This is a genomic window from Pseudomonas sp. PDM05, from assembly GCF_014851685.1.
Taxonomy (GTDB): Bacteria; Pseudomonadota; Gammaproteobacteria; order Pseudomonadales; family Pseudomonadaceae; genus Aquipseudomonas.
The window spans coordinates 1-56,002 of record NZ_JACVAC010000002.1 but is presented as its reverse complement, the minus strand read 5'-3'; the positions used below and the strand labels follow the sequence as shown (position 1 = coordinate 56,002).

Sequence of the window (56,002 nt, the reverse complement as noted above, 5' to 3'; positions counted from 1 at the left end):
AAGCAGATGCTGGCGTGGTGGGCCACCGGCAGCAATCTGGATGCGCGCCTGGCGGATATGGGCCTGGAGCGCCAGGTGCTCGACCCCGGCGACACAGCCGCTTTCCCGCCTGTGCCGCCGACTCTGGAAAGCGATGACGACGCGCGCCTGCGCTATTACCTGGCACCCCACGCCCCGGCGGCGGGTTCGCGTATGCAATATCGTCGCGAAGTGTTCACCCTTGGCGAGCGGCCGGTGGTCAAAGTGCAAAGCGCCACGCCGGGCGTGGTGACGGTCAGCTACACCTTCGATCCGGACGGTTATGCGGCGCGAGTCAAGGATGGCAACGGTCGCCGCACCGCACCTGGCGAGGTGATGGTTACGGTGCTTTCCAGGGACGGCGATGGCAGTGCGTCTGCCGACTTGCTTGACGGCGTGCGCAGACATTTCGCAAGGCCTGATGTGCGGCCGGAGACCGATCTGGTCACTGTTCAAGGTGCGCAGATTCAACGTTACAAGATCCGCGTGATCGCCAAAATCAACGCGGGCCCCGATTCGGGGTTGACCCAGGTTGCCGCGCAACAGCTGCTGCAAACCTACGCCGACTCCTGCCATCGCCTGGAAGGTCGGGTCGACCCGAGCTGGATCGACTACGCCAACCACAGTGCCGGCGCCGCGCAACTGCAGATCCTCGAACCGCTGGCGCCGATCATCAGTTCGGCATTCCAGGCCCCGTACTGCACGGGTGTCGAGGTGGAGGTGCGCACGCTATGAATGAACCCAAGACGAGCCTGTTGCCCGCCAACAGTTCCCCGCTGGAAAAGGCTCTGGACCTCGGTTTTGGTCACCTGCTGGAGCGGGTAGCCCCGCCGTTTCCCCAACTGATGGACCCGGATCGTACACCGGCGGCGTTTTTGCCCTACTTGGCAGCGGACCGCGCGGTGAACGAATGGAGCACCACCGCCCCCGACGCCGAGAAACGCCTGACCGTCAAACTCGCCTGGCCCACCGCCCGCCAGGCTGGCACTCGCCAAGCCCTGGAAAATGCCGCCCAAGGCTTGCAACTGAGCCCCGAAGTTCGTGCCTGGTATGAGCAAAAACCGCCAGGCGTGCCCTATAGCTTTGCCGTACGGGCCTGGACTGAATTGCCTTACAGCGAAGTCATCGATGCCCGACTTGACCGTCGACTGGCCGACGCCAAAAGCGAGCGTGACATCCTGTCGATTTCCGTCGGACTGAGCACTTCGGGCCGCCACAGCGTCGGCGCCTTCACTCTGTGTGGCGAACTCACGGCGATTTATCCAAACGTGCTGGCCGGCGTCGAGGCCACGGGTCGCGCCTTTTTGGCGACTGCCTTGTACACCGTCGAAACCACCACCCTTTATCCACAGGAGCACTAAATGGCTGACTATTACACCCTGCTCACCAACGCGGGGATCGCCTACGAGACCGCCTGCAAGGCTGCCGGCGTACCAATCAAGCTGACGAAAATATCTGTCGGTGATGGTAACGGCGCGATCTACAACCCCGATGCCAGCGCCAAGGCGCTCAAGCGCGAAGTCTGGCGTGGGCCGTTGAATGCGTTGTTTCAAGATGAAAAGAACCCCAACTGGCTAATGGCTGAAGTCACCATTCCGTCGGATGTTGGCGGTTGGTATGTGCGGGAGGCCGGTCTGTGGACAGATACCGGAATTTTGTACGCTGTCGTGAAGTATCCAGAGTCCTATAAGCCGGTACTGGCGACATCGGGGTCAGGGAAGGAGTTTTACATTCGCTCGATCTTCGAGACGAGTAATGCCGCGATTGTGACGTTGTTGATCGATGACACGGTGGTGAAGGCGACTCGGGCTTGGGTGACGGATTACTTGACGAAGAGGGCATATTCGAAGGCTGAGATCGATACGATGATTGCTAAAGCATCGGCGTTGCCGGTCGGCTCGGTCATCGCCTTTCCCGTGAATAAAATTCCGCCAGGTTTTCTTGAGGTTGATGGGAGTATCAAAAGCGCTGCAATTTACCCCGACCTGTCCGAATTCCTGGGGGGGGCGTTCAACAAAGGTGATGAAGGTGTCGGAAATTTCCGGCTGCCTGAATCCCGTGGAGAATTCTTGCGAGGCTGGGATCATGGACGAGGAATAGACGCAGGCCGAGAAGTTGGCAGTTGGCAAAAAAGTTCGCTACAGGCGTTTGACTACAGCACCGAAAGCCCGGCTGTTGGGGGGCTGTGGCACACGGGGCCGGACGCCGGGGCCATGAATGCACATGGTCTGGATACTGTTGTGCAAAGTAATTATCCCGTCAGCTATTCCATTTATGGGTCCGGTACCCAGACGACCCAGAACGTGGGCTTAGGCGGCACTCGCCCTCGAAACCTGGCGGTCATCTGGTGCATCAAAGCTTGGAACGCCCCAATCAACCAGGGCGTCATCGACATCTCGGCACTCGCATCGCTTGCATCACAGGCAACCGAGCTCAAGCAAGGCACAGCAAAGCTTGCCACTGCTGTGCAAATGCTCGATAGCACAAATGATTTGGTCATGGTCACACCGAGGAAGCTGCGCCTCGGCTTTGCCTCAAGCTTTACTCCAACGGGTTATTTTGTTTTCCCAAGCTGGCTAGGTGGCTTGGTTATTCAATGGGGCGCCGTTGAATACCAAACAAGCGGCGATAGCTTGCTGCCCGTTTCGTTTCCCGTTGAGTTCCCATTTTCTGTGCTCTATGCCGACTGGACTGTTGACAGCGATATCTTGAGCTCAGTGATCGGATCTTACGTGCATCAGGTCACGAAAAAAGGCATGACCTTGACGTGCGATAAACAAGTCACCTCTGCGGCAACCGTCGTTGCGCGCTGGTTTGCTTTCGGCAGATAAGGAGAGTTTATGCGTTTTTACAGTCCATCGACAGGCTGCACGTATCTGCCTGCGATACATGGCGAGAATATTCCGAGTGATGCAGTAGAGATCTCGGATGAGGTGTTTCTGCGGGTTATTGCAAACCCGGAGCGAGGCAAGATCCGGGCTCACGATGATAACGGTCAGCCCTATTTGATCAGTGCGCCACTCATTGAGATTGACCTTGAGGTCGCAGAGCGTATGTGGCGAGACGCTGAAATTGAAAGCGTTAAATGGCTGCGTGAGCGTCATCGTGATCAACGTGAGATCGGTGCTAACACAACGCTGACGCCTGAGCAGTTTTCTGAATTGCTGCTGTACGTGCAATCACTGCGCGATTGGCCACAATCGCCGAACTTCCCCAATAGCCAGCTGCGGCCAATAGCGACAGCCTGGATCGCTAATCAAACCGAATAACGCCCCGCACTGACGGGGCGTTTTCTTTCCCGATCTTGAAACCCGCCGCCTTGAGCGGCTTTTTTGTGCATGGAGTGCATATGCCTACCCGCCAAACCTACACCGTCCTAGTCCCTTTCCCCACCCACGCCGGCCATTGGTCTGTCGTTGGCGAGGAACTGGACCTGCTGGACGTCGAAGCAACCGCCCTGCGCACCGCCGGACGCCTGGAACTGACCAGCGTCCTCAACGCCACCCCGGCCCAAAAGGCCGCTACCCAGAAGGCTGACTAATCATGGCTGAGGTTTTGAACTTCGAGCACAACGGCATCACCGTCAACGCGAGCGAATCCCCCGAGGCCATGGGCGGCCTGGGCGATAACGTCATCGGCCTGGTCGGCACCGCGCCGAAGGCTCACGCGTCGATCCCGAAAAATTCGCCGTTCCGTATCAACAGTTTCACCACCCAGGCGTTGCTGGATCCTACTGGCGCCGAGTCGGGCACGTTGTTTCATGCGGTGTACCAGATCCTCAAAGTGGTGAAGGTGCCGGTCTACGTGGTGATCGTGGAGGAGGGCGCAACTGCGGCCGATACGCAGAACAACGTGATTGGCGGCGACGAGCCGGTCACCGGCCGCAAGCTGGGCCTCGCTGCATTGGCCAGCGTGCCGGAAGACCTGACCATCATCGGCGCCCCGGGTTTCACCGGCGTCAAGGCGGTGGCTGGTGAGTTCGCGGCTTTCGGCAAGCGCATCAAGGCCCGTGTGGTGCTGGATGGCAAGGACGTGGCGGTCGCCGACCAAGTGACCTACAGCGGTGAGCTGGGTGGCGCCGATCTCGGTTTCGACCGTTGCCTGCTGGTGCACAACATGCCGTCGGTGTACTCCAAGGCCGCGAAGAAGAACGTGTTCCTCGCGCCGTCGTCCCTGGCCATCGCCGCATTGGCCAAGGTCAAACAGTGGGAAAGCCCAGGCAATCAGGTGACGTTCGCCGAGGATGTTTCCCGCGTCGTCGAGTACAACATCCTCGACACCTCCACCGAAGGCGACCTGCTCAACCGCTACGGCGTGAGCTACTACGCCCGCACCATCCTTGGCGGCTTCTCGCTGCTGGGCAACCGCTCCATCACCGGCAAGTTCATCAGCTATGTCGGCCTGGAAGACGCCATCAGCCGCAAGCTGGTCAAGGCCGGCCAGAAAGCCATGGCCAAGAACCTCACCAAGTCGTTCATGGACCAGGAGGTCAAGCGCATCAACGACTGGCTGCAAACCCTGGTTGCCGACGAAACCATCCCCGGCGGCAGCGTGTACCTGCACCCGGAACTGAACAGTGTCGAGAAGTACAAGAACGGCACGTGGTTCATCGTCATCGACTACGGCCGCTACGCGCCGAACGAACACATGGTTTATCAACTCAACGCTCGCGATGAAATCATCGAGCAGTTCCTGGAGGACGTTCTCTAATGTTTACCAACCGAGTCAGACAGGCCATTGCGGCCACCCTTCAAGGCCTGCCGTTGTCCGCGACGGTGGAAGAGTTCAACCCGCCGAAGATCGAGTTCGAAATGGAGCCCATGTCCGGCGGGCGTTTTATCGCCGAGGAAATGGCCAAGAGCGGCAAGGTGCTCAACGCCAAGTTGATCCTGCAAGGCGCCGGCCCGGAAATCATGCTGGCCCTGGGTGTGCGCCTGGGCGATGACATCCTGTTGAACGTGCGTGAAGCCGGTCAGGACCAGGACGGCAAGACCTATTTCACCTACCACACGGTCGGCGGCAAGCTCAAATCCCTGGAGGAGGGCAAGCTGAAAATGGGTGAAAAGGCCGTCACCACCCTGGACCTGTCCTGCCGCACCTATAACCGCCTGGAAAACGGCATTCCGGTGATCGACATCGACGTACGTACCCAGAAGTTCGTGCTCAATGGCGTCGACATCCTTGGCGATGCGCGCCGCGCTGTGCTGATGCCTTGATAACGATCATGGCTTGAAGTGGGCGCGGTCAGTGTGGGAACTGGCTTGCCTGCGATAGCGACACCTCGGTCAGCCTGAGGTACCGAGTCGTCTGCATCGCGGGCAAGCCCGGCTCCCACAGGGGGCTGCGCTTGCCCTTTTCTACAACGTGTTAACCAAGGAATTGCCCCATGGCCTGGATGCCACCGTTACACCGCCTGCTCTCGCCGATCACTGCCGACACTGGCGCGGCGATTGAACAGGTTCAACTCAAGCCGTTGTACTACGCCGCGCAAAAAGACGCGCTGGCCCGGGCCGGTGAGGACGAGGACGACCAGTTCTTTGAACTGGCGAAACTCGCCACCGGCCTGTCGGAAAAAGAGCTCGACCAACTCAAGCGCCCGGACTACGTGACCATCGCCCAATACGTGCATGAAATGTCGACACGTCCTGCGTCGTTCTTCCTCGACGAGCAGGCGCAATCGAGCCACGGACATCCCGTGCAACTGTTGCTGCCGGTCGATGCCGCCGGCCGCACCCATACCGCACTCGAACTGGAAATGCCCGCCCTGCGCGCGACCAAAGTGATGAAAAAACTCGCCACTGCCAAAGAGCGAGCCGAATTCATTACCGCCCATTGCACCGGGCTGATGATCCCCGACCTCGCCGGCCTGAGTGTGCCCGACTGGACCGAATTGCAGGAGCGCATCGACGATTTTTTAAATCAACCGGCGGCCTTCTTTCGCAACGCGACATCGACGTAATCCTCGATGTGGTGCCGCTGGTTTACTCGGTCAATGAAGCGGAGATCCTGGAATGGGATGCCGTCAAAGCCATGCGCCGCTACGACATCGCGATCACTCGCCTTGGCGTTAAACAGGAGTAGAGCGGGATGCAAGAAACAAAATATGGGACAAGGCTCGCCCAGGAGGACTTGCGCTGGATGGTCGGCGACGCGGACCTTGGCAACGTGCTGGCACCGTTTTCCACAAGCGCTGCGCCGCCCCTGAGCCTGGACGCTGGCCCGCAGCCGCCGTTGGAGCTGCGCTCTGCGTTGCTCACATTGAGTGTGGACATCAACGCGTTGACCCAGGAACAAGTGCGGCTGCGCGAGACGTTGGAGACGCTCAACAGTACGCTGTTCATCAACAGCGATGCGCTGATGCCCAAGGCCGCGGATGTCGCCGCGAGTTCGGGCAAGGATCAGCCCAAGGAGCCCGCGGATGGTGAGGTGGTGGGCACGCTCAAGGCGGCTGGCGCGCAGTTGTGGGATACGCTGAAAAATAAGGTCGTAGAAAAAGCCATTGATCGGGTCATCGACTCGGCAGCCAAGCAATACAAAGGTCGCAAAAAAATCGGAGGGCGCAGCACAGGGGGGCGCAATCTGTACGAGCAAAGTCGCCAGGCCTTGGGTGGCTCGTCAAACGGCTTTCATGTGGGAGTGACCTCGCAAAGCCCCCAACCCTATGCCAGGGCTAGCGTTGCAGTGCCCACGTCGAACCTGGCAAACGTACCCGCAGGTGCCTTGGCCGATGCTCTCGCCACATTTCAATCCGTCGGCATCCGGCGGCTGGGTCCATTGAGGACGGCCGCAGCCACTCTCGACGTGGTCCAGGGTGTACGCAACGGTGACGCCAACGCCATCGCCACCGGCCTGGGTACTGCCGGTGGCGCCTGGGCCGGCGCATCCGCCGGTGCGGCCATCGGTACGATGATTTTCCCCGGTGCCGGCACTGTGCTCGGTGGTGCCATCGGTGGCTTGTTGGGCAGTGAGGCTGGCGCCTGGCTGGGTGACAAGGTGTTCGGGCCCAGCGATCGCCTGCCGGCGCCGAGTGGCGTGAGCAAGGCACTCAACAGTGCCCGCGCGGATAACGTTCAGGTTTCCATCGCGCCCAGTATCCAGATCACTGGTGTGAACCCTGCCGATGCCCGACAGGTTGTCAGCCAGGTTATCCAGGCCCTGCAATTGCAATGCGTGCCGATGCTCACGGACTCGCTGGGCATTCGACGCAACGCGGCACTCGCCGACCCAGGAGGTGACTGATGCGACAACAGATGGTGTTGGGTGATTTCATCTTTGGTTTGTCCCGAGGGTTTGCCTATTCCTCGCTGGTCCGAAACAGCGACGGCGGCTGGAGCGACCTCGCGATTATCGCCAGCAAGCCGCAGTCGCGACAGAGCGGCCAGAGGCTGGAAAAACTCACGTTCAGTGGTACGGCCATGTACGGCATCGGTATGCAACGCCTGGATCAATTGCGTGCCCTGCAAGGTCTGCGGGCGCCGTTGCCGCTGGTCGATGGGATCGGCCGTAACTGGGGCCTGTGGCGGATCAATTCGGTGGTGGAAAACCAGAGCAACGTGATCGATGACGGCACTGCGATGGTGATGGCCTGGACGCTTGAACTGGAGGAATTTGTCAATGCGTAGAGTACGAAGTATCGCCGGTGACTCGGTCAACCTGCTGCTCTACCGCGAGCTGGGGCGTTGCGATGATGCGGCTGAAGAAACCCTGTGGCGCCTGAACCCCACGCTTGCCGAGTATGGCCCGGCGCTGCCGGCGGGGGTCTGGGTGATCGTGCCGGAAATGCAAGCGCGGCCGGTCGCGGTACGCCCCGTTCTGGCGTGGGATTAAGGAGGCTGCATGGCACAGGGATTTACGCCAATCGTGGAGTTTTACGGTGCCAACGCGGCACTGCTCAATCAACGCATCCTGCGCTGGAAGCACACAGACGCCGCGGGCATCGAGTCGGATCGGCTGGAGCTGACGCTGAATATCGAGGGGCTCGAAGGCCTGCCGAGCATGAGCGGCAAGATCGGATTGCGCGTTGGTTATAAAGAGTCAGGGTTGGTGGAGAAAGGGCAGTTCCTGATTACCCAGCGAACCCCCGTGCTGTTTCCCATGCGCTTGATGATCGTTGCCACGGCAGCACCTTTCAGCAGCGTGGACCCGAGTGAGTACCGCCAGCGCCGTTCCGCCAGTCATGGTCCGACGACCTTGGGCGCACTGTTTCGGCAACTGGTCAGCCGGCATGGTTTTTCACCGCGCGTAGCCGCGTCACTGGAGGGGATTGCGATTGCCCATGTCGACCAGTCCAATGAAAGTGACATGGCGTTCATCACCCGCCTTGCCAGGCGCTACTGCGCGGTCACCAAGCCGTTCAACGAGTTGTATGTGTTGGCCGAAGCCGGGCAGGTCAAGTCGATTTCCCTGCAACAATTGCCCGAGGTGAAGTTGTCCGTGACCCAGGATAACCGTCCCGGTGACCAGGCCTTCATCACTGCCGTACTGAACGAAAATACCCGCTCTAGCTATCAGGGCTGTCGCGTGACGTGGTGGGACAGCGGCGGCGGCAAGCAGCAGGTGGTCCAGATCGGTATTGCACCGTTCAAGACCTTGCGCCAGCGTTGCCAGAACGAAGCCGAGGCCCGCGCCGTGGCCGAAGCTGAGTTGCGCCGCGTCGGCCGTGAAGGGTTGGAGTTGCAGGTCGATTGCCCTGGCAACCCGTTATTGGCCGCCGAAGGTCTGTTGCGGCTGGATGAAACCTGGCCTTTGTATATGCAGGGGCTATGGTCGATCACCAAGGTGGTGAACGAGGGGGACCCGGCAACGGGCTACCGCAGTGCGATCACGGCGGGTGGATTGTCGATATAGCGTGTTTTCGGGAGGGCGCTGATGTTAATGACACTGCAGGAATTGATTCAAATCATGCCTGGAGCCCGCCTGAAAGCGGGCATTTTTTTGCCCGCGTTAAATGCCGCTTGTGCGCGATACGAGATCAACAGTCCTCGGCGCATCGCGGCCTTTCTCGCACAAATCGCCCATGAGTCTGGCGAGTTGCGTTACGTGCGTGAACTCGGCAGTGATCAATATTTGAGTCAATACGACACCGGCATTTTGGCCGTCCGCCTGGGCAATAGCCCCGAGGCGGACGGCGATGGCCAGAAGTACCGGGGGAGGGGGTTGATTCAGGTGACGGGCCGCCGCAATTACCTGGCGTGCAGCCGCGCAGTGTTCGGCGATGAGCGGTTGTTGCTGCACCCGCACTTGTTGGAGCAGGCGCAATGGGCATGCGAATCCGCTGCGTGGTTCTGGCAGAGCAATGGGTTGAATGAACTGGCCGACAAGGACCAGTTCAACACCATTACGCGACGGATCAACGGTGGGCTCAATGGCTTGGAGGACCGCTTGCGGTTGTGGGCGCGGGCGCGGGCGGTGTTAGGCGTTTCACCCGCGCTTTAGTCTCCTGATGCAATCTGTAACTTGCATGGCCGATGGGCTGCTGTAGGGTAGACGAATCCCCTGCCTACCTCCGGAGACGACCGTGAAGGAAATCACTCAACTGGCCGCTGAACTGGGACGCCGTTTACAGGTGCTCAATGCTCATGTCACCACTGCCGAGTCCTGCACCGGCGGCGGTATTGCCGAAGCGATCACGCGGATTCCGGGGAGTTCGTCCTGGTTCGAGGCGGGTTATGTCACCTATTCCAATCGTCAGAAGACCCGGCAGTTGAATGTGCCGGAGACGTTGTTTCCCAAAGTGGGCGCCGTCAGCCAGGAAGTGGTGGAAGCGATGGTCCGTGGCGCCCAGGAAAAAAGCCTGGCGCGATTTGCCGTGGCGGTCAGCGGTGTAGCCGGGCCGGACGGCGGTTCGCCGGACAAACCGGTGGGCACCGTGTGGCTGGCTTTTGGCGTTGGCGACGAGGTCACGGCGGAACTTGCGCACTTCAGCGGCAACCGCGACGAGGTCCGCCGACAAACGGTAAAGGCCGCGCTAGAGGGCTTGTTGCGACGAGCTGCAGCAGAAATAGAAAATCAGGGGTAGGCGATCCCCGATCTTTGTGGAACAATACTGTCTACTTATACAGGTGTTGGCCGTCAGGCCTTATTGATTACGTGAGGACTTTAATGGACGACAACAAGAAGAAAGCCTTGGCTGCGGCCCTGGGTCAGATCGAACGTCAATTCGGCAAGGGTGCCGTAATGCGTATGGGCGATCATGACCGTCAGGCGATCCCGGCTATTTCCACGGGCTCTCTGGGTCTGGACATCGCGCTCGGCATTGGCGGCCTGCCAAAAGGCCGTATCGTTGAAATCTACGGTCCTGAATCTTCCGGTAAAACCACCCTGACCCTGTCGGTGATTGCCCAGGCGCAAAAAATGGGCGCCACCTGCGCGTTCGTCGATGCCGAGCACGCCCTGGACCCTGAATACGCCGGCAAGCTGGGCGTCAACGTTGACGACCTGCTGGTGTCCCAGCCGGATACCGGTGAGCAAGCCCTGGAAATCACCGACATGCTGGTGCGCTCCAACGCCATCGACGTGATCGTGGTCGATTCCGTGGCTGCACTGGTGCCAAAGGCTGAAATCGAAGGCGAAATGGGCGACATGCACGTGGGCCTGCAAGCCCGCCTGATGTCCCAGGCGCTGCGTAAAATCACCGGTAACATCAAGAACGCGAACTGCCTGGTGATCTTCATCAACCAGATCCGTATGAAGATCGGCGTGATGTTCGGCAGCCCGGAAACCACCACTGGTGGTAACGCGTTGAAGTTCTACGCTTCGGTCCGTCTGGACATCCGCCGTACTGGCGCGGTGAAGGAAGGTGACGAGGTTGTCGGTAGCGAAACCCGCGTCAAGGTCGTGAAGAACAAAGTAGCCCCGCCTTTCCGTCAGGCCGAGTTCCAGATTCTCTACGGCAAGGGTATCTACCTGAACGGCGAGATGATCGACCTGGGCGTGCTGCACGGCTTCGTCGAGAAATCCGGTGCCTGGTATGCCTATAACGGCAGCAAGATCGGTCAGGGCAAGGCCAACTCGGCCAAGTACCTGGCGGACAACCCGGACATCGCGGCCACGCTCGAGAAGCAGATCCGCGACAAGCTGCTGACCGCAGCGCCAGACGTGAAGGCTGCTGCCAACCGCGAGCCGGTTGAAGAAGTGGAAGAAGCCGACACTGATATCTGAAGCAAACGATGACAGTTGTACTGGATACACTCGTCGCCGTTCGGCGCACTGCAATGGACCTGCTCGCTCGCCGCGAGCATGGTCGAGTCGAGCTGACGCGTAAGCTGCGTCAGCGCGGTGCGGAGCCCGAGATGATCGACACGGCCCTCGACCGATTAACGGAAGAGGGGCTGTTGTCGGAATCCCGTTACCTTGAAAGTTTTGTTTCCTACCGAGCGCGCTCTGGCTACGGTCCGGCGCGGATTCGTGAAGAACTCAGCCAGCGCGGCCTGCAACGTGCCGACATCGACCTTGCCCTGCGTGAATGCGGTATCAGTTGGCAGGCGCAGCTTGAAGATACCTGGCGTCGCAAGTTCTCTGGTCATCTGCCGATCGATGCCAAGGAGCGTGCGAAACAGGGGCGTTTCCTGAGCTATCGCGGGTTTTCGATGGAGATGATCAGCCGCCTGTTGAGTGGCCGGGACATGGACGACTGAGTTGGTATTTTGCAAGGGCTTGTCATGGCGAGGGCGCTTGCTCCCGCTGGGCTGCGTAGCGGCCCCGAATGTCTCATCCCAGCGCCACAAAAAAGGCCCACTATGAAAATAGTGGGCCTTTTTTTTTGCACTCAAAAACTCAAGCCGGCTCCGGCGCTACCCGCTGCTGCGTCTTCCCCTGAGCCTGTGCCCAGTTTTCCGGCAAGTTGATGTAATCCACCAACTCTCGCAAACGGCCCTGATCGCGGCCATTGAAGTTAAACACCAAACGCGTCAGATGGCTGAACCTTGGCTCATCATGCTCTTCAGCGGTGTAGGCGAGTTGCTGGAACTCCCCGCTCAATCGCAGGCTGGCAAACTCACTCTGCAAATGGGCCAGGGCACGGTCACTGAGTGGGTGGTTCATGCGCATCACAAACTCGCGCTTCAACCAACGTGTTGAGTGGAAGTTGGCGTAAAACTGATTGATCTCGGCCACCGCTTCTTCCGCGCTGTAAACCAGGCGTACCAGCTTGAGGTCGGTAGGCAGGATATAGCGATTGGCTTCCAGCTGGCTGCGGATAAAGTCCAGGGCGCCTTGCCAGAAGCTGCCACCTGGCGCGTCCAGCAACACAACGGGCACCAATGGGCTTTTGCCGGTCTGGATCAGTGTCAGCACTTCCAACGCTTCATCCAGGGTGCCGAACCCGCCCGGGCACAACACCAGCGCATCGGCCTCCTTGACGAAGAACAGCTTGCGCGTAAAGAAAAAGTGAAAGGACAGCAGGTTGTCGGTGCCATCAATGGTCGGGTTGGCATGCTGCTCGAAGGGGAGGTTGATGTTGAAACCGAGGCTATGTTCCAGGCCCGCGCCTTCGTGGGCGGCGGCCATGATGCCACCGCCGCCGCCAGTGATCACCATCAGCTCCGATTGGGCGAGCAACTTGCCGACTTCGCGGGCCAAGGCATACAGGGGGCTTTCGGCCGGGGTACGTGCCGAACCAAACACCGTGACTTTGCGCCGTCCCTTGAACTGTTCCAGCACGCGAAAGGCGTTATCCAGTTCGCGGATGGCCTGCAAGGTGATCTTCGCGTTCCAACGGTCGCGGTCGTCCTGAGCCATGCGCAGAACGGTGAGCATCATGTCGCGATAAAGGGGGATATTCGGGCTGTTCGGAGCAATCAGCTGGAGTTGAGCGTCGACTTGCTGCGCAAGGTCGGCTCCGTGTTGTTCAAAATGACGGAGCAGTTGCTCATTCGATTCGTAAGGCATTCAACTTCTCCTTCTACACAGGGCCCGGGTGCTCGACGAGAGGTTCGTCGAAGGCCACGACACTGCATGTGTCGCTGCATACCGCAGGTGGGCAACCCTCTTTTGCCCTGAAAATGTGACAAAACAGCTAAGAGAAACGCTGGGAATGGACGGGAGGGATGGCTCGATCATGAGCCGAAAAACCCTTGGCTGGCAACCGCTTATTGGTCGCTCACCACGCAGTCTAGCCGGTGCAGGAGAATTGAAACGGGGGAGTGCGCGCCGCTGGGCAGCAGCGCGCGAGGGTTACGCCAGGCTTACTTTTTCTTCTTCGCGGCAGCCGGTGCAGGGCAATCCGCTTCGACGAATTTCACCGACGCCACCGGACGGTTGGTCTTGTTCTCGGTGATTTCATAGCGCATCACCGCACCCTTGGCCATCAGTTCGCGGTAACCCTTGTTCAGGCACACGGCTTGGCCCAGTTGGAAGTACACCGCCTTGGGGTTGGCACGCATCTGCTCAGCACGGTCGGGCAGTACACTGAGGTGATCGATCAGTTGCATGCCTTCGACGGTGTAGGCGACCTCGAGGGTTTTTTCGTCGATTTCCCGGGGCAGGTCTTTGTTGCTCTCCGCCGCGACGCTTTGCAGCTTGCGGTTCATTTGGGCCTCCAGCAGCGAGGCCGCCTGGGCGCCCACGGGCAATACCAGCGCAAGGGCGATGGACGGGGCGGCAAGGCGCAGCATGGAACGCAACATGAAAATCTCCTGATTCGGGTACTGGTGCATAGACCAACCACTGCGCTGTGCGTTCAGTGGCGCGCAATTATAGGTGAGCCCTTGCCACTACAGCCAGGCGTATCGCTGGTAGACTGCCGCCACTTGAAGCCCTCCACGAGTTTTCACAGTGTCGATTTACCTGTCCCAACGGCGCACCCTATGAGTCACGCCGTCTCCCGCCTGCGTACACAGCGCCTGGCACGTGCCGTCAGGCCGTTCCTCAACCGTGGCTCCCGTGCCGAACGCTGCAGCGGCTGCCGGGTCATCCCCGAGTACTGTCTGTGCGCCTGGCGCCCCAAGGTCGAGGCCCGTTCCGCCATGTGCCTGTTGATGCATGACGTCGAGCCGATGAAACCCAGCAACACCGGTTGGCTGATCGCCGATGTGATTGACGACACCACCGCGTTCGCCTGGTCGCGCACCGAAGTCGACCCCGATTTGCTGACCTTGCTGGCCGATCCGCAGTGGCAGCCGTATATCGTGTTCCCCGGCGAATTCGTCGCGCCTGAGCGTGTCGTCAGCGAGGTGCGGGTGGAGGAGGGCAAGCGCCCGCTGTTCATTCTGCTCGATGGCACCTGGAGTGAGGCGCGCAAGATGTTCCGCAAAAGCCCGTACCTGGAGCATTTGCCGGTACTGAGCCTGGCGCCCGAGCAACTGTCACGCTACAAGCTGCGGCGCTCCAAGCGTGATGATCATTTCTGCACCGCTGAAGTGGCGGCGCTATGTCTTGAGCTGGCCGACGACGGCGTCGCCAGCGAGGTGCTGGACGCTTACCTTGATGTGTTCAGCACCCACTACCTGGCGGCCAAGTTCCAACTGCCGCTGGACCCGGCAGACATCGTCCATACTCGTCTTGCACCCTATATTCCAGCGGTATAGCCAGACGACGTTTGCATGATGGCACCTTAAGCCCGCAACCCGCTAAAATGCCCACGGGCGTAGTACTTGACCCCCCAGGCTACGCTGGGCATGCTGGGCGCCGATTGGGCGTAAGCGTGAATTTTTCAACGTCGTTCAAGGTGTTTTCGACGCTGAACGTGCCCTCTGGTGATGGCTGCCTGGCTGTCATCTTGTGTACTGGTGAACCCTGAACCCATCAGGGCTCCCATAAAAAACAGGATCATTTAATCAATGGCCACATACGAAATCCTGATAGCCGATGACCATCCGCTGTTTCGCAGCGCCCTGCACCAGGCAGTGACCCTGGGCCTTGGCCCGGATGTGCGCCTGGTCGAAGTGGCCAGCATTGCCGAGCTGGAAGCCCGTCTCACCGAAAAATCCGATTGGGACCTTGTGCTGCTCGACCTGAACATGCCGGGTGCCTACGGTTTTTCGGGGCTGGTGCTGTTGCGTGGGCAATACCCGCAGATTCCGGTGGTGATGGTCTCGGCCCAGGAAGAAGCCGACGTGGTGGTGCGTTCCAAGGAATTTGGCGCCAGCGGTTTCATTCCAAAATCCAGCGCCATGGAAGATATTCAGAAGGCCGTGCGCAGGGTGCTGGACGGCGACGTGTCCTGGCCGCCGCAGGCGTTTGAAGAAATCAATGTGTCCGACGAAGCCAAGGCCGCCCGCGATGGCCTGGCCAGTCTGACGCCCCAGCAGTTCCGCGTGCTGACGATGGTGTGCGAAGGCTTGTTGAACAAACAGATTGCCTACGAGCTGAGCGTGTCGGAAGCGACCATCAAGGCCCACGTTACCGCGATCTTCCGTAAGCTGGGGGTGCGTACCCGGACGCAGGCGGCGCTGCTCTTGCAACAACTTGAGTCAATTTCACAGCATTAAGTTGTAGCCGCTTCACGCTTTTTTGACTTGGCGTGATCTAGTTTCCCCACTTCTTTGGTTCAGTTGCCTACGTCTATGTCGCCTTTCAAGGGTCAAACCGGTATCAAACGTATCTTCAATGCAGGGGGCTATTCCCTGGACGGCCTGCGTGCGGCCTTCACCGGCGAGGCGGCCTTCCGCCAGTTGGTGTTGCTCAACGTGATCCTGATCCCATTGAGCTTCTTCCTGCACGTCAGCCGGGTGGAACGCGCCTTGTTGATCGCGGTATGCCTGCTGGCCTTGATTGTCGAGTTGCTCAACTCCGCGGTGGAAGCGGCCATCGACCGGATTTCCCTGGACCGTCACCCTTTGTCGAAAAACGCCAAGGATATGGGCAGCGCTGCGCAATTCGTTGCGCTGACCATGATCACCCTGGTGTGGGCCGTGATCCTGATCTAACGATCAGGCAATGCTCGGCAACACGATCTCGTCGCTGCGCTGAACCCCTGCGGTAAAGGCGCGGCACAGTTCCAGAAACTCGCGCATGGCTGAGGTCTGGTATTTCTGTTTATGCCAGATGAAATAGAACTGCCGGGCCAGGTCCAGGTCCGGGGTTTCCACGGGTACCAGGCTGCCGCGGCGGAACGCATCGCGCAGTGCCAGCCGGGAAATGCAGCCGATCCCCAGGCCTGACTCTACCGCGCGTTTGATCGCCTCGGTGTGCTCCAACTCCAGGCGGATATTCAGTGCGCTGCGGTGATGGCGCATGGCTTGGTCAAACGTCAGGCGCGTGCCCGAACCCTGTTCGCGCAGGATCCACGCTTCATGGGTCAGCTCGTCCATGGACGCCACGCCACGCTTGGCCAGGTGATGCTGCGGGGCGCAGAACACCACCAGTTCGTCCTCGACCCAGGTCTGCACCTCGATATCCGGGTGGCTACAGTCGCCTTCGATTAGACCCAGATCAATTTCGTAATGCGCTACCTGGTGCACGATATGCGCAGTGTTCTGCACATGCAGCTTCACCTGGCTCTCGGGATGCTGCTGCATGAAGCTGCCGATCAGCAGGGTCGCCAGGTAATTGCCGATGGTCAGCGTGGCACCGACCGCCAGGGAACCGAAGCCGGACTTGCCGTTGAGCAGGTCCTCGATCTCCTTGGCCTGGTCCAGCAGCGCCACCGCCTGGGGTAACAGCTGATGGCCGAGGGCGTTGAGGCTCAGGCGTTTGCCTGCGCGGTCGAACAATTGGCAGCTGGATTGGCGCTCCAGCTCGGTGATCGAGGTGCTGGCGGCGGATTGAGATAAGGCCAGAAGGCCAGCAGCGCGTGACACGCTTTCCTGCTGGGCGACGGCGACGAAGACTTGCAGTTGACGGAGAGTAAATCGCATATCGATATAACCGATAACCCTTATCTTAATAATCCAGTTAACAGATATTGTCGCCGCGATTAGAATGCGGTGCAATTGCGCGCCTCAATACTGCGCAGACCCATTTCCAGGAGTCCCCCGTACATGAGCAACATGAACCACGAGCGTGTCCTCAGTGTTCATCACTGGAACGACACTCTGTTCAGCTTCAAGTGCACCCGCGATCCGGGCCTGCGCTTCGAGAACGGTCAGTTCGTGATGATCGGCCTGCAACAGCCCAACGGCCGCCCGCTCATGCGCGCTTACTCCATCGCCAGCCCGAACTGGGAAGAGCATCTGGAGTTCTTCAGCATCAAGGTGCCGGATGGCCCGCTGACTTCCCAATTGCAACACTTGAAGGAAGGCGACGAGATCATCATCAGCAAAAAACCGACAGGCACCCTGGTGCTTGACGATTTGAAGCCGGGCAAGCACCTGTACCTGCTCAGCACCGGTACTGGCCTCGCGCCGTTTATGAGCGTGATCCAGGACCCGGAAACCTACGAGCGTTTCGAAAAAGTGATCCTGTGCCACGGCGTGCGTTACGTCAACGAAGTCGCCTACCGCGAATTCATCACCGAGCACCTGCCGCAGAACGAGTTCTTCGGCGAGGCCCTGCGTGAGAAGTTGATCTACTACCCAACCGTGACCCGCGAGCCGTTCGAAAACGAAGGCCGCCTGACCGACCTGATGCGCAGCGGCAAGCTGTTCCGCGACATCGGCCTGCCGCCGATCAACCCCGAGGACGACCGCGCCATGCTGTGCGGCAGCCCAAGCATGTTGGACGAGACCAGCGAAGTGCTGAACAGCTTCGGCCTGAAGGTTTCGCCGCGGATGCGTGAGCCGGGTGACTACTTGATCGAGCGTGCATTCGTCGAGAAGTAACACTGGGTCAGTAACAACGCGGATCCAAAAATGTGGGAGCGGGCTTGCTCGCGAATTCGGTGTGTCAGTCACAGCTGTATTGACTGAACCACCGCATTCGCGAGCAAGCCCGCTCCCACATTTGGTTTGCGCTTTATTCAGCTGCAAGCACTTCGAGCACGCATATCGTTCCAGCTTCAGGATAGTGCCAGCGCACATCCACATCCCAGAACTGCACACCGTACTCACGCTCCGGCCCTGGCGTCTGATATGCCGGCCGCGGGTCCTGCGCCAGACACTGCTCAATCAACGCCACCAACGGCTCATCCAGCCGCTGGGCGTGGCCCTGTGCCTGGTGCAAGGCGGTCTTCAGCCACTGCACGGGAATCAGTGCCGGCGCGCCGCTGGCCATGCTGTTGGTGGCGGTGTCGATAATGTCGGCATAGGGCACATACGGCTTGATGTCCAGCACCGGCGTGCCATCGAGCAGATCAATCCCGGAAATCCACAACCGCCCCGGCTCGACCTTGTCCAGCTTTACCACCGACTGGCCAATACCATTGGGCCGGTGGGTCGCGCGGGTGGCAAACACGCCCATGGAGGTGTTGCCACCCAAGCGCGGCGGGCGCACTTTCAGGCGCGGTTTGTCTTCCAGGGCCTGGTGGAACAGGAACAGCAGCCACACATGGCTGACCTGCTCCAGGCCCTGTACCGCCTCGCCGCCGTCGAACGGCGCCACCAGTTCCAGCACGCCCCGAGCGGCCGGCGCCAGTTGCGGTTGGCGCGGGATGGCGAACTTCTCCTTGAAGCAGGAGCGCACAAAGCCGACGGGCGAGACGTTGTAGGTCATTTCTGAAGCCTCAAGTTACAAGCTCCAAGCCACAAGCTTTTCACTTGCAGCTTGAGGCTCGTCGCTGTTCTTAAGCTCTGACGCGCAGCGTCAGCCCCTTGAGGAAGTTACGCAGCAACTGGTCGCCGCAGGTGCGGTAGTTGGTGTGGCCGAACTTGCGGAACAACGCGCTCAGCTCAGGCTTGGACACCGGGAACTCGGCGGCCTTGAGGATGGCGTGCATGTCGTCTTCTTTCAGTTCGAAGGCCACGCGCAGTTTCTTGAGGATGATGTTGTTGGTCACCGGAGTCTCGATCGGCTGCGGCGGACGGCCTTCGTCCTTGCCACGCTTGAAAATCACCAGGCCATCGAGGAAGTGCGCCATGACTTCATCCGGGCAGAACACGAAGCCTTCTTCCTCGTCCTTCTTGAGGTAGGTCAGCAGGTCGTCCTTGGTCACGTCCATGCCGCCGAGCTTGATGATCTCGACCATCTTGTTGTCGCTGATGTCGAGCATGTAGCGCACGCTACGCAGTACGTCGTTGTGAATCATGGTGGGTAATCCTGGTATTCAACTGGGGACACCGCCGAAAACAGGCGGTGTCGAGAAAAGGGCGGCGGTTTAGAACTTTTCTTTGGTGGACAGGTAACGCCACTGGCCGACCGGCACTTTGCCGATGGACACGCCACCGATGCGGATACGACGAATGGCGATGACCTTCAGGCCAACCGCTTCGCAGAACAGTGCGATCACGCCCGGTTGCGGGTTCTTCATCGCGAAGCGCAGGCGGTTTTCGTTCTGCCAGCTGGCTTTGACCGCCGGCAGTTCCTTGCCTTTGTACGTCAGGCCGTGGTTCAGGCGGTTGAGGCCGTGGGCAACCATGTCGCCTTCGACCTCCACCACGTATTCCTGCTCGATCTTGGCGGCATCGGCGGTCAACTTGCGCAGAATCTTCCAGTCCTGGGTAAACACCAGCAGACCACTGGCCTTGGCTTGCAGGTCGGCGCTGGCGGTCAGGCGCAGGAAGTGGCCTTTTAGCGGGCGTTTGCCGAAGCGGTGTTCTTCGGACAGGGTTTCGGCGCTGATCGAGGCCAGTGCGGTCTCGGCGTCCACGCCGGCCGGGGCGTGCAGCAGGATGGTCACAGGCTCCGGCGCGGTGGCCTTGGCCTCGGGGTCGAGTTCGACCTTCTGGGTGGTGACCTTGAACTGCGGCTCGTCGATCACTTCACCGTCCACCGAGACCCAGCCGCCTTCGATGAACAGCTCAGCCTCCCGACGGGAGCAACCGACCAGTTCGATAAGGCGTTTGGAGAGGCGTATGGGGTCAGTCATGACAAGGGCCGTAACAAAAGGGGGCGGCTATTGTACCTGTGTGGGGCCGGTTAATCCCGGCCCCATTTCGGTGCTGTGGTTTTTTGTGGGGTCCGACAAGCCAGTTCCCACAGAAGAGCGCAAACGCATGTGCAGCAGAGGGTACGGTTGCCCCAGACCATCATGCTCTGTGCGTCCGATCACCTCGAAGCCCTGCTTGAAGTAGAAGCCCAGGGCCTGCGGGTTCTGCTCATTCACGTCCAGTTCATCGGCATTCATGTGTTCGATGGCATAGCGCAGAAGTTGCCGACCAAGGCCCTGGCCCCGGTACTGCGGGTCGATAAACAACATCTCCACCTTGCCCGCCGCCACTCCGGCAAACCCGGTGATGCGTTGGCGCGGGTCTTTGGTGCAGATCAGCATGACGGTGTCCAGATAGCGCGTCAGCACCAAGTCTTTTAGCAACACGATGTAACTGTCCGGCAGGAAATCATGGGTCGCCCGCACCGAGGTCTCCCAGATCTGCGCCAACTGCGGGTAGTCGCTGACGTTAGGTGTGTGGATAACCGAATGCTGACGCATGCCCGCTGCCCCTTGCCGATGATTGATGCCGATGGGCAAAACGATAGACGTAAAAAAGCCCTGCATCTTGTCCAGAAGCAGGGCTTTTTCAAATCTTTACCGCATCAGTCGCGCTTTTCAGCCCACAGGTCGTATTCGTCGGCGTCGGTCACGGTGCACCAGACCTTGTCGCCCGGCTTCAAACCGCTGGCATCGTCGATAAACACGTTACCGTCGATCTCCGGCGCATCGAAGAAGCAACGGCCAACGGCGCCTTGCTCGTCGACTTCGTCGATCAACACTTCGATTTCCTTGCCGATGCGCAGTTGCAGGCGCGCCGAGCTGATCGCCTGCTGGTGCGCCATGAAGCGCTCCCAACGATCTTGCTTGACGTCGTCCGGCACCACGGCCAGGTCCAGCAGGTTGGCCGGGGCGCCTTCCACCGGCGAGTACTGGAAGCAGCCTACGCGGTCCAGTTGCGCTTCGGTCAGCCAGTCCAGCAGGTACTGGAAGTCTTCTTCGGTTTCGCCAGGGAAGCCGACGATGAAGGTGGAACGGATGATCAGCTCCGGGCAGATCTCGCGCCAGTTCTTGATACGCGCCAGGGTCTTGTCTTCGAAGGCCGGGCGTTTCATGGCTTTCAGGACTTTCGGGCTGGCGTGCTGGAACGGGATGTCCAGGTACGGCAGGATCTTGCCGGCGGCCATCAGCGGGATCAGCTCGTCCACGTGCGGGTACGGGTAAACGTAGTGCAGGCGCACCCACACACCCAGGCTGCTCAAGGCTTCGCACAGTTCGGTCATGCGGGTTTTCACCGGCGCGCCGTTCCAGAAGCCGGTGCGGTACTTCACGTCGACGCCGTAGGCGCTGGTGTCCTGGGAGATCACCAACAGCTCTTTCACGCCAGATTTGACCAGGCGCTGGGCCTCGTCCAGCACGTCACCGACCGGACGGCTGACCAACTTGCCGCGCATCGACGGGATGATGCAGAAGCTGCAGCTGTGGTTGCAGCCTTCGGAAATCTTCAGGTACGCATAGTGACGCGGGGTCAGCTTGATGCCCTGTGGCGGTACCAGGTCGATCAACGGGTTGTGATCCTGGCGCGGCGGCACCACCTCGTGCACGGCGTTGACCACCTGCTCATACTGCTGCGGACCGGTCACGGCCAGCACGCTCGGGTGCACGTTGCGGATATTGCCTTCTTCCACGCCCATGCAGCCGGTCACGATGACCTTGCCGTTTTCCTTGATGGCTTCGCCGATCACTTCCAGGGACTCAGCCTTGGCCGAATCGATGAAACCGCAGGTGTTGACCACCACCACATCGGCGTCCTGGTAAGTGGACACGACGTCATAGCCTTCCATACGCAGTTGCGTGAGGATGCGCTCGGAGTCGACGAGTGCCTTCGGGCACCCCAGGGAAACAAAGCCAACCTTGGGGTTGGCTTTTGCGATGGTGGTGGACATGTCTAACCTCGGTATTGAATGACGCCGCCAGTCGGGCACGACAAGGCGGTAGACGGGCGCTTGGTGCGCCTCTGATCAAAAAGTGCGCAATTCTAGCGACGGGCAGCGCACTTGACCAGCTTTATGCAGGGAAATGCGACGAGTGCTGCGCTATGCTTCGCGCCGTTGCCCACAGGTAAAACACCAAGGTCAATAAAACGTCTGTTACGAGAAGTAAAACAGCGCATGCTAGGGTCAGCTTAGAAGCGTTGTTTATAAGAGACCTCAGGTCAAAGGGCAGGAGTGGTTGATGGGTCAGGCAAGTAGTCCGGCGGCAGGCGCCGCGCATTCCACTGCAAAGCCGATTGGCATGCTGGTGGCAGCGGTCGGGGTGGTTTATGGCGATATCGGGACCAGCCCGCTCTACACCCTTAAAGAGGTGTTCAACGGTGGTTATGGGGTTCAGGTCAACCATGACGGTGTGCTGGGTATTCTGGCGCTGATCTTCTGGTCGCTGATCTGGGTGGTATCGATCAAGTACATGCTGTTCGTGCTGCGCGCCGACAACCAAGGCGAGGGCGGCATCATGGCGCTGACTGCCTTGGCGCGTCGGGCGGCGGGGGAGCGCAAGAAGCTGCGCAGCTTCCTGGTGGTGTGCGGCCTCTGCGGGGCGGCGTTGTTCTACGGCGACAGCATGATCACCCCGGCGATTTCCGTGTTGTCGGCGGTGGAAGGCCTGGAACTGGCATTCGACGGCCTGGAGAAATGGGTCGTGCCCATCGCCCTGGTCGTGCTGGTGGCGCTGTTCCTGATCCAGAAACACGGCACCGACCACATCGGCAAGCTGTTCGGGCCGGTGATGGTGACCTGGTTCCTGGTGCTGGGCGGTCTCGGTGTGTATGGCATCACCTTGCACCCGGAGGTGCTCAATGCGATGAACCCGATCTGGGCCGTGCGCTTCTTCCAGGCCCATCCCGGCATTGGCGTGGCGATCCTCGGCGCGGTGGTGCTGGCACTGACCGGCGCCGAAGCGCTGTATGCCGACATGGGCCACTTTGGCCGTAAACCCATCGCCCGTGCCTGGTTCATGCTGGTGCTGCCGGCGCTGGTGCTCAACTATTTTGGCCAGGGTGCGATGCTGCTGGGCGACCCGGAAGCCGCGCGCAACCCGTTCTATCTGCTGGCGCCGAGCTGGGCGTTGATCCCGCTGGTGGTGCTGTCCACCCTGGCCACGGTGATTGCGTCCCAGGCGGTCATCTCCGGTGCGTTCTCGCTGACGCGCCAGGCGATCCAGTTGGGCTACATCCCGCGCATGCATATCCAGCACACCTCCAGTGCCGAGCAGGGCCAGATCTACATCGGTGCGGTGAACTGGTCGCTGATGGTCGGCGTGATTTTGCTGGTGCTGGGCTTCGAGTCCTCCAACGCACTGGCTTCGGCCTACGGCGTGGCGGTGACCGGCACCATGTTGATGACCACCATCCTGGTATCGGCGGTGATGCTGCTGCTGTGGAAATGGCCGCCGATCCTGGCGGTGCCGGTATTGGTCTGCTGCCTTTTGGTCGACGGCCTGTACTTTGCTGCCAACGTACCGAAGATCATCCAGGGCGGCGCCTTCCCGGTGCTGGCGGGGATCGTGCTGTTCATCCTGATGACCACCTGGAAGCGCGGCAAGCAATTGCTGGTGGACCGTCTCGACGAAGGCGGCCTGCCGTTGCCGATCTTTATCAGCAGCATCCGCGTGCAGCCGCCCCATCGCGTGCAGGGCACCGCGGTGTTCCTCACCGCCCGCCCGGACGCCGTGCCCCACGCGCTGTTGCACAACCTGCTGCATAACCAGGTGCTGCATGAGCAAGTGGTGCTGCTGACAGTGGTGTATGAAGATATTCCCCGGGTGCCGGTGGAGCGGCGCTTCGAGGTGGATTCGTTTGGCGACGGCTTCTTCCGCGTGATCCTGCATTTCGGTTTTACCGATGAGCCGGATGTGCCTGAGGCGCTGAAACTGTGCCACCTGGATAACCTGGATTTCAGCCCGATGCGCACCACCTACTTCCTCAGCCGCGAGACCGTGATCGCGTCGAAGATCGAAGGCATGGCGCGCTGGCGCGAAAGTCTGTTCGCCTTCATGTTGAAGAATGCCAACGGCAACCTGCGCTTCTTCAAACTCCCGGTAAACCGCGTGATCGAGCTGGGCACCCAGGTCGAAATGTAGGTTTTTGCAGCACGGGGGCCGGCAATCGGCCCCCGCTTGATGTTCTGAACCCTGTGCAAACCACCGTTGTCGACTAGGCTCTAAACACTGTTGAACAGTGCCCATAGAACCCAGAAGAGGTGCGCCATGAGTCAGCTGCTCGAACCCTATACCCTGCGCCAATTGACCCTGCTCAACCGCATCGCGGTGTCGCCGATGTGCCAGTATTCGTCCGATGACGGCTTGGCCAATGACTGGCACCTGGTGCACCTCGGCAGTCGTGCCGTGGGTGGCGCCGGCCTGATCTTCACCGAAGCCACCGCCGTGACCGCCGATGGCCGTATCACCGCCCAGGACCTGGGCCTGTGGAATGACGCACAGATCGAACCATTGCAACGCATCACCCGTTTTATCGCGGCCCAGGGCGCGGTGGCCGGGATTCAACTGGCCCACGCCGGGCGCAAGGCCAGCACCCATCGGCCGTGGATCGGCAAGCATGGCAGCGTCAAGCCGGAGGACGGTGGCTGGGTGCCGGTAGGCCCATCGCCGATCGCCTTCGACCCTCAGCACACCCAACCCAGGCAACTCGATGAAGGGCAGATCCAGCAGGTGATCGCCGACTTTGTCGCCGCCGCCAAGCGTGCCTTGACCGCCGGTTTTGAAGTGGTGGAAATCCATGCCGCCCATGGTTACCTGCTGCATCAATTTCTCTCGCCGATCAGCAATCAGCGCCAGGATCTGTACGGCGGATCGTTTGAAAACCGCATCCGCCTGGTCTTGCAGGTAACCCAAGCGGTGCGCGACGTCTGGCCGCAAGAACTGCCGCTGTTTGTGCGAGTATCGGCCACCGACTGGGTCGAAGACGGCTGGAACCCTGACGAAACCGTGGAATTGGCGCGCCGCCTCAAGGACCTCGGCGTGGATTTGATCGACGTCTCGTCCGGTGGTACCGCCGCCAATGCCGAGATTCCTACCGGCCCCGGCTACCAGACGCGCTTCGCCGAGCGGGTGCGCAAGGAATCGGGGATCGCCACCGGCACTGTTGGCATGATCACCGAACCGGCCCAGGCCGAGCACATCCTGCGTACCTGTCAGGCCGACATCATCTTCCTCGCCCGTGAGTTGCTGCGCGACCCGTACTGGCCGCTGCATGCCGACGATGACCTGGGTGGGCGCAAGGCGATCTGGCCGGCGCAGTACCAACGGGCGACGCATCGGGACCAGCCGATCCATGAGTCGGACCTGCGCGACTGATCCCTTGTGTCGAGTCGAAACCCACCGCAACAGGTGGGTTTTTTACAGGCTGCGCCGCCAGCTTGGCCACGCCCACAAGGTGGCCGCCCGCAGCAACCATTCCAACGGCCCGTAGGGATGACTGCGCAGCCAGCGTGCGCTGCACCACCGTTGCAAGGCAAAGATCCCCAGCACCACGGGCAGCATCAGCAGCGGTTCGAGCCGGTTGATCAAGCCTGCGCCATAGCCGCTGAACAGCACCCCCAACAGCGCCGATTGCAGCAGGTAGTTACTCAGGGCCATCTTGCCCATGGGCGCCAACCACTGGCATAAGCGGGCGCCGGCGGCAGTGCTGAACAGTGCCAGCATCGACATCGCGTAGGCCGCGCTCAACAGCGGTGCGGTGAGTTGGCCGAGGCCAAAGGCGAAGGTTTCGAGGCCGCCGCCGGGTGCATAGGTGGCGCTCACGGCATAGATCAGCGCACCCGGCAGGCCCACGGCAAGCGTGATGAGCAGCAGGCGCCGCAGGTGCGGTTCCCAGCGATACGGTGTGACCAGTAACTGGTTGCGCCCGGCGGCATAACCGAAGAAAAACATCGCCAGGGCGCTCGGCCCTTGCAGCAGCCATAACGCCTGCACGGTCTGCCACAGGTGAGCACTGTGAAAGCGCAAGGTCTCCAGGGCACTGCCGCTGAATGCCGCGAGTTTGGTCGAGGCCTCACTGCTCGAGGTCGCGCTGAAGTCGCCGGCCTGCGCTTGCAGCACGCCGAGCGCCATCCATGCCGAACAGGCAACCGTTACCAGGCCGACGCCCCAGCGACATGCCGTGGCCGGCGACAGATTGCGCGCCGCCAGCAGCACCAGGCCAAGCAATGCGTAGGTGGACAGGATCTCGCCATAGTAGAGCAGGGCGCCGTGGGCGACGCCCAGGGCCAGCAACGCCAGTTGCCGGCGCACCATGCGCGGTACAAACGCCGCCTCGGCGCGCTCGGCGGCGGCCATCTGCAAGGTAAAGCTGTAGCCGAACAGAAAGGAAAACAGCAGGTAGAACTTGGTTTCGAACAGCAGTGAAATCCCCAGGCGCACCCAGTGATCGGCTGTACTCGCGTAGTCGGGATTGCTGAGGGGCGAGGCGTAGTAAGGGTCGGCAAAGGCACAAATGTTCACCACCAGGATGCCCAGCAGCGCAAAACCGCGCAACGCGTCGACGTGTATCAGGCGTGTCGGCGTCATGTTCAACGGCCTTGCAGCAGGTGCACCACCAAGCCGCGCAGCACGTCAGTCTGTTGGTCTGGGTGGAAGTCCGCGTCGGCCGCCACCCGGGCAAACATGCCATCGATCAGGGTCGCCACCCAACTGGCCGCCTGCGGGGCGGTCAACGAGGTGTGCAGTTGCCCGGCGTTCTCGGCGGCCTTGATCAGCGCCTCCAAGCCTTCGCGCAGGTAGCGGTCGTTGGCCTTCATCAAGTGTGCGACGGCTTCATCGCGGTGGCCCAATGCCGAGATTTCCAAGGCCAGGCCCGCGTAATGGCGGTCGCAGGCCAATTCACAGGTGTAGTCCACAAACGCCAGCAGTGCGGCCATCGGATCCGCGGCGGCAGCCAAGGGCGCCATGCCTTGCTTGATCTGCTCGCCTTCGCGGGCCACCAGTGCCAACAGCAGCTCGTGTTTACTCGCGAAATAGTGGAACAGGTTGCCGGCGCTCATCCCGGCGGCGGTGCAGATGTCGGCCGTGCGCGTGGCGACAAAGCCGGCTTCGGCAAAACAGCGCGAAGCGGCATCGAGCAGGGCCATGCGTTTGTTTTCACGTTGTTGCGGATCGACGGTACGCATGCTCGCCTCATTCATTAATTGAGTAGTCACTCAATTAAATGGCGAGTAGGAAAAATCTGCAAGCTTTTTGCTCAAAACCAATTATTTAAGTGATTACTCTAAAAAAGTCGCACGCTTGGCGAGATCGTTTCTACGCTTAGGGTACGTCTGATTTCTGGCCCAGGGAGTCAGTCGGTTCGCTCACTGAGGCATTGCGCTTCACGGGAGGCAGGTGATGGGCATCAGGAACAGTTGATTGAAATCAGGAGTAGTAGTCCATGGCCAAGTCCTATGGGGTTGCGGGTGCGGTGGCGTTTTTTCTGACCCGCAGAGTGTCGTTGCGGGGTCGAAGGTTGAGCTCGGATGAGGCCGAATTGCTGGCGCAGTACCGCGCCCTTACCGAGAACGATCAAGTGGCGATGCGGTATCTGATTGGGGCAATGAAAAGTGTGTCGCGCTTTTAGAGCCGACGTGTGGCGAGGGAGCAGGCTCCCTCGCCACAGCTCAGTTGATCAGGTGTACTTGCGCTGCTCCGGCGCCGGTGGGAAGTACTGGTACAGCCAGGTTTCACTCAGGGTGCGGTCCTGTGTGCGGATGAACAGGCGCAGTTCCACCGGGTCCACACTGTCGCTGGTCGGGTACCAGTCGAACAGGATGCGGTAGCCCTTGATGTTATCCAGCACCAGTACGCTGAAATCCTTCACCTCACCATGGGAGCAGGTCACCACAGGCTCGATCCCGGTGCCCGGTGGCAGGCGATCGAGGCCGCCGCCCTTGAAGTCCACGGCAAAACGGCGCGCCCACACCGGCGGGTAATGCTCGCCTGGTGCCCAGCCCTCGGTGAAGCCGCCCATGCCGGAACGGGTCGCGTCGACCTGGGCCAACGGCGTACTCACCGGGGGCAGGGCGCTCCAGTACAGCTTGTAGCCGTAGTTGAGGGAGTCGCCGGCGGCCACGGGTTTTTTCGGGGTCCAGAAGGCCACGATGTTATCCAGGGTTTCGCCGGTGGTAGGAATTTCCAACAGGTCGATAGAGCCTTCGCCCCACGCGGTGGTCGGTTCGACCCACAGGCTCGGCCGCTTGCTGTACCAGTCCACGGTGTCCTGGTAGCTGGCGAACTCATGGTCGGTCTGCACCAGGCCGAAGCCTTTCGGGTCTTTGTCGGCGAACGCGTTGAATTGCAGTTTGGCCGGGTTGTTCAGCGGGCGGCAGATCCACTCGCCATTGCCGCGCCACATCGCCAGGCGATCCGAATCGTGGATCTGCGGGTGGATGGTGTCGCACATGCGGCGCTCATGGGTGCCACAGCTGAACATGCTGGTCATCGGTGCGATGCCCAGTTGTTCGATGGTGGTACGTGCATTGATGTGGGCATCGATGGCCATCACCACCTGGTTGGCCTGGCAGTCGATGTCGAAGCGGTAGGCGCCGGTGGCGCTTGGTGAGTCGAGCAGGGCGTAGACCACGAAGCGGGTGGCGTCCTTGTCCGGGGTTTCGAACCAGAACTGGGTGAAGTCGGGGAACTCTTCGCGCTTTTTCGCGTAGGTATCGATCGCCAGGCCGCGTGCGGAAAGGCCGTACTGGCCGGTGGAATCCACCGCGCGGAAGTAGCTGGCGCCGAGGAAGGACAGCACGTCATGGCGATCCAGCTCCGGGGCCTTGAACAGCTTGAAGCCTGAGAAACCCAGGTCGCCGGTCAATTGCTTGGTGTCGACCGTGGTTTTTTCGTAGTTGAACAGCGAAGGGCGGAAATGCACCTCGCGCGCCTCACGGGTCTTGGGGTCGACGCTGTGCATGCGCACCGGCGTCTTGAAACCCATGCCGACGTGGAAGAACTGCACGTCCAACTGGCCGTTCAATTCCTTCCACAGCGAATGCTTGCCGTCGTAGCCGATGGCGTTGAAATTCTGCGGGGTCATGCTCGCCAGGGTCGGCGGCAGCACCTGCTTGGTGTCTTTATAGGCGGTTCCGGCGAGCTGCTTGGCCTGGGTCTTGAGCGTATCGAAATCGAACGCCACGGCCTTGCCATCGGCGGCACGGTTCCCGGCCCAGGCCTGGGCGGCCAGCAGGCCGCTGGCCGACAAACCGGTGTAAGCCGCAATGGCCATGGACGCTTTGAGCAAATTCCTGCGGTGCATAGAGACAACCTGTCGTGAGCAAATCCCGCGCCGTTCCTGGCACGTAGCGGATCAGAAATTACGGTTCGGACATGCCTTCGGCCAAACGCAACGGACAATAAACAGACGCCGGATAGCTTAAGCGGTTCGCAGGTGTAGGAAAATTGATTGATAGCGGGGTGATGGCATTGCAAGTGCGACAAGACATTTCCGGGGGGGGGGTGGATGATCACTCAACTCAAGAATGATGAAGATCCAATGTGGGAGCGGGCTTGCTCGCGAAGACGGTACATCAGACATACATGTGTTGACTGACAAACCGCTTTCGCGAGCAAGCCCGCTCCCACATTGGGTTCTGCGTTGGCCGTTAGGTCACATTTCAGCTCACTTCACCCACCGCTCTGTAAGCCTCATCAATCGCCGCATGGGCATACGCACTCCACGCCGCATCCGAGTTGGCGATGCTCACATGCCCCACCGGCTTGCGTGCCAGCTTCATCCACGCTTCGCTCTCATCGGCGTCATCGAACAAGCTGTTGGAGAAGCTCGCATAACCATGTGACCAACGATTGACAGTGATCGCCAGAATGTCGGTCTCGTGGTTGAACCCACCGGGGCCGAGCATGCGTTGCAACTGGTCACGCAACTGCGCCTCCAGCTGTTCGAACGTCTGCCCGTACAACCGGCCGCGACCGGCGCGGGCCTGGTCGCGGGCGTTCATGCCGCTGTTGGGGCTGGTGGGTACGTAGACCATGTGCAGGCCGATCGGCTGCGTCGGGTCGCGCGGGTGGTCGTAGCCGCCCATGCTCACCGGGTAGTCCAGCTTGATCCGGCTGTAAGGCTGGGTCGCCGCGTAAATCTCGTGCACCCCCAGCTTCTGGAACGACTGCCAGTTGCGGATCACCACCTTGGTGTACACCAGCGGGTATTTCACGTTCTGGCTCAGGGCATGGGCTTGTGCGGCCGGCAGGTCTTTGAGCAGGTACGGAATCATCATGTTGTAGCAGGCCAGGATGCAGCGCTTGCCACGCACCTGTGCGAGTTGTCCGCCACGGCTGTAGCCGATATGCACGCCATCACCGACGTTGCGCACGCTGACGGCCGTGCTGTTCAGGCGCAGCCGCACGGCGGATGTCGGCTGGTCGAGCCTGGCGTAGTCAAACGGTGCCAGCACGATATCGTCCATGGTGTGCCCTGGCGCCACGCCGGGGATCAGGCTGCGCACCAGCAGGCGCGCCACCGACGCGTTGCCATCGGGGAAGTGGTAGATGTAGGGCTCTTCCATTTCTGCCGCCGCTTCTTCGCTAATCGGCGCCAGGTTCATCCCGGCAAAACCCGGGAAACCCACGTTGTAGGCGTCAGCAGCCGCCACGGCATCAATGCTCAGGGCCATGAAGTCATTGGTGCGGCTCTGGAAATATTTCACTGCCGCTTGCGACAAACCCACGTTCTTGAGCAGGAAATCGCGGTAACTGGTGGCGGCCAGGTAGTCGGCCTTTTCTTTGGCACTCTTGCCTGGCAGGTAATCCTTGGGGGCGGTGTGTAATTCGATCAGCGCCTGGCGATCTGCCTGGGGCAGGGGGAAGTCGTTGATGAAGTCGCCGATGGAGCGTGCATTCAAGCGGTCCGGCGCAATATCGTCGGCCACCATCGGCGTTGGGTCGCCGGTCACCAGTTTGTCTTCGCCGAAGTTTTCCTTGTCGAAAAACACCCCGCGCGACAGGCCCAGGCCGGGGTAGAACTGACGGTCAAACGCCGTTTCGAAGCGCTTGATATTTACCCCGAGCTTTTTCAACAGCCCGTTCACTTCTTTGCTGTACAGGTGGTTGGGCGACTGGAACGCCTCGCTGCCGCCGTAACCGATGATCATGCGGCCGCCTGCCTGGAACTCATTGCGCTTGGCATGGCCGCCGAAGTCGTCGTGGTTTTCCAGGATCAGGATCTTCGCCTTGGGGTGCTTCTCGCGGTAGAACCACGCCGCCGCCAAACCGCTCAAGCCGCCGCCGACCACCACCAGGTCATAGCGCTCGGTGATCGGCAGCTTGTCGGTGTCGAAGGCCTTCTTTTCCCAGCCCATCTGGTGCGCCACTTCGAACGAGCCGACATGGCTACCACGCAGGCCGGTGAGAGCGGGTGGGTAGTAGCGGCCATCGGGCGCGGCTTGCAGGATTTGCAGCGGGGTCATGCCGGCGGCAAGGGTGATGGCGACGCCGTTGAGGAAGTCGCGGCGGGTGATGTCCATGGGGATAACCTGAGTTTTTATTGTTATGAGAGGGATCTTGGGTGAGCTCGGCTTTTTGTGGGAGCGGGCTTGCTCGCGAAAGCGGTGGGTCAGCTAGGCATATATTGGCTGACACACCGCCTTCGCGAGCAAGCCCGCTCCCACACTAGCCGGCGTCCACAGGAGAAAAAGCGTCAGTGCTTGAACATCACATGTCGCACAGTGGTGTAGTCCTCTAGCCCGTACATGGACATGTCCTTGCCATAGCCCGACAGTTTCTGACCGCCATGGGGCATTTCGCTGACCAGCATAAAGTGGGTATTCACCCAGGTGCAGCCGTACTGCAAACGTGCGGCCAAACGGTGGGCGCGTCCTACATCGGCGGTCCATACGGACGAGGCCAAGCCGTAGTCCGAATCGTTGGCCCAGCCCAGCACCTGGGCTTCGTCGGTGAATTTGGTCACCGAGACCACCGGCCCGAACACCTCGCGGCGCACGATCTCGTCATCTTGCTGGGCGTCGGCCAAGACGGTCGGTTCGAAGAAGTAGCCGTTGCCTTCCACGGCTTTACCGCCCGTGACCAGGCGGATATGCGGCTGCGCCACCGCGCGCTCGACAAACCCGGCCACGCGGTCACGATGTTGCGCGGTGATCAGCGGGCCCAGTTCGGTGGCCGGATCATCCTGCAAGCCGTACTTGATGCTGGCGACCGCCGCGCCGAGTTTCTCGACAAACGCGTCGTAGATGTCCGCTTGCGCATAGATCCGGCAGGCGGCGGTGCAATCCTGTCCGGCGTTATAGAAACCGAAGGTGCGAATGCCTTCCACGGCAGCGTCGATGTCCGCATCGTTGAAGATGATCACCGGCGCCTTGCCGCCCAGTTCCATGTGCATGCGCTTCACGCTGTCGGCGGTGCTGGCGATGATATTTGCGCCGGTGGCGATGGAGCCGGTCAGTGACACCATGCGTACTTTCGGGTGGCTCACCAGCGGGCTTCCCACCGTTGGCCCACGACCAAACACCAGGTTGAGTACGCCCGCAGGGAAAATTTCAGCGGCCAGTTCGACCATGCGCAACGCGGTCAGCGGGGTTTGTTCCGATGGCTTGAGCACCACGGTATTACCTGCGGCGAGGGCCGGGGCGATTTTCCAGGCGACCATCATCAACGGGTAGTTCCACGGTGCGATGGAGGCGATCACGCCCACCGGGTCGCGGCGGATCATCGAGGTGTGGCCGGGCAGGTATTCACCACCGGCCGAACCGCTCATGCAACGGCTGGCGCCGGCAAAGAAGCGGAACACGTCGGCAATCGCCGGGATCTCATCGTTCAGCGCGGCGTTGTAGGGTTTGCCGCAGTTGTCCGATTCCAGCTTGGCCAGTTCTTCGCCATGGGCTTCGATGGCGTCCGCCAGTTTCAGCAGCAGCAGCGAGCGATCCTTCGGTGCAGTTTGCGACCAACTTTCGAAAGCCGCATCGGCGGCGCGCACGGCGGCGTCGACCTGGGCTTCACTGGCTTCGTTGATTTCCACCAGCACACGGCCGAGTGCCGGGTTGAAGATGGCCTGGGTCGGGCCTTCGCCTGCGACCAGTTGGCCGTTGATCAAGAGTTTGGTTTGCATGGTTCAGTCCTCCACAAAACTATTGTTATCTCCCTGAAGAAACCCGATTCAAAGGTGGGAGCTGGCTTGCCTGCGATAGCGGTAGTGCAGTCGATACCGCTATCGCAGGCAAGCCAGCTCCCACATTGATCGTGTTTCAACAGTGGCCATTTATTTACCGCCACTCCCCGCCACGCTTTCACCACCGCGCGTCAGGTAATAGGCACCCAGAATCGGGAACATCGTCACCAGCATCACCAGCATCGCGACCACGTTGGTCACCGGCACATCCCGTGGCCGGCTCAACTGGTTGAGCAACCACAACGGCAAGGTGCGTTCGTGGCCGGCGGTGAAGGTGGTGACGATGATTTCGTCAAACGACAGCGCAAACGCGAGCATGCCGCCGGCCAGCAGCGCCGAGCCGAGGTTGGGCATGATGATGTAGCGGAAGGTCTGCCAGCCGTCGGCGCCGAGGTCCATCGACGCTTCGATCAGGCTGTGGGAAGTGCGGCGCAAGCGGGCGATGACGTTGTTGTAGACGATCACCACGCAGAACGTCGCGTGGCCGACAATGATGGTAAACATCCCAGGCTCGATGCCCAGGGTCTTGAACGTCGCCAGCAGGGCGATACCGGTGATGATCCCCGGCAGCGCAATCGGCAGGATCAGCATCAGCGACACGCCTTGCTTGCCGAAGAACTCCCGGCGATACAACGCCGCCGACGCCAGCGTGCCGAGCACCATGGCGATCAGGGTGGCGATGGCGGCAATCTGCAGCGACAGCTTGATCGCCTCCAGCACGTCCGGCCGCGCAAAGGCCACGCTGAACCACTTCAGGGTGAAACCCTGGGGCGGAAAGCTGAACGCCGCTTCTTCGGTGTTGAAGGCGTAGAGGAAGATGATCAGGATCGGGAAATGGAGAAACACCAGGCCACCCCAAGCGGCGATCTTCAGACCAATGGAAGATTTTTCAGAGTGCATCGAAGGCCCCCAGGCGTTTGACGATGGACAGGTACACCGCAATCAACACGATCGGCACCAGGGTGAACGCCGCGGCCATGGGCATGTTGCCAATGGCACCTTGCTGGGCGTAGACCATGCCGCCGACGAAGTAGCCCGGCGGGCCCACCAGTTGCGGCACGATGAAGTCGCCGAGGGTCAGCGAGAACGTGAAGATCGAACCGGCGGCAATCCCCGGTACCGACAGCGGCAGAATCACCTGCATAAAGGTCTGGCGCGGCTTGGCGCCCAGGTCGGCGGAGGCTTGCAGCAATGATGGCGGCAGGCGCTCCAGCGAGGCCTGGATCGGCAGGATCATGAACGGCAGCCAGATGTAGACAAACACCATGAAGCGCCCCAGGTGCGAGGTGCTCAAAGTGCTGCCACCCACGCCGGGAATGCCCAGCACGAACTGCAACAGCGGCTCCAGCCCCAGGTGCTGCACGAACCACTGCGCCACGCCGCCCTTGGCCAGCAGCAAGGTCCAGGCATACGCCTTGACGATGTAGCTGGCCCACATCGGCATCATCACCGCGATGTAGAAAAACGCCTTGGTCTTGCCGGTGGTGTAGCGCGCCATGTAGTAGGCAATCGGGAAGGCGACGATGGCACTGGCGATCGACACCACGATCGCCATGCTCAAGGTGCGCAGGATGATGTCGAAGTTCGATGGCTGGAACAGTGCGGCGAAGTTGGCCAGGGTCAGGTCGGGCGTGACCGCCATGGTGAAGTCGTCGAAGGTGTAGAAACCTTGCCAGAGCAGGGTCAGCAGCGAGCCGAGGTAGATCGCGCCGAACCAGATCAGCGGCGGTATCAGCAGCATCGCCAGGTACAAATTGGGCTTGCGGTACAGCAGGTTGGAAAACCTGCGCATCGGCGGTTGGGACAGGGCCAGGTTCATCTCACACCTCGCCTGCGGTTTCGGTCAGCGGCGTCATGGCTTCACGGGCCCAGCGCGCGGTGATCGACTGGCCGACCTGATGGCCGCTGCTGATGTCCAGCCACTGGTTGTTGGCCTGGCTGATGTTCAAGGCTTGGCCGTTTTCGAGTTTCAGCTCGTAGCGGGTGGCGCTGCCCTGATACTGGATGTCATGCAGCAAACCGCTGATCTCCACCTCACCGGCACCCAGCGGGCCTTCGGCAAAACGCACGTGTTCCGGGCGGATCGAAAAGGGCTGGGCGTTGCCGCTGATGCGTTGGGCCAGTTCGCCGCGAATCACGTTGGAGGTGCCGACGAACTCGGCGACAAACGCCGTGGCCGGCTTCATGTAGAGGTTGCGTGGGGTGTCGACCTGTTCGATGCGGCCTTTGTTGAACACCGCCACGCGGTCGGACATCGACAGCGCTTCGGTCTGGTCGTGGGTCACGAAGATAAAGGTGATGCCGAGCTGGCGTTGCAGTTTCTTCAGCTCGCTTTGCATCTGCTCGCGCAGCTTGAGGTCGAGGGCGCCCAGTGGTTCATCGAGCAGCAATACCCGTGGGCGATTGACCAATGCTCGGGCCAGGGCCACGCGTTGGCGCTGGCCGCCGGACAGTTGCACCGGCTTGCGCTCGCCATAACCGCCGAGGGCGACCATGCCCAAGGCTTGCTCGGCACGGTTCAGGCGCTCGGTCTTGCCCACGCCCTTGACCTTGAGACCATAGGCCACGTTGTCGCGCACATTCATATGGGGGAACAGCGCGTAATCCTGGAACACGGTGTTCACGTCGCGCTGATACGGCGGCAAGCCGGCGGCTTCTTCGCCATGGATGCGGATCGAGCCGGCGCTCGGTTGCTCGAACCCGGCGATCAGGCGCAGGCAGGTGGTCTTGCCCGAGCCGGAAGGGCCGAGCATGGAAAAGAACTCGCCGTCCTGGATGTCGATGGAAACCCGGTCAACGGCCTTCACTTCGCCGAACTGACGGGAAACGTGGGTGAATTGGACTGCAAGCGTCATGGTGCGGTGCTCCAAAAAGGCATGGGTCGTCGCAGCGGCCCGGCCTGGACTTCTGAAATATCAATGCGGTACTGAATCTGGCTCGGCCCAAATGTGGGAGCGGGCTTGCTCGCGAATGCGGTGGGTCAGTTATGGATGTGTTGGCTGACACACCGCATTCGCGAACAAGGCCGCTCCCACACAAGCCCGCTCCACATGGGGCCTGTGTTCTCAGGAGGGCTTAGCGGCCGCCCATGATCGCGATGTAGTCCTGGGTCCAGCGGCTATACGGCACGAACTTGCCGCCTTCAGCCTGCGGAGTTTTCCAGAAGGCGATCTTGTCGAACTGATCGAAGCCATTGGTCTTGCAGCCTTCGGCGCCGAGCAGTTCACTTTCCTTACAGGCCGCAGGTACCGCCGGCAGCGAGCCGAACCAGGCCGCCACATCACCCTGCACCTTCGGTTGCAACGACCAATCCATCCACTTGTAGGCGCAGTTCGGGTGCTTGGCCTCGCTGTGCAACATGGTGGTGTCGGCCCAGCCGGTGGCGCCTTCCTTGGGGATGGTCGAGGCAATCGGCTGTTTCTCGTTTTGCAGGCCGTTGACCTGGTACGGCCAGGCGCTGGAGGCCACCACGCCTTCGTTCTTGAAGTCACTCATTTGCACGGTGGTGTCGTGCCAGTAGCGGTGGATCAACGGTTGCTGGGCGCGCAACAGGTCGAGCACGGCCTTGTACTGGGTTTCGGTCAGCTCGTAGGGGTTCTGGATGCCCAGTTCGGGCTTGGTCGACTTGAGGTACAGCGCCGCGTCGGCGATGTAGATCGGGCCGTCATAGGCCTGCACGCGCCCCTTGTTCGGCTTGCCGTCCGGCAGGTTCTGCGCGTCGAACAACACGTTCCAACTGGTGGGCGCGGTCTTGAACACGTCTGTGTTGTACATCAGCACGTTCGGGCCCCATTGGTACGGGGTGCCAAAGGTTTGCTGGCCGACCACATACCACGGCGCATCCTTGAGGCGCGGGTCGATGTTCTTCCAATTGGGAATCAACGCGGTGTTGATCGGCTGTACGCGCTTGCCAACGATCAGACGCAGCGACGCATCGCCCGAGGCGGTGACCAGGTCGTAGCCGCCCTTGGCCATCAGGCTGACCATTTCGTCAGAAGTGGCAGCGGTTTTCACGTTGACCTTGCAGCCGGTTTCCTTCTCGAAACCAGTGACCCAGTCGTAGGCCTTGTCGCTTTCGCCACGCTCGATATAGCCGGGCCAGGCGACTATATCCAGCTGGCCTTCGCCAGCGCCTACGGCCTTGAGCGGTTCGGCGGCCTGCAGGCTGGCGCTGGCCAGCAGCGCGGTGGCCAGGGCACTGAGCAGTGCGGTCTTGTGCGCGGACATGGGGGTTCCCTCTTCTTTAATTATGGTCGGGGCAGTGAAAGCAGCGGTATGTGTTGTTTGTTGTTTTAGCGTAGCTCCTGGCTTCAAGCCGCAAGCTGCAAGACAAAGCGCATCTGCGTTTACTTGCAGCTTGCAGCTTAAATCTTGCAGCTAAAGCTCATTTCCATGCCGGGCCATGATGTGCCTGACAACGCTATAGTCCTGCAGTGAATCACTCGAAAGATCCTTTCCATACCCCGAACGCTTCAAGCCGCCGTGGGGCATTTCGCTGACCAGCATGAAATGGCTGTTGATCCAGGTGCAGCCGTATTGCAGGCGCGCCGCCACCTGCATGGCCTTGTCCAGGTTCTGGGTCCAGACCGAGGAGGCCAGGCCGTATTCGGAGTCGTTGGCCCAGTCCACCGCTTGTTCCAGTTCTTCGAAGCGGGTCACGGTGACCACCGGGCCGAACACTTCACGCTGCACGATTTCATCACTTTGTTTACAGCCGGCAAGCAAGGTCGGCTGGTAATAGAAACCCGCGCCGGAATGCACGGCGGCGCCGGTTACACGCTCGATGTGCGGTTGACCCAGGGCGCGCTCGACAAAACTGGCCACGCGATCGCGCTGGCGTGTGCTGATCAGCGGGCCGAGTTCGTTGTCGGCGTCGCGTTTGCCGGCGAAGCGCAGGCTGCTGACCGCGGCGCCCAGTTCGGCGACCAGTTTGTCGTGGATCCCGGCCTGGGCGTAGATGCGGCAGGCGGCGGTGCAGTCCTGGCCGGCGTTGTAGTAACCATAGGCGCGTACGCCCTCGACCACGGCTTGCAGGTCGGCGTCGTTGCATACGATCACCGGGGCCTTGCCGCCCAATTCCAGGTGCGTGCGTTTCAGGGTTTTTGACGCGGCTTGCAGGATTTTCTGCCCGGTGACGATGTCGCCGGTCAGCGAGACCATGCGGACTTTGGTGTGGCTGACCAAATGGCTGCCGACGCCTTCACCACCGCCACACACAATGTTGATCACCCCGCGTGGCAGCCATTGGCCGAGGGCTGGGGCCAGGGCCAGGATCGACAGCGGCGTGTGTTCCGACGGCTTGAACACCAGGGTATTGCCGGCGGCCAGGGCCGGGGCGATTTTCCACGCGGCCATCATCAGCGGGTAGTTCCACGGTGCAATCGACGCGACAACGCCGATCGGGTCGCGGCGCACCATGCTGGTGTAGCCCGGCAGGTACTCGCCGCTGAGCTGGCCGGTCTGGCAACGCACGGCACCGGCAAAGAAACGGAACACGTCGACGGTGGCGCTCAAGTCATCCTGGCGCGCCAGGTGCAAGGGCTTGCCGCAGTTCAGGGATTCCAGGCGGGCCAGGTAGTCGGCTTGTTTCTCGATGGCATTGGCAATGCCGAGCAAAATGTTCGAACGTTGTTGCGGCGTGGTGCGCGACCAACCGGCAAAGGCGCGGTGGGCCGCGAGGATCGCGCTTTCGACCTGCTCGGTGCTGGCCTCGGCGATCTGGGTGAGCACTTCGCCGGTGGCCGGGTTGAGGATCGGTTCGACAAAGCCCTGGCCCTGGACCAGTTCGCCGTCGATCAGCAACGCAGTGAGCAGCGGGGTGGGTGCGCCGGACATTTTTCGCGATCTCTTTTCTTGTGTGGCCATGGGCGTTCTCTCACGAGGGCCTGACCTTTCTCTTATGGATGTACAGAGACTAGAGGTCAGGCACGAGGTCAACAAATACTAAATACTGAATGCAGCATTCGATTAAATAGATGGCTTGCGTGGGTGCGGCTGTTCGCGGGCGACCGTCAGGAACGGGTCCACCAGCGCCGGGCGTGCGGTGCCACGGCGCCAGGCCAGGCCCACGTCGAGGGTCTGGCTGAGGTCGGCAATCGGCCGTGCTTCGATGATGTCGCCCTCCAGTGACCAGGGGCGGTAGGTCATGTCCGGCTGGATCGACACGCCCAGGCCCGCGGCCACCAGGCTGCGCACGGCTTCGGTGGAGGCCGTGCGCAGGGTTACCCGGGGTTGCAGGCCGGCGCTGGTCCACAGGCGCTGGGCGTTGTGGCCCATTTCGTCGACGTTCAGTTGGATCAGCGGTTCGCGCGCTACGTCGGCGAGGTTGATGCTGTCGTGTTCCAGCAGGGGGTGCTGCGCCGGCAGCCATAGGCGGTGCGGCGAGTGGGTCAGCACTTCGGTCTGCAGGGCGTGGCGGTCTTCGAGGTTGGAGAGGATCAGCACGCCCACGTCGATTTCACCGCTGACCAGCAAATGTTCGATATATGGGCGCTCGTCCTCCATCACGCGGATTTCCACGTTGGGGTAGGCGCGCTGGAAACGTGTGAGCAGGTCCGCCAGGTAATAGCCGGCCACCAGGCTGGTCACGCCGATGATCAACTGCCCGGCCACCTGGTCGGTACTCTGTTGCAGGCTGCGCTTGGCGTTATCGACGGTTGCGAGGATCAGGTGGGCCTGGCGCAGGAATTGATGGCCCTGGTGAGTCAGGGTCATGCCCTTGGCGTGGCGATTGAACAGGTTGACGCCGATTTCCTGCTCCAGTTGCTGGATAGCGAGGGTCAGGGTCGATTGGGAAATAAACGCGGTCTGTGCGGCGGCCGAGATCGAGCCGGTCTCGGCCACGGCGATAAAGTGCCGGATTTGACGCAAGGTCATCATGCTGGAATTACCAGTGGGGTGTTTTTATAGATTTACCCGAGTGTATATCGGTTTTAGCGAAGGGTAGCCGCGTTACATCTGGAAGCACTCTAGATCGGGGGTTTTTGGCACTTAGTTTTACGCTGGTGGCCTATTGGTCCTACGAACCCAGTGTCTGGAGGCTACGAATGAATACCCGTGGATTGCTCGATCAACTGCTCAAGTCTGGCCAGGACATGCTGCAAAACAAGGCCGGTGGGCAGCGTAAATCAGACGAAAAGGGCGCATTGGGCGGCCTGCTCGGCGGCGCAGGTCTGGGCAGCCTGTTGGGCGGTGCGGGCGGCGGCGCCCTGGCGGCGGGCGCCATGGGCCTGTTGCTGGGCAATAAAAAGGCGCGCAAGTTCGGCGGCAAGGCCCTGACCTACGGCGGCCTGGCTGCATTGGGTGTGATTGCCTACAAAGCCTATGGCAACTGGCAGGCGCAACAGGCCAATGCGCCGAAGGGCGAGCCACAGACCGTCGACCGCCTGCCCCCGGCCCAGATCGAGCAGCACAGCCAGGCCATCCTCAAGGCACTGGTGGCGGCGGCCAAGGCCGATGGCCACGTCGATGAGCGCGAGCGCGCGCTGATCGAAGGCGAGTTCACCAAGCTGGACAACGACCGCGAGCTGCAGAGCTGGCTGCACGCCGAGCTCAACAAACCCCTGGACCCGGCCGACGTGGCCCGTGCCGCAGGCACCCCTGAGATGGCCGCCGAGATGTATATCGCCAGCGTGATGTTGGTGGACGAGGAAAACTTTATGGAAAAGGCCTATCTGGATGAATTGGCCCGTCAGCTCAAGCTAGAGCCCGGCTTGAAGGCCGAGCTGGAAAAACAGGTGCGCCTGAGCCAATAACTCCCTACAAAACACCGATTAAACTGTGGGAGCGGGCTTGCTCGCGAATGCGCTGTTTCAGTCACTGAATGTGCTGACTGATCCACCGCCTTCGCGAGCAAGCCCGCTCCCACATTTTTTTCCGCGTCAGGCTTTGTTCCGAGGGAGGGCGGCCCCCGCCGTTATTGATTGCCTGGGTTGTTTTTGGATTATGTGAGCATTCAAGCAAAACCCGTTGATTAATGAGGGCTTCTGCTCAGCTATACTCCCCTCCATTTGAATGGCCCTTCGAGGAATTACTGTGAAGAACTGGACCCTGCGCCAACGGATCTTGGCAAGTTTTGCGGTCATTATCGCCATCATGCTGTTAATGGTTGTGGTCTCTTATTCACGGTTGCTCAAGATCGAAACCAGCGAAGTCGCGGTGCGTGACGACGCGGTGCCGGGGGTCTATCTCAGTTCGATGATCCGCAGCGCCTGGGTCGACAGTTACCTGCAAACCCTGGAATTGCTTGGCCTGCGCGCCGACAAACAGCTGAGCGACGCCGACCGGGCCGAGTTCAAGTCCTATGAAGGGCGCGTCTTGCAGGAATTGCGCAATTACGAAAAAACCATCGCCACCACAGAAGACCGGGTCGAGTTCGACAGATTCGAAGCCCTGCACCAGGCCTATAACAAGAGCCTGGCCACAGTGCTCGACAGCCTGCAGCGCGGTGACCAGGTGGGAGCGCGCAAAGAGTTCGATGCCCAGCTCACGCCGACCTGGACCGCAGGCCGCATGAAGCTCAACGACATCATCACCCAAAACAAAGACGTCGCCGACCATGCGACCAATGCCATCGATGACGCGGTCTCGGCGGCGAAAATCAGCATGTTCCTGTCCCTCGTCGTGGCCATCCTGGCCGCCGGCCTGTGCGGTCTGTTGCTGATGCGCGCAATCATGGCGCCGATGCAGCGCATCGTCGAAATCCTCGGCACCATGCGCGACGGTGACCTGAGCAAGCGCCTGAACCTGGAGCGCAAGGACGAATTCAACGCCGTCGAAACCGGCTTCAACGACATGATGACCGAACTCACGGCCCTGGTTTCCCAGGCCCAACGCTCGTCGGTACAGGTCACGACCTCGGTCACCGAGATTGCCGCCACGTCCAAGCAGCAACAGGCCACCGCCACTGAGACCGCGGCGACCACCACCGAGATCGGCGCCACTTCCCGTGAGATCGCGGCCACTTCCAAGGACCTGGTCCGCACCATGACCGAAGTTTCCACCGCCGCCGACCAGGCCTCGGTGGCCGCCGGTTCCGGCCAGCAAGGCCTGGCGCGCATGGAAGAAACCATGCACTCGGTCATGGGCGCTGCCGATCTGGTCAACGCCAAGCTGGCGATCCTCAATGAGAAGGCCGGCAACATCAACCAAGTGGTGGTGACCATCGTCAAGGTCGCCGACCAGACCAACCTGCTGTCCCTCAACGCTGCCATCGAGGCCGAGAAGGCCGGTGAATACGGGCGCGGGTTTGCCGTGGTCGCCACCGAAGTGCGGCGCCTGGCCGACCAGACCGCCGTGGCCACCTACGACATCGAGCAGATGGTGCGCGAGATCCAGTCGGCGGTGTCCGCCGGGGTGATGGGCATGGACAAATTCTCCGAAGAAGTGCGTCGCGGCATGTTTGAAGTGCAGCAAGTCGGCGAGCAGCTGTCGCAGATCATCCACCAGGTACAGGCCTTGGCGCCGCGGGTGTTGATGGTCAACGAAGGCATGCAGGCCCAGGCCACCGGCGCCGAGCAGATCAACCACGCGCTGGTGCAGTTGGGAGATGCCAGCAGCCAGACCGTCGAGTCCCTGCGTCAGGCCAGCTTTGCCATTGATGAACTGAGCCAGGTTGCGGTGGGTCTGCGCAGCGGCGTGTCGCGTTTCAAAGTCTGATGAGCGACCTCGCGGCTAAACGCGGCGCCGTCCCGGCAGCGAAAAAGGCGTTGTTCCTGGTGTTCCACATCGGCAGCGAACGCTACGCCCTCAAGGCCACGGAAGTGGCCGAGGTGCTGCCGCGCCTGCTGCTCAAACCCATCGCCCATGCGCCGGCGTGGGTCGCCGGGATCTTTGCCCATCGTGGTGCGTTGGTGCCGGTGATCGACCTGAGTGCGTTGACTTTTGGCTGCGCGGCCCAGGTCCGTACCAGCACGCGGCTGGTGTTGGTCAATTACCAGCCCGGGCCCGAGGTTGCGCCGCGCTGGCTGGGGTTGATCCTGGAGCAAGCCACCGGCACCTTGCGCTGCGATCCCGCTGAGTTCCAGCCCTATGGCCTGGACAATCACCAGGCGCCGTACCTCGGGCCGGTGCGGGAAGATCCCCAGGGCCTGATGCAGTGGATTGGCGTCGACGATCTGCTGACCGACGACGTGCGCGCCTTGCTGTTCTCTGCCGAGTCGAGCCTATGAGCAGCGACCAAAGGGTGTTCAACTTCCTCAAGGAACGTATCGGCCTGGACGTCGCGTCCGTCGGCGAAGCGATCATCGAGCGCGCCGTGCGCCAACGCAGCCAGGCTGTGCAGGCGCAGACGGCGGATGATTACTGGCAGCACCTGCAACGCTCCCATGATGAGCAGCAGGCGCTGATCGAAGCGGTGATCGTCCCCGAAACCTGGTTTTTCCGTTACCCCGAATCCTTTGCCACCCTGGCCCGCCTGGCCAAGGCGCGCCTGGCCGAGATCAAGCAGATGCGCGCCTTGCGTATCCTCAGCCTGCCGTGTTCCACCGGCGAAGAACCCTATTCGATTGCCATGGCCTTGCTTGATGCCGGCCTTGCACCGCACCAGTTCAAGGTGCTTGGTCTGGACGTCAGCCCGCTGTCGGTGGAGCGCGCGCGACGCGGGGTGTATGGCAAGAATTCGTTTCGGGGGGCCGATATAGGCTTTCGTGACCGGCACTTCAACGAGTCCGCCGACGGCTTTCATATCCGCGAGCGCGTGCGTGAGCAGGTGCGCCTGCAAGTCGGCAACCTGCTCGACCCGACGCTGCTGGCGAATGAGGCGAGCTACGATTTTGTGTTCTGCCGCAACCTGCTGATCTACTTCGACCAGCCGACCCAGAAGCAAGTCTTCGATGTGCTCAAGGAGCTGACCCACGTCGACGGGGTGCTGTTCATCGGCCCCGCCGAAGGTAGCCTGCTGGGGCGTCACGGCATGAAGTCGATTGGTGTGCCGCAGTCCTTTGCGTTCAGTCGACATGCCGAACCGCTCAAGCCCGAACCGGTGTTCGCGCCGATTCCAGCGCCGCCACCGCTGCGCACGGCAGCTTCGCAGCCGGTCAAGCCGCGCCCGTTCAGCACGGTCAGTGCCCAGGTGGTGCCGATCAAGGCGTCGCCGTCCGATGCGGGCGATTTGCTCAGCCAGATCGCCACCCTGGCCAACGAAGGCAAAAGCGCCGAGGCCCGCGCCGCGTGCGAGCGCTATTTGAGCAATCACCCGCCGGCTGCCCAGGTGTTCTACTGGCTGGGCCTGCTCAGCGATGTGGCCGGCAGTGCCCTGCAAGCCCAGGGGTTTTACCGCAAGGCCTTGTACCTGGAACCGCAGCACCCGCAGGCCCTGATGCACCTGGCCGCGTTGCTTGAATCCCAGGGCGACAGTGCGGGGGCGCGCCGTTTGCAGGCGCGTGCCGCGCGTAGCGAGCGAGCTGACAGTGAGTCCAAACGATGAGTAACACCGAAGCGCTCGATACCGCCGGCCTGGATCTGACCCTGGCCGACACCCAAGCCATCGACGATTGCTGGAACCGTATCGGTATCCATGGCGACAAATCCTGCCCGCTGCTGGTGGACCATATCCATTGCCGCAACTGCGCGGTGTATTCCGCGGCGGCCACGCGCTTGCTCGACCGTTACGCGTTGCAGCAGGACGACCATCGCCCACGGGCCGACGTCGAAGTCGGCGAAGAGGTGGTCACCCGCTCGTTGCTGATGTTCCGCCTCGGCGAGGAATGGCTGGGCATCGCCACCCGCTGCCTGGTGGAAGTCGCCCCGTTGCAACCGATCCACTCCCTGCCGCACCAACGCTCGCGTGCGCTGCTCGGCGTGGCGAATGTGCGCGGTGCGCTGGTGGCGTGCCTGTCACTGGTGGAACTGCTCGGCCTGGATGCCACCGGCAATGGCGCGAGCGGCGGGCGGATCATGCCGCGCATGTTGATCATCGCCGCGCAGGACGGCCCGGTGGTGGTGCCGGTGGATGAAGTCGATGGCATTCATGCCATCGATGAGCGCACTTTGAAGGCGGCGTCGGCCTCCGGCACCCAGGCCAGCGCGCGTTACACCCAGGGTGTGTTGCAGTGGAAAGGCCGTAGCCTGCGGTGGCTGGACGAGGCGCAATTGTTGTCTGCCGTGACCCGGAGCCTCACATGACCCCCGACCAGATGCGCGACGCGTCGCTGCTGGAACTGTTCAGCCTGGAAGCCGATGCCCAGACCCAGGTATTGAGCGCGGGCCTGCTGGCCCTGGAACGCAACCCGACCCAGGCCGACCAGCTCGAAGCCTGCATGCGCGCCGCCCATTCGCTCAAGGGCGCGGCGCGGATCGTCGGGGTGGACGCCGGGGTCAGCGTGTCCCACGTGATGGAAGACTGCCTGGTCAGCGCCCAGGAAAGCCGCCTGTACCTGCAACCCGAACACATCGACGCCTTGCTGCAAGGCACCGACCTGCTGATGCGCATCGCCACGCCGGGCAACACCGTGGGCCCGGCGGACATTGAAGCGTATGTGACATTGATGGAGCGCTTGCTCGATCCGTCCCAGGCGCCCGTCAAGGCCTCGCCGCCGCCAGCACCGCCTGCGCCTGCGCCCTTGGCGGCTGCGGTTGTCGAAGAGCTGCCCGTCGAGCCCGAGCCCGCGCCGCCCATGAGCGCTGAGCTGCCGCGCCACAATCGACGCATGACCGAAGGTGGCGAGCGTGTATTGCGCGTGACCGCCGAACGCTTGAACAGCCTGCTCGACCTGTCGAGTAAATCCCTGGTGGAAACCCAGCGGCTCAAGCCTTATCTGTCCAGCATGCAGCGTCTCAAGCGTATCCAAAGCCAGAGCGTGCGCGCCCTGGACACCCTGGATGGCCAACTCAAGACCCTGGACCTGAACCTCGAAGCCCAGGAAGCCCTGGCCGACACTCGCCGCCTGCTGAGCGAAGCCCAGGCCCTGCTGGCGGAAAAAACCGCCGAGCTGGATGAGTTCGGCTGGCAGGCCGGGCAGCGCGCCCAGGTGCTCTACGACACTGCACTGGCCTGTCGCATGCGCCCGTTTGCCGACGTGCTGGCGGGCCAGGTGCGTATGGTCCGCGACCTTGGCCGCAGCCTGGGCAAGCAAGTGCGTCTGGAGATCGAGGGTGAAAAGACCCAGGTCGACCGCGACGTACTGGAAAAGCTCGAAGCGCCGCTGACCCATTTATTGCGCAACGCCGTCGACCACGGCATCGAAATGCCCGAGCAACGCCTGCTGGCGGGCAAGCCGGCGGAAGGCTTGATCCGCCTGCGCGCCTCGCACCAGGCCGGGTTGCTGGTGCTTGAACTGAGCGACGACGGCGCCGGTGTCGACCTGGAGCGTTTGCGCGGCACCATCGTCGATCGGCATTTGTCGCCGCTGGAAACCGCCCTGCGCCTGAGCGAAGAGGAATTGCTGACGTTCCTGTTCCTGCCGGGGTTCAGCCTGCGCGACAAGGTCACCGAAGTGTCCGGGCGTGGCGTCGGCCTCGATGCGGTGCAGCACATGGTGCGCCAACTGCGCGGTGCGGTGGAGCTGGAGCAAACGGCGGGGCAGGGCAGTCGTTTCCATCTTGAGGTACCGCTGACCCTGTCGGTGGTGCGCAGCCTGGTGGTGGAAGTCGGCGAAGAAGCCTATGCATTCCCGCTGGCGCATATCGAACGCATGTGCGACCTGGCGCCCGAGGACATCGTGCAACTGGAAGGCCGCCAGCACTTCTGGCACGAGGGCCGCCATGTCGGCCTGGTCGCCGCCAGCCAGCTGTTGCAACGCCCTGCGGGGCAGAATCCGGCGGATACGTTGAAGGTCGTGGTGATCCGCGAGCGCGATGCGGTGTACGGGATTGCCGTGGAGCGCTTTATCGGCGAACGCACCCTGGTGGTGTTGCCGCTGGATGATCGCCTGGGCAAGGTCCAGGATATTTCCGCCGGCGCCTTGCTCGATGATGGCTCGGTGGTGCTGATCGTCGATGTCGAAGACATGCTGCGCTCGGTGGACAAGTTGCTCAATACCGGCCGCCTGGAGCGTATCGCCCGGCGCAGCCAGCAGGCCACCGAAGCGCCGCGCAAGCGTGTACTGGTGGTGGACGACTCGCTCACCGTGCGTGAGCTGCAACGCAAATTGCTGTTGAACCGTGGGTATGAAGTCGCCGTGGCGGTGGATGGCATGGATGGTTGGAATGCCCTGCGTTCGGAAGATTTCGACCTGTTGATCACTGATATTGATATGCCTCGCATGGACGGTATTGAATTGGTCACATTGTTGCGTCGTGATAGTCGCCTGCAATCGCTGCCGGTGATGGTGGTGTCGTACAAGGATCGCGAGGAAGACCGACGGCGTGGCCTCGATGCCGGCGCCGACTATTATTTGGCCAAGGCCAGTTTCCATGACGACGCCCTGCTCGACGCCGTAGTCGAGCTGATTGGAGGGGCGCGGGCATGAGGATTGGGATCGTCAATGACATGCCCCTGGCCGTGGAGGCCTTGCGCCGTGCCCTGAGTTTCGAGCCTGCGCATCAGGTGGTGTGGGTGGCCAGCAATGGCCTGGAAGCGGTGCAGCGCTGCGCTGAAGTGACCCCGGACCTGATCCTGATGGACCTGATCATGCCGGTGATGGACGGCGTGGAGGCGACGCGCCAGATCATGGCCGAGACCCCATGCGCCATCGTGATCGTCACCGTGGACCGCCAGGCCAACGTCAGCCGCGTGTTCGAAGCCATGGGCCATGGCGCCCTGGATGTGGTCGATACGCCGGCGCTCGGCGTGGGCAATCCCAAGGACGCGGCGGCGCCGTTGCTGCGCAAGATCCTCAATATCGGCTGGCTGATCGGCCAGCGCGGCAGCCGCGTGCGCGCCGAGACCGCAGCCCCGCGCAGCCCCGGCAAACGCGAGAGCCTGGTGGCGATTGGTTCGTCAGCGGGTGGGCCGGCTGCCCTGGAAATCCTGCTCAAGGGCTTGCCCCGGGACTTTTCCGCGGCCATCGTACTGGTGCAGCATGTGGACCAGGTGTTCGCCGCCGGCATGGCCGAATGGTTGAGCAGCGCCTCGGGCCTGCCGGTGCGCCTGGCCCGCGAAGGCGAGCCGCCACAAAGTGGCGTGGTGTTGCTGGCCGGCACCAACCACCATATCCGCCTGTTGAAAAACGGCACCCTGGCCTACACCGCCGAGCCGGTGAACGAGATTTACCGGCCTTCCATCGATGTGTTCTTCGAGAGCGTTGCCAGCCACTGGAACGGCGACGCGGTCGGTGTATTGCTGACCGGCATGGGCCGCGACGGTGCCCAGGGTCTCAAACTCATGCGTGAACAAGGATATTTGACCATCGCCCAGGATCAGCAGAGCTGTGCGGTGTATGGCATGCCCAAAGCGGCGGCGGCGATTGATGCTGCTGTTGAAATTCGCCCACTGGATAGAATTGCGCCCCGACTGCTGGAGGTCTTTGCAAAGTGAACATGACCTCTCGCGGTGCTGGCTTGCAGGCCGTAATTCAGGTGATTGCACATGAATGATTTACAGATCGACGACATCAAGACCGACGAAAACGCCGCCATGGTGTTGCTGGTCGACGACCAGGCCATGATCGGCGAAGCCGTACGGCGTGGGCTGGCCCACGAAGAAAACATCGACTTCCATTTTTGCGCCGACCCGCACCAGGCCATCGCCCAGGCGATCCGCATCAAGCCGACGGTGATCCTGCAAGACCTGGTCATGCCCGGTCTCGACGGGCTGACGTTGGTGCGCGACTACCGCAACCACCCGGCCACGGCGAACATCCCGATCATCGTGCTTTCGACCAAGGAAGACCCGCTGATCAAGAGCGCGGCGTTCTCGGCCGGGGCCAACGACTATCTGGTCAAGTTGCCGGACAACATCGAGCTGGTGGCGCGTATCCGCTATCACTCGCGCTCCTACATGACCCTGCTGCAGCGTGATGCGGCGTATCGCGCACTGCGGGTCAGCCAGCAGCAGTTGCTCGACACCAACCTGGTGCTGCAACGGTTGATGAACTCCGATGGCCTCACCGGGCTGTCCAACCGTCGCCACTTCGACGAATACCTGGAGCTGGAATGGCGCCGCGCCATGCGTGACCAGACCCAGTTGTCGTTGCTGATGATCGATGTGGACTTCTTCAAGACCTACAACGACAGCTTTGGCCACGTCGAAGGCGATGAAGCCCTGCGCAAAGTCGCCGCGACCATCCGCGATGCCAGCAGTCGTCCTTCGGACCTGCCGGCGCGTTATGGCGGCGAAGAGTTCGCGCTGGTGCTGCCGAACACCTCGCCGGGTGGCGCACGCCTGGTGGCCGAGAAGCTGCGCATGGCGGTTGCGGCGCTGAAGATCCCGCACATTGCGCCGACGGAAGGTGCGAGCCTGACCGTCAGTATTGGCCTGTCCACCGTTACGCCGCAGCAGGGCGGTGATTGCCGGCAGTTGATATTGGCGGCGGACAAGGGGTTGTATACGGCCAAGCATAATGGGCGCAATCAGGTGGGGATCGAGTAGGGCTGGGGTTCGCTGGGTACATATCCGTTTCTTCGGTAACGGCTGCTTATGGTTCCGCTCTTACAGCGGGTCACTTTTGGAGGGACCCAAAAGTAACCAAACGGCCAGCGTGTTTGACGGGGCGACCCAAGATCAAAAGTCAGGGCGCGGCGGCCTTGGAGCCGACCGGCATGGGCGGGTTGAACGGGGTCAAAACTGTGGGAGCGGGCTTGCTCGCGAATGCGGTGGATCAGTCAATGAATGAGTTGACTGACACACCGCATTCGCGAGCAAGCCCGCTCCCACATTTGGATCTCCATGTATTCAGATGGAACTGTAGTTTGCTCTGGCTCTGGCTCTGGCTTTTGATCTTGGGCGGCCCCTCAAATCCATGGCGGATTACGGGCACACCGAGCCTAAGCGAGGTGCCGAGTGTTGGGGCAAGAGCCTTTTGCTTACTTTTGGGCTCTTTCCAAAAGTGAGTCGCTGTAAGAGCGAAACCCTAAGTGGCCGTTACCGCAGCAACGGATATGCCCACCAACCCCGAGCCTTTTCGCCAAGCGGGCTGCCGCTGCCCCCCATTTCCCGTTATACTCGCCGGCTTTCAAAAGTTCGCCAACGAGTGCTGCCCGCCATGGAAATCAACCCGATCCTTAACACCATCAAGGACCTGTCCGAGCGCTCCGAAACTATTCGGGGGTATCTTTGACTACGATCAAAAGCATGAGCGTCTGACCGAAGTCAATCGCGAGCTTGAAGATCCTGCTGTCTGGAACAAACCTGAATACGCCCAGGAACTGGGCCGCGAGCGCGCTGCGCTGGCGCAGATCGTCGACACCCTCGACGAACTGAACACCGGTCTGGCCGATTGCCGTGACCTGCTGGACATGGCCGTCGAGGAAAACGACGAAGGCGCAGTGGGCGATGTCATCGCCGAGCTGGCCCGTCTCGAGGAAAACCTCGCCAAACTCGAATTCCGCCGCATGTTCAGCCATGAAATGGACCCCAACAACGCCTACCTGGACATCCAGGCCGGCTCCGGTGGTACCGAGGCCCAGGACTGGGCCAATATCCTGCTGCGCATGTACCTGCGCTGGGCCGACAAGCGCGGTTTCGACGCGACCATCATGGAACTGTCCGCCGGTGAAGTCGCCGGTATCAAGGGCGCGACCGTGCATATCAAGGGTGAATACGCCTTTGGCTGGTTGCGCACCGAGATCGGCGTGCACCGCCTGGTACGCAAGAGCCCGTTCGACTCCGGCAACCGTCGCCACACCTCGTTCTGCGCGGTGTTCGTCTCGCCAGAGATCGACGACAAGGTCGAAATCGAGATCAACCCGGCCGACTTGCGCATCGACACCTACCGTTCCTCCGGTGCCGGTGGCCAGCACGTAAACACCACCGACTCGGCCGTACGTATCACCCACGTACCGACCAACACCGTGGTCAGCTGCCAGAACGAACGTTCCCAGCACGCCAACAAAGACACCGCCATGAAAATGCTGCGGGCCAAGTTGTACGAGCAGGAAATGCAGAAGCGCAATGCCGCCTCGCAAGCGCTGGAAGACACCAAGTCGGACATCGGCTGGGGTCACCAGATCCGCTCCTATGTGCTTGATGCATCGCGGATCAAGGATTTGCGCACTAACATCGAACGCAGTGACTGCGACAAGGTGCTCGACGGCGACATCGACGAATACCTGGAAGCCAGCCTGAAATCAGGCCTGTAACACATGCAATGCGGGATTGCCTGACACCCCTCGATCCCTGTGGGAGCGGGCTTGCCCGCGATCCCCAGCCGCAGGCTGGGGCAACGAACCTGATGGAATATTTAAAGACATGAGCGACCAACAACTCGACCCGCAAGCCCTGCAACAGGAAGAAAACTCCCTGATCGCCCTGCGCAAGGAAAAGCTTGCTGCCGAGCGCGCCAAGGGCAATGCCTTCCCGAACGACTTCCGTCGCGAACACTACTGCGAAGAACTGCAGAAGAAATACGCGGACATGACCAAGGAAGAACTGGCAGAAGCTGCAATCCCGGTCAAGGTTGCCGGTCGCATCATGCTCAACCGTGGCTCGTTCATGGTGATCCAGGACATGACCGGTCGCATCCAGGTCTACGTCAACCGCAAGACCCTGTCGGAAGAAACCCTGGCCGCGGTGAAAACCTGGGACATGGGCGACATCATTGCCGCCGTCGGCACCCTGGCCCGCTCCGGCAAGGGCGACCTGTACGTCGAAATGACCGAAGTACGCCTGCTGACCAAATCCCTGCGCCCGCTGCCGGACAAGCACCACGGCCTGACCGACACCGAGCAGCGCTACCGTCAGCGCTACGTTGACCTGATCGTCAACGAAGACGTGCGCCACACTTTCCGCGTACGTTCGCAAGTCATCGCGCACATCCGCAGCTTCCTGATGCAGCGTGACTTCCTCGAAGTTGAAACCCCGATGCTGCAAACCATCCCCGGTGGTGCCGCAGCCAAGCCGTTCGAGACCCACCACAACGCGCTGGACATGGAAATGTTCCTGCGTATCGCCCCCGAGCTGTACCTCAAGCGCCTGGTGGTTGGCGGGTTTGAAAAGGTGTTCGAGATCAACCGCAACTTCCGTAACGAAGGCGTTTCGACCCGTCACAACCCAGAATTCACCATGTTGGAGTTCTACCAGGCCTACGCCGACTACGAAGACAACATGGACCTGACCGAAGAGCTGTTCCGCGAGCTGGCACAGCTGGTCCTGGGCAGCACCGACGTGCCGTACGGCGACAAGGTGTTCCACTTCGGCGAGCCGTTCGTGCGTCTGTCGGTGTTCGATTCGATCCTCAAGTACAACCCTGAGTTGACCGCTGACGACCTGAACGACATCGACAAGGCCCGCGCCATCGCCAAGAAAGCCGGCGCCAAGGTGCTGGGCTTCGAAGGCCTGGGCAAACTGCAGGTGATGATTTTCGAAGAACTGGTGGAGCACAAGCTGGAACAGCCGCACTTCATTACCCAGTACCCGTTCGAAGTGTCGCCGCTGGCCCGTCGCAACGATGACAACCCGAACGTCACCGACCGTTTCGAACTGTTCATCGGTGGCCGCGAAATCGCCAACGCCTACTCCGAGTTGAACGACGCGGAAGACCAGGCCGAGCGTTTCATGGCCCAGGTGGCCGACAAGGACGCCGGTGACGACGAAGCCATGCACTACGACGCCGACTTCGTCCGCGCCCTGGAATACGGCATGCCGCCGACCGCAGGTGAAGGTATCGGTATCGACCGCCTGGTGATGCTGTTGACCAACTCACCGTCGATCCGTGATGTGATCTTGTTCCCGCACATGCGGCCACAAGCGTAAGCGTAGTGAAATCCGAAGCCGCCTTTTATAAGGCGGCTTTTTTATGCGGCGTATTTAAGCGTCAAGCAAACAGCGCCAGGTTTTGATCTATTCAAGGATGTGTTTGGGTGAACCGCGTAACCGCTCAAGAAAGCGCCGCCGGCATTGCTGCCGCTGTGGTGGAAAGCGTCCAGTATCAGGGCCGCAAGGCCAGCCGCCGGGGCAGTGAGCAGCGCCGGCAAGATATTCTCGATGCGGCCATGCGCATCGTCGTGCGTGATGGCGTTCGCGCCGTTCGCCATCGGGCAGTGGCGGCGGAGGCGGGGGTGCCATTGTCGGCCACCACCTATTACTTCAAGGACATCGATGATCTGCTTACCGATACCTTTGCTCAGTACGTCGAACGCAGCGCCGAGTTCATGGGCAAGCTGTGGGTGCGCAACGAGGGCCTGCTGCGGGAAATGGTCGCTTATGGCGATGGCAGCCCGCAGTCGCGTTCGCAGCTGGCCGACGACATTGCGCGGCTGACCGCCGATTACGTGATGCGTCAGCTGACCAACCGGCGCGAACACCTGATGGCCGAGCAGGCCTTTCGCCAGGAGGCTCTGTTGAACCCGCGCCTGGCCGAACTGGTGCGTTCCCACCAGCAGATCCTGTTGCAGGGCACCGAGCAGTTTTTCCGGGTACTGGGTTCGCGCGAGCCACAACAGGATGCCAAGGTGTTGACGGCTATAATCGGTCGGATGGAGTATCAGGGCCTGCTGGGCAGCCCCGAACCGCTGACCGCTGAGGAGATGCTTGAGATCCTCAAGCGCTACATGCATTTGGTGTTGGCTTCGGTCTGACGTAGGCTGCTGACACGCGGGGCCGCGCGCGGGCACATAACGTTTAAAGAGGAAGCATCAGGTGGACGATTACCAGCAGACGATACGCACCTTGTCTGATCGCATTGTGCTGGCACAAACACCGATTCGCGTCCTCGACGCTGTGAAGTGGGACGACAACATTCGCCAGGGATTCCTCAAGGCCAAGGGCAAGGAAATGCCTGCCGTGAGCCGCGACTATTACCAGAACCGACCGTTGTCGTTCGACTCCAGTGCGGTCAAGCTGGAATTCCAGAACATCGAGCGCGACATCACCCGTCGCCTCGGCCAGTTCAGCCCGGTGGGGCAGATCATGCGCCGCATGTGCAAGGAATACCGCATGGTGGTGCGCATGCTCGAAGCGCGTGGCACCGAGGATTTCGGCCTGATTTCCCAGGAGCTCTACGGCGCCGCTTCCGATGCCTTCCACGCCGGCGACCCGACCCTGGCGGACCTGGGCCTGATGCTTTCCGATTACCTGAACAATATCGACGGCCGTGGCGACTTGAAGGATGAGGCCAAGACCCTCACCGCCAAGGACGCCGTGGCCCTGCTGCAAACCCGCCTGAACAAGGTGTTTGGCGAGGCCGAAGAAACCATCCGCGTGTTCGAGTCCGACGGCATCGTCGCCGATGCCGCCGCCGGCGCCGACTACATCAAGATCCGCGCCGACGCGATGTTCAACGACCGCGACGTGCGTGCCCTGGAGGTGCATGAAGGCCTGGTGCACGTGGGCACCACCCTCAACGGCCAGAACCAGCCGATCTGCACCTTCCTGTCCAAGGGCCCGCCGTCCTCCACCGTGACCCAGGAAGGCCTGGCGATCCTGATGGAGATCATCACCTTTGCCTCCTACCCAAGCCGCCTGCGCAAACTGACCAACCGCACCCGCGCCATCCACATGGTGGAGGAGGGCGCCGACTTCTTGCAGGTATTCGAGTTCTTCCGTGAGCAGGGCTTTGAAATGGCCGAAAGCTACGGCAACGCCAGTCGCGTCTTCCGTGGCTCGGTGCCGACGGGGCTGCCGTTTACCAAGGATTTGTCCTACCTCAAGGGCTTTATCATGGTCTACAACTACATCCAGCTGGCCGTGCGTAAAGGCAAGCTGGAGCAAGTGCCGCTGTTGTTCTGCGGCAAGACCACCCTGGAGGACATGCGCACCTTGCGCCAACTGGTGGATGAAGGCCTGGTGGTGCCGCCCAAATACCTGCCCGAGCAGTTTCGCGACATGAATGCGCTGGCGGCATGGATGTGCTTCTCCAACTTCCTCAATCACCTGAGCCTGGATCGGATCGAGGCGGATTACTCCAACATCCTCTGACGAAACCGGATCTCAATGTGGTAGAGAGCTTGTGTGGGAGCGGGCTTGCTCGCGAAGGCGGTGTGTCAGATACGAATGAGTTGGCTGACACTCCGTCTTCGCGAGCAAGCCCGCTCCCACAGAACCCCGCTCCCACTGTTGAGTCACTGTGAGTCTGAAAATCGAATAATAGCGAGGCTTCAACGGATGAGAATCCTCGGCATTCTGTGCCTGCTACTGACCTTGAACGGTTGCAGCTCCCTGCTGTTCTACCCCGAGCCCGGCCTGCCGTTCACCCCGGAAAAAGCCCACCTGGCCTACCGTGACGTGACCCTCACCACCGCCGATGGGGTGAAACTCCACGCCTGGTGGCTGCCGGCCAAGCCTGGTGTGCCGCTCAAGGGCACCGTACTGCACCTGCACGGCAACGGCGGCAACCTGGCCTGGCACCTCGGTGGCAGTTGGTGGTTGCCGGAACAGGGCTATCAGGTACTGCTCCTGGACTATCGCGGTTATGGCCTGTCCGAAGGCAAACCATCGCTGCCGGCGGTCTACCAGGACCTCGACGCGGCGTTCAGCTGGATCGACACCGCCGCCGAAACCCAGCACCAACCGTTGATCGTCCTCGGTCAGAGTCTCGGCGGTGCGCTGGCGGTGCATTACCTGGCGGGCCATCCGCAGCGTCAGGCGCAGCTCAAGGCGCTGGTGCTGGACGGAGTGCCCGCCAGTTATCGTGATGTAGGACAATTCGCGCTGAGCACCTCCTGGTTAACATGGCCGTTGCAAGTGCCCTTGTCCTGGCTGGTGCCGGACCGCGACAGTGCCATCCATGACATGCCCAGGCTGACCGGCGTGCCGAAGCTGCTGTTCCACAGCCTGGACGACCCGATCGTGCCCCTGGCCAATGGCATCCGCCTGTATCAGGCGGCGCCGCCACCGAGAGTGCTGCAGTTGACCCGTGGCGGTCATGTGCAGA

General features: G+C 61.2%; 55 protein-coding genes (1 of these 55 cut by a window edge). 36 read left to right on the top strand and 19 right to left on the bottom strand.

The window, feature by feature from the left end; genetic code table 11:
- The 16 genes from IB241_RS05145 to recX all read left to right on the top strand — a co-directional run.
- Positions 1 to 753, top strand: partial view of a baseplate J/gp47 family protein gene (locus tag IB241_RS05145; protein WP_192297292.1) — the 3' portion only. 243 nt of this gene lie to the left of the window's left edge; the window shows 753 of its 996 coding nt (coding positions 244–996); the start codon falls outside the window, past its left edge; the stop codon is at positions 751 to 753.
- The gene (locus IB241_RS05140; RefSeq protein WP_192297291.1) at positions 750 to 1,379 is read left to right on the top strand and encodes a phage tail protein I; all 630 of its coding nucleotides are present in this window, start codon (positions 750 to 752) and stop codon (positions 1,377 to 1,379) included. The genes IB241_RS05145 and IB241_RS05140 overlap by 4 nt, the downstream gene beginning before the upstream one ends.
- A complete protein-coding gene (locus tag IB241_RS05135; RefSeq protein WP_192297290.1) occupies positions 1,380 to 2,849 on the top strand; it encodes a phage tail protein in 1,470 nt (489 codons plus the stop codon).
- Positions 2,850 to 2,858: 9 nt separating this feature from the next.
- The gene (locus tag IB241_RS05130) at positions 2,859 to 3,287 is read left to right on the top strand and encodes a phage tail assembly chaperone (RefSeq protein ID WP_192297289.1); all 429 of its coding nucleotides are present in this window, start codon (positions 2,859 to 2,861) and stop codon (positions 3,285 to 3,287) included.
- 80 nt (positions 3,288 to 3,367) lie between these two features.
- Positions 3,368 to 3,559, top strand: coding sequence for a hypothetical protein (locus IB241_RS05125; RefSeq protein WP_192297288.1), 192 nt, complete (start codon positions 3,368 to 3,370; stop codon positions 3,557 to 3,559).
- Positions 3,560 to 3,561: 2 nt separating this feature from the next.
- On the top strand, positions 3,562 to 4,728 hold the full coding sequence (locus IB241_RS05120; RefSeq protein WP_192297287.1) for a phage tail protein: 1,167 nt from the start codon (positions 3,562 to 3,564) through the stop codon (positions 4,726 to 4,728).
- Positions 4,728 to 5,234, top strand: a complete 507-nt coding sequence (locus IB241_RS05115) for a phage major tail tube protein (RefSeq protein WP_192297286.1) — start codon at positions 4,728 to 4,730, stop codon at positions 5,232 to 5,234. The genes IB241_RS05120 and IB241_RS05115 overlap by 1 nt, the downstream gene beginning before the upstream one ends.
- 170 nt (positions 5,235 to 5,404) lie before the next feature.
- The gene (locus tag IB241_RS05110; protein ID WP_192297285.1) at positions 5,405 to 5,977 is read left to right on the top strand and encodes a phage tail assembly protein; all 573 of its coding nucleotides are present in this window, start codon (positions 5,405 to 5,407) and stop codon (positions 5,975 to 5,977) included.
- A gap of 128 nt (positions 5,978 to 6,105) precedes the next feature.
- Positions 6,106 to 7,257, top strand: a complete 1,152-nt coding sequence (locus IB241_RS05105; protein WP_192297284.1) for a hypothetical protein — start codon at positions 6,106 to 6,108, stop codon at positions 7,255 to 7,257.
- Positions 7,257 to 7,640, top strand: a complete 384-nt coding sequence (locus IB241_RS05100) for a phage tail protein (RefSeq protein ID WP_192297283.1) — start codon at positions 7,257 to 7,259, stop codon at positions 7,638 to 7,640. Before IB241_RS05105 ends, IB241_RS05100 begins: the two co-directional genes overlap by 1 nt.
- Positions 7,633 to 7,845 carry a tail protein X gene (locus IB241_RS05095; RefSeq protein WP_192297282.1) on the top strand — a complete coding sequence of 71 codons (213 nt, stop codon included), beginning with the start codon at positions 7,633 to 7,635 and terminating at the stop codon, positions 7,843 to 7,845. The genes IB241_RS05100 and IB241_RS05095 overlap by 8 nt, the downstream gene beginning before the upstream one ends.
- A gap of 9 nt (positions 7,846 to 7,854) precedes the next feature.
- Positions 7,855 to 8,865, top strand: coding sequence for a contractile injection system protein, VgrG/Pvc8 family (locus IB241_RS05090; RefSeq protein ID WP_192297281.1), 1,011 nt, complete (start codon positions 7,855 to 7,857; stop codon positions 8,863 to 8,865).
- Between the two features lie 21 nt (positions 8,866 to 8,886).
- Positions 8,887 to 9,453 (top strand): glycoside hydrolase family 19 protein, encoded by a 567-nt coding sequence (locus tag IB241_RS05085; protein WP_192297280.1) that lies wholly within the window; start codon positions 8,887 to 8,889, stop codon positions 9,451 to 9,453.
- Positions 9,454 to 9,535: 82 nt separating this feature from the next.
- Complete coding sequence (locus IB241_RS05080; RefSeq protein WP_192297279.1) at positions 9,536 to 10,036, top strand: CinA family protein; 501 nt, start codon at positions 9,536 to 9,538, stop codon at positions 10,034 to 10,036.
- A gap of 83 nt (positions 10,037 to 10,119) precedes the next feature.
- Complete coding sequence (recA, locus tag IB241_RS05075) at positions 10,120 to 11,178, top strand: recombinase RecA (RefSeq protein ID WP_192297278.1); 1,059 nt, start codon at positions 10,120 to 10,122, stop codon at positions 11,176 to 11,178.
- 8 nt (positions 11,179 to 11,186) lie between these two features.
- Positions 11,187 to 11,654 (top strand): recombination regulator RecX, encoded by a 468-nt coding sequence (gene recX, locus IB241_RS05070; protein WP_078731805.1) that lies wholly within the window; start codon positions 11,187 to 11,189, stop codon positions 11,652 to 11,654.
- A 139-nt stretch (positions 11,655 to 11,793) separates the two neighbouring features.
- Here the strand turns inward: recX and IB241_RS05065 are convergent, their stop codons facing one another.
- Complete coding sequence (locus IB241_RS05065) at positions 11,794 to 12,906, bottom strand: TIGR00730 family Rossman fold protein (RefSeq protein ID WP_192297277.1); 1,113 nt, start codon at positions 12,904 to 12,906, stop codon at positions 11,794 to 11,796.
- Positions 12,907 to 13,202: 296 nt separating this feature from the next.
- Positions 13,203 to 13,643, bottom strand: a complete 441-nt coding sequence (locus IB241_RS05060; RefSeq protein ID WP_192297276.1) for a PA3611 family quorum-sensing-regulated virulence factor — start codon at positions 13,641 to 13,643, stop codon at positions 13,203 to 13,205.
- Between the two features lie 180 nt (positions 13,644 to 13,823).
- Between IB241_RS05060 and IB241_RS05055 the strand changes: the two genes are divergently transcribed.
- From IB241_RS05055 to IB241_RS05045, 3 genes are all read left to right on the top strand, one after another.
- Positions 13,824 to 14,543 (top strand): tRNA-uridine aminocarboxypropyltransferase, encoded by a 720-nt coding sequence (locus tag IB241_RS05055; RefSeq protein ID WP_192297275.1) that lies wholly within the window; start codon positions 13,824 to 13,826, stop codon positions 14,541 to 14,543.
- 252 nt (positions 14,544 to 14,795) lie between these two features.
- Positions 14,796 to 15,446 (top strand): response regulator transcription factor ErdR, encoded by a 651-nt coding sequence (gene erdR / locus IB241_RS05050; RefSeq protein ID WP_057723263.1) that lies wholly within the window; start codon positions 14,796 to 14,798, stop codon positions 15,444 to 15,446.
- Between the two features lie 75 nt (positions 15,447 to 15,521).
- The gene (locus IB241_RS05045; protein WP_017137081.1) at positions 15,522 to 15,884 is read left to right on the top strand and encodes a diacylglycerol kinase; all 363 of its coding nucleotides are present in this window, start codon (positions 15,522 to 15,524) and stop codon (positions 15,882 to 15,884) included.
- 3 nt (positions 15,885 to 15,887) lie between these two features.
- Here the strand turns inward: IB241_RS05045 and IB241_RS05040 are convergent, their stop codons facing one another.
- Positions 15,888 to 16,814, bottom strand: a complete 927-nt coding sequence (locus IB241_RS05040; RefSeq protein ID WP_010212678.1) for a LysR family transcriptional regulator — start codon at positions 16,812 to 16,814, stop codon at positions 15,888 to 15,890.
- 123 nt (positions 16,815 to 16,937) lie between these two features.
- Between IB241_RS05040 and fpr the strand changes: the two genes are divergently transcribed.
- Positions 16,938 to 17,717 carry a ferredoxin-NADP reductase gene (gene fpr / locus IB241_RS05035; protein WP_024073760.1) on the top strand — a complete coding sequence of 260 codons (780 nt, stop codon included), beginning with the start codon at positions 16,938 to 16,940 and terminating at the stop codon, positions 17,715 to 17,717.
- Positions 17,718 to 17,850: 133 nt separating this feature from the next.
- On the opposite strand, the gene tsaA is transcribed toward fpr, so the two are convergent.
- From tsaA to rimO, 5 genes are all read right to left on the bottom strand, one after another.
- On the bottom strand, positions 17,851 to 18,546 hold the full coding sequence (gene tsaA / locus IB241_RS05030; protein WP_192297274.1) for a tRNA (N6-threonylcarbamoyladenosine(37)-N6)-methyltransferase TrmO: 696 nt from the start codon (positions 18,544 to 18,546) through the stop codon (positions 17,851 to 17,853).
- A 70-nt stretch (positions 18,547 to 18,616) separates the two neighbouring features.
- Positions 18,617 to 19,078, bottom strand: a complete 462-nt coding sequence (locus IB241_RS05025; RefSeq protein WP_192297273.1) for a DUF1456 family protein — start codon at positions 19,076 to 19,078, stop codon at positions 18,617 to 18,619.
- A 69-nt stretch (positions 19,079 to 19,147) separates the two neighbouring features.
- On the bottom strand, positions 19,148 to 19,858 hold the full coding sequence (locus tag IB241_RS05020) for an rRNA pseudouridine synthase (protein WP_192297272.1): 711 nt from the start codon (positions 19,856 to 19,858) through the stop codon (positions 19,148 to 19,150).
- Between the two features lie 27 nt (positions 19,859 to 19,885).
- On the bottom strand, positions 19,886 to 20,419 hold the full coding sequence (locus IB241_RS05015) for a GNAT family N-acetyltransferase (RefSeq protein ID WP_225595285.1): 534 nt from the start codon (positions 20,417 to 20,419) through the stop codon (positions 19,886 to 19,888).
- 104 nt (positions 20,420 to 20,523) lie between these two features.
- On the bottom strand, positions 20,524 to 21,864 hold the full coding sequence (gene rimO, locus IB241_RS05010; protein ID WP_003231334.1) for a 30S ribosomal protein S12 methylthiotransferase RimO: 1,341 nt from the start codon (positions 21,862 to 21,864) through the stop codon (positions 20,524 to 20,526).
- A 289-nt stretch (positions 21,865 to 22,153) separates the two neighbouring features.
- Between rimO and IB241_RS05005 the strand changes: the two genes are divergently transcribed.
- The gene (locus tag IB241_RS05005) at positions 22,154 to 24,055 is read left to right on the top strand and encodes a potassium transporter Kup (protein ID WP_192297271.1); all 1,902 of its coding nucleotides are present in this window, start codon (positions 22,154 to 22,156) and stop codon (positions 24,053 to 24,055) included.
- 126 nt (positions 24,056 to 24,181) lie between these two features.
- Entirely contained in the window at positions 24,182 to 25,288 is a 1,107-nt protein-coding gene (locus IB241_RS05000) for an NADH:flavin oxidoreductase/NADH oxidase (RefSeq protein WP_192297270.1), read from the top strand.
- Positions 25,289 to 25,330: 42 nt separating this feature from the next.
- Here IB241_RS05000 and IB241_RS04995 read toward each other — a convergent pair whose 3' ends face one another.
- Entirely contained in the window at positions 25,331 to 26,500 is a 1,170-nt protein-coding gene (locus IB241_RS04995; RefSeq protein ID WP_192297269.1) for a DUF418 domain-containing protein, read from the bottom strand.
- Positions 26,501 to 26,502: 2 nt separating this feature from the next.
- Positions 26,503 to 27,099 carry a TetR/AcrR family transcriptional regulator gene (locus IB241_RS04990; RefSeq protein WP_192297268.1) on the bottom strand — a complete coding sequence of 199 codons (597 nt, stop codon included), beginning with the start codon at positions 27,097 to 27,099 and terminating at the stop codon, positions 26,503 to 26,505.
- A gap of 257 nt (positions 27,100 to 27,356) precedes the next feature.
- Between IB241_RS04990 and IB241_RS04985 the strand changes: the two genes are divergently transcribed.
- On the top strand, positions 27,357 to 27,542 hold the full coding sequence (locus tag IB241_RS04985; RefSeq protein ID WP_105520645.1) for a hypothetical protein: 186 nt from the start codon (positions 27,357 to 27,359) through the stop codon (positions 27,540 to 27,542).
- 48 nt (positions 27,543 to 27,590) lie between these two features.
- On the opposite strand, the gene IB241_RS04980 is transcribed toward IB241_RS04985, so the two are convergent.
- The 9 genes from IB241_RS04980 to IB241_RS04940 all read right to left on the bottom strand — a co-directional run bounded on the left by IB241_RS04980 (position 27,591) and on the right by IB241_RS04940 (position 39,974).
- On the bottom strand, positions 27,591 to 29,216 hold the full coding sequence (locus IB241_RS04980; protein WP_192297267.1) for a glucan biosynthesis protein D: 1,626 nt from the start codon (positions 29,214 to 29,216) through the stop codon (positions 27,591 to 27,593).
- 358 nt (positions 29,217 to 29,574) lie between these two features.
- Positions 29,575 to 31,437, bottom strand: a complete 1,863-nt coding sequence (locus IB241_RS04975; RefSeq protein ID WP_192297266.1) for an NAD(P)-binding protein — start codon at positions 31,435 to 31,437, stop codon at positions 29,575 to 29,577.
- A gap of 173 nt (positions 31,438 to 31,610) precedes the next feature.
- Positions 31,611 to 33,035 carry a gamma-aminobutyraldehyde dehydrogenase gene (locus IB241_RS04970; RefSeq protein ID WP_192297265.1) on the bottom strand — a complete coding sequence of 475 codons (1,425 nt, stop codon included), beginning with the start codon at positions 33,033 to 33,035 and terminating at the stop codon, positions 31,611 to 31,613.
- A 150-nt stretch (positions 33,036 to 33,185) separates the two neighbouring features.
- A complete protein-coding gene (locus tag IB241_RS04965; RefSeq protein WP_016977919.1) occupies positions 33,186 to 33,995 on the bottom strand; it encodes an ABC transporter permease in 810 nt (269 codons plus the stop codon).
- Positions 33,985 to 34,914: an ABC transporter permease gene (locus IB241_RS04960; RefSeq protein ID WP_192297264.1), complete on the bottom strand. Its 930-nt coding sequence runs from the start codon at positions 34,912 to 34,914 to the stop codon at positions 33,985 to 33,987. Before IB241_RS04960 ends, IB241_RS04965 begins: the two co-directional genes overlap by 11 nt.
- Position 34,915: 1 nt before the next feature.
- The gene (locus IB241_RS04955; protein WP_192297263.1) at positions 34,916 to 35,950 is read right to left on the bottom strand and encodes an ABC transporter ATP-binding protein; all 1,035 of its coding nucleotides are present in this window, start codon (positions 35,948 to 35,950) and stop codon (positions 34,916 to 34,918) included.
- 220 nt (positions 35,951 to 36,170) lie between these two features.
- A complete protein-coding gene (ydcS, locus tag IB241_RS04950; RefSeq protein WP_192297262.1) occupies positions 36,171 to 37,322 on the bottom strand; it encodes a putative ABC transporter substrate-binding protein YdcS in 1,152 nt (383 codons plus the stop codon).
- A 150-nt stretch (positions 37,323 to 37,472) separates the two neighbouring features.
- A complete protein-coding gene (locus IB241_RS04945; RefSeq protein ID WP_192297261.1) occupies positions 37,473 to 38,930 on the bottom strand; it encodes a gamma-aminobutyraldehyde dehydrogenase in 1,458 nt (485 codons plus the stop codon).
- Positions 38,931 to 39,062: 132 nt separating this feature from the next.
- The gene (locus tag IB241_RS04940; protein WP_071488759.1) at positions 39,063 to 39,974 is read right to left on the bottom strand and encodes a LysR family transcriptional regulator; all 912 of its coding nucleotides are present in this window, start codon (positions 39,972 to 39,974) and stop codon (positions 39,063 to 39,065) included.
- Positions 39,975 to 40,141: 167 nt separating this feature from the next.
- Between IB241_RS04940 and IB241_RS04935 the strand changes: the two genes are divergently transcribed.
- The 13 genes from IB241_RS04935 to IB241_RS04875 all read left to right on the top strand — a co-directional run.
- Positions 40,142 to 40,849 carry a tellurite resistance TerB family protein gene (locus tag IB241_RS04935; protein WP_192297260.1) on the top strand — a complete coding sequence of 236 codons (708 nt, stop codon included), beginning with the start codon at positions 40,142 to 40,144 and terminating at the stop codon, positions 40,847 to 40,849.
- A 280-nt stretch (positions 40,850 to 41,129) separates the two neighbouring features.
- Positions 41,130 to 42,752 (top strand): methyl-accepting chemotaxis protein, encoded by a 1,623-nt coding sequence (locus tag IB241_RS04930; protein WP_192297259.1) that lies wholly within the window; start codon positions 41,130 to 41,132, stop codon positions 42,750 to 42,752.
- Positions 42,752 to 43,264: a chemotaxis protein CheW gene (locus IB241_RS04925; RefSeq protein ID WP_192297258.1), complete on the top strand. Its 513-nt coding sequence runs from the start codon at positions 42,752 to 42,754 to the stop codon at positions 43,262 to 43,264. The genes IB241_RS04930 and IB241_RS04925 overlap by 1 nt, the downstream gene beginning before the upstream one ends.
- Positions 43,261 to 44,520 (top strand): CheR family methyltransferase, encoded by a 1,260-nt coding sequence (locus IB241_RS04920; protein ID WP_192297257.1) that lies wholly within the window; start codon positions 43,261 to 43,263, stop codon positions 44,518 to 44,520. Before IB241_RS04925 ends, IB241_RS04920 begins: the two co-directional genes overlap by 4 nt.
- Positions 44,517 to 45,218, top strand: a complete 702-nt coding sequence (locus IB241_RS04915; RefSeq protein WP_192297256.1) for a chemotaxis protein CheW — start codon at positions 44,517 to 44,519, stop codon at positions 45,216 to 45,218. The genes IB241_RS04920 and IB241_RS04915 overlap by 4 nt, the downstream gene beginning before the upstream one ends.
- Complete coding sequence (locus tag IB241_RS04910; RefSeq protein WP_192297255.1) at positions 45,215 to 47,503, top strand: hybrid sensor histidine kinase/response regulator; 2,289 nt, start codon at positions 45,215 to 45,217, stop codon at positions 47,501 to 47,503. The genes IB241_RS04915 and IB241_RS04910 overlap by 4 nt, the downstream gene beginning before the upstream one ends.
- Positions 47,500 to 48,510: a chemotaxis response regulator protein-glutamate methylesterase gene (locus IB241_RS04905; protein ID WP_192297254.1), complete on the top strand. Its 1,011-nt coding sequence runs from the start codon at positions 47,500 to 47,502 to the stop codon at positions 48,508 to 48,510. Before IB241_RS04910 ends, IB241_RS04905 begins: the two co-directional genes overlap by 4 nt.
- Before the next feature lie 51 nt (positions 48,511 to 48,561).
- Positions 48,562 to 49,563 (top strand): diguanylate cyclase, encoded by a 1,002-nt coding sequence (locus IB241_RS04900; RefSeq protein WP_192297253.1) that lies wholly within the window; start codon positions 48,562 to 48,564, stop codon positions 49,561 to 49,563.
- A gap of 613 nt (positions 49,564 to 50,176) precedes the next feature.
- A protein-coding gene (gene prfB, locus IB241_RS04895) for a peptide chain release factor 2 (RefSeq protein WP_192297252.1) occupies positions 50,177 to 51,272 on the top strand; the annotation gives its coding sequence in 2 pieces (ribosomal slippage) (positions 50,177 to 50,248 and positions 50,250 to 51,272; 1,095 coding nt in all).
- Positions 51,273 to 51,381: 109 nt separating this feature from the next.
- The gene (lysS, locus tag IB241_RS04890) at positions 51,382 to 52,884 is read left to right on the top strand and encodes a lysine--tRNA ligase (RefSeq protein ID WP_192297251.1); all 1,503 of its coding nucleotides are present in this window, start codon (positions 51,382 to 51,384) and stop codon (positions 52,882 to 52,884) included.
- Between the two features lie 107 nt (positions 52,885 to 52,991).
- Entirely contained in the window at positions 52,992 to 53,708 is a 717-nt protein-coding gene (locus IB241_RS04885) for a TetR/AcrR family transcriptional regulator (protein WP_192297250.1), read from the top strand.
- 61 nt (positions 53,709 to 53,769) lie between these two features.
- Positions 53,770 to 55,047: a flavohemoglobin expression-modulating QEGLA motif protein gene (locus IB241_RS04880; RefSeq protein ID WP_192297249.1), complete on the top strand. Its 1,278-nt coding sequence runs from the start codon at positions 53,770 to 53,772 to the stop codon at positions 55,045 to 55,047.
- A gap of 186 nt (positions 55,048 to 55,233) precedes the next feature.
- Positions 55,234 to 56,002 (top strand): alpha/beta hydrolase (locus IB241_RS04875; protein ID WP_192297248.1); only part of this gene is annotated, 769 nt, incomplete at its 3' end.

What these genes read in the sequence shown, in the direction of transcription:
- IB241_RS05005 (WP_192297271.1), top strand. Translation starts at nt 22,154, where the DNA reads ATGGGTCAGGCAAGTAGTCCGGCGGCAGGCGCCGCGCATTCCACTGCA.
- tsaA (WP_192297274.1), bottom strand. Translation starts at nt 18,546, where the DNA reads ATGACCTACAACGTCTCGCCCGTCGGCTTTGTGCGCTCCTGCTTCAAG.
- IB241_RS04970 (WP_192297265.1), bottom strand. Translation starts at nt 33,035, where the DNA reads ATGCAAACCAAACTCTTGATCAACGGCCAACTGGTCGCAGGCGAAGGC.
- IB241_RS05095 (WP_192297282.1), top strand. Translation starts at nt 7,633, where the DNA reads ATGCGTAGAGTACGAAGTATCGCCGGTGACTCGGTCAACCTGCTGCTC.
- IB241_RS05120 (WP_192297287.1), top strand. Translation starts at nt 3,562, where the DNA reads ATGGCTGAGGTTTTGAACTTCGAGCACAACGGCATCACCGTCAACGCG.
- IB241_RS04975 (WP_192297266.1), bottom strand. Translation starts at nt 31,437, where the DNA reads ATGGACATCACCCGCCGCGACTTCCTCAACGGCGTCGCCATCACCCTT.
- IB241_RS04940 (WP_071488759.1), bottom strand. Translation starts at nt 39,974, where the DNA reads ATGATGACCTTGCGTCAAATCCGGCACTTTATCGCCGTGGCCGAGACC.
- IB241_RS04980 (WP_192297267.1), bottom strand. Translation starts at nt 29,216, where the DNA reads ATGCACCGCAGGAATTTGCTCAAAGCGTCCATGGCCATTGCGGCTTAC.
- IB241_RS04995 (WP_192297269.1), bottom strand. Translation starts at nt 26,500, where the DNA reads ATGACGCCGACACGCCTGATACACGTCGACGCGTTGCGCGGTTTTGCG.
- rimO (WP_003231334.1), bottom strand. Translation starts at nt 21,864, where the DNA reads ATGTCCACCACCATCGCAAAAGCCAACCCCAAGGTTGGCTTTGTTTCC.
- IB241_RS05100 (WP_192297283.1), top strand. Translation starts at nt 7,257, where the DNA reads ATGCGACAACAGATGGTGTTGGGTGATTTCATCTTTGGTTTGTCCCGA.
- IB241_RS04915 (WP_192297256.1), top strand. Translation starts at nt 44,517, where the DNA reads ATGAGTAACACCGAAGCGCTCGATACCGCCGGCCTGGATCTGACCCTG.
- IB241_RS05110 (WP_192297285.1), top strand. Translation starts at nt 5,405, where the DNA reads ATGGCCTGGATGCCACCGTTACACCGCCTGCTCTCGCCGATCACTGCC.
- IB241_RS05015 (WP_225595285.1), bottom strand. Translation starts at nt 20,419, where the DNA reads ATGCGTCAGCATTCGGTTATCCACACACCTAACGTCAGCGACTACCCG.
- IB241_RS04960 (WP_192297264.1), bottom strand. Translation starts at nt 34,914, where the DNA reads ATGAACCTGGCCCTGTCCCAACCGCCGATGCGCAGGTTTTCCAACCTG.
- IB241_RS04910 (WP_192297255.1), top strand. Translation starts at nt 45,215, where the DNA reads ATGACCCCCGACCAGATGCGCGACGCGTCGCTGCTGGAACTGTTCAGC.
- IB241_RS05040 (WP_010212678.1), bottom strand. Translation starts at nt 16,814, where the DNA reads ATGCGATTTACTCTCCGTCAACTGCAAGTCTTCGTCGCCGTCGCCCAG.
- IB241_RS04955 (WP_192297263.1), bottom strand. Translation starts at nt 35,950, where the DNA reads ATGACGCTTGCAGTCCAATTCACCCACGTTTCCCGTCAGTTCGGCGAA.
- IB241_RS05055 (WP_192297275.1), top strand. Translation starts at nt 13,824, where the DNA reads ATGAGTCACGCCGTCTCCCGCCTGCGTACACAGCGCCTGGCACGTGCC.
- IB241_RS04900 (WP_192297253.1), top strand. Translation starts at nt 48,562, where the DNA reads ATGAATGATTTACAGATCGACGACATCAAGACCGACGAAAACGCCGCC.
- IB241_RS04965 (WP_016977919.1), bottom strand. Translation starts at nt 33,995, where the DNA reads ATGCACTCTGAAAAATCTTCCATTGGTCTGAAGATCGCCGCTTGGGGT.
- fpr (WP_024073760.1), top strand. Translation starts at nt 16,938, where the DNA reads ATGAGCAACATGAACCACGAGCGTGTCCTCAGTGTTCATCACTGGAAC.
- IB241_RS05025 (WP_192297273.1), bottom strand. Translation starts at nt 19,078, where the DNA reads ATGATTCACAACGACGTACTGCGTAGCGTGCGCTACATGCTCGACATC.
- IB241_RS04935 (WP_192297260.1), top strand. Translation starts at nt 40,142, where the DNA reads ATGAATACCCGTGGATTGCTCGATCAACTGCTCAAGTCTGGCCAGGAC.
- IB241_RS04985 (WP_105520645.1), top strand. Translation starts at nt 27,357, where the DNA reads ATGGCCAAGTCCTATGGGGTTGCGGGTGCGGTGGCGTTTTTTCTGACC.
- IB241_RS05085 (WP_192297280.1), top strand. Translation starts at nt 8,887, where the DNA reads ATGTTAATGACACTGCAGGAATTGATTCAAATCATGCCTGGAGCCCGC.
- IB241_RS04945 (WP_192297261.1), bottom strand. Translation starts at nt 38,930, where the DNA reads ATGTCCGGCGCACCCACCCCGCTGCTCACTGCGTTGCTGATCGACGGC.
- IB241_RS05130 (WP_192297289.1), top strand. Translation starts at nt 2,859, where the DNA reads ATGCGTTTTTACAGTCCATCGACAGGCTGCACGTATCTGCCTGCGATA.
- IB241_RS05115 (WP_192297286.1), top strand. Translation starts at nt 4,728, where the DNA reads ATGTTTACCAACCGAGTCAGACAGGCCATTGCGGCCACCCTTCAAGGC.
- IB241_RS04920 (WP_192297257.1), top strand. Translation starts at nt 43,261, where the DNA reads ATGAGCAGCGACCAAAGGGTGTTCAACTTCCTCAAGGAACGTATCGGC.
- IB241_RS05000 (WP_192297270.1), top strand. Translation starts at nt 24,182, where the DNA reads ATGAGTCAGCTGCTCGAACCCTATACCCTGCGCCAATTGACCCTGCTC.
- IB241_RS05045 (WP_017137081.1), top strand. Translation starts at nt 15,522, where the DNA reads ATGTCGCCTTTCAAGGGTCAAACCGGTATCAAACGTATCTTCAATGCA.
- IB241_RS05105 (WP_192297284.1), top strand. Translation starts at nt 6,106, where the DNA reads ATGCAAGAAACAAAATATGGGACAAGGCTCGCCCAGGAGGACTTGCGC.
- IB241_RS05020 (WP_192297272.1), bottom strand. Translation starts at nt 19,858, where the DNA reads ATGACTGACCCCATACGCCTCTCCAAACGCCTTATCGAACTGGTCGGT.
- IB241_RS04990 (WP_192297268.1), bottom strand. Translation starts at nt 27,099, where the DNA reads ATGCGTACCGTCGATCCGCAACAACGTGAAAACAAACGCATGGCCCTG.
- IB241_RS05135 (WP_192297290.1), top strand. Translation starts at nt 1,380, where the DNA reads ATGGCTGACTATTACACCCTGCTCACCAACGCGGGGATCGCCTACGAG.
- recA (WP_192297278.1), top strand. Translation starts at nt 10,120, where the DNA reads ATGGACGACAACAAGAAGAAAGCCTTGGCTGCGGCCCTGGGTCAGATC.
- IB241_RS05125 (WP_192297288.1), top strand. Translation starts at nt 3,368, where the DNA reads ATGCCTACCCGCCAAACCTACACCGTCCTAGTCCCTTTCCCCACCCAC.
- IB241_RS04925 (WP_192297258.1), top strand. Translation starts at nt 42,752, where the DNA reads ATGAGCGACCTCGCGGCTAAACGCGGCGCCGTCCCGGCAGCGAAAAAG.
- IB241_RS05140 (WP_192297291.1), top strand. Translation starts at nt 750, where the DNA reads ATGAATGAACCCAAGACGAGCCTGTTGCCCGCCAACAGTTCCCCGCTG.
- IB241_RS05060 (WP_192297276.1), bottom strand. Translation starts at nt 13,643, where the DNA reads ATGTTGCGTTCCATGCTGCGCCTTGCCGCCCCGTCCATCGCCCTTGCG.
- erdR (WP_057723263.1), top strand. Translation starts at nt 14,796, where the DNA reads ATGGCCACATACGAAATCCTGATAGCCGATGACCATCCGCTGTTTCGC.
- lysS (WP_192297251.1), top strand. Translation starts at nt 51,382, where the DNA reads ATGAGCGACCAACAACTCGACCCGCAAGCCCTGCAACAGGAAGAAAAC.
- recX (WP_078731805.1), top strand. Translation starts at nt 11,187, where the DNA reads ATGACAGTTGTACTGGATACACTCGTCGCCGTTCGGCGCACTGCAATG.
- IB241_RS05065 (WP_192297277.1), bottom strand. Translation starts at nt 12,906, where the DNA reads ATGCCTTACGAATCGAATGAGCAACTGCTCCGTCATTTTGAACAACAC.
- IB241_RS05090 (WP_192297281.1), top strand. Translation starts at nt 7,855, where the DNA reads ATGGCACAGGGATTTACGCCAATCGTGGAGTTTTACGGTGCCAACGCG.
- ydcS (WP_192297262.1), bottom strand. Translation starts at nt 37,322, where the DNA reads ATGTCCGCGCACAAGACCGCACTGCTCAGTGCCCTGGCCACCGCGCTG.
- IB241_RS04905 (WP_192297254.1), top strand. Translation starts at nt 47,500, where the DNA reads ATGAGGATTGGGATCGTCAATGACATGCCCCTGGCCGTGGAGGCCTTG.